62 protein-coding genes (2 of these 62 running past the window's edge) are annotated in these 56,724 nt (G+C 40.8%); 52 read left to right on the top strand and 10 right to left on the bottom strand.

What is annotated here, in order from left to right:
- The 7 genes from radA to AB2B50_RS04860 all read left to right on the top strand — a co-directional run.
- Positions 1-857: the 3' portion of a DNA repair protein RadA gene (gene radA, locus AB2B50_RS04890; protein WP_320692681.1), read on the top strand. 535 nt of this gene lie to the left of the window's left edge; 857 of the gene's 1,392 nt are visible here — the last part of the coding sequence; its start codon lies off the left edge, out of view; the stop codon is at positions 855-857.
- 70 nt (positions 858-927) lie between these two features.
- Positions 928-1,623: a TIGR00266 family protein gene (locus AB2B50_RS04885; RefSeq protein ID WP_320692680.1), complete on the top strand. Its 696-nt coding sequence runs from the start codon at positions 928-930 to the stop codon at positions 1,621-1,623.
- A gap of 147 nt (positions 1,624-1,770) precedes the next feature.
- Entirely contained in the window at positions 1,771-2,265 is a 495-nt protein-coding gene (locus tag AB2B50_RS04880) for a beta-class carbonic anhydrase (protein ID WP_320692679.1), read from the top strand.
- A 216-nt stretch (positions 2,266-2,481) separates the two neighbouring features.
- A complete protein-coding gene (locus AB2B50_RS04875) occupies positions 2,482-3,450 on the top strand; it encodes a ribose-phosphate diphosphokinase (RefSeq protein ID WP_000010179.1) in 969 nt (322 codons plus the stop codon).
- A 300-nt stretch (positions 3,451-3,750) separates the two neighbouring features.
- Positions 3,751-4,389 (top strand): amylase-binding adhesin AbpA, encoded by a 639-nt coding sequence (gene abpA, locus AB2B50_RS04870; protein ID WP_049526772.1) that lies wholly within the window; start codon positions 3,751-3,753, stop codon positions 4,387-4,389.
- A 74-nt stretch (positions 4,390-4,463) separates the two neighbouring features.
- Positions 4,464-5,303 (top strand): class B sortase, LPKTxAVK-specific, encoded by an 840-nt coding sequence (gene srtB / locus AB2B50_RS04865; RefSeq protein ID WP_049509171.1) that lies wholly within the window; start codon positions 4,464-4,466, stop codon positions 5,301-5,303.
- A 135-nt stretch (positions 5,304-5,438) separates the two neighbouring features.
- Positions 5,439-5,876, top strand: a complete 438-nt coding sequence (locus tag AB2B50_RS04860; protein ID WP_049503826.1) for a CoA-binding protein — start codon at positions 5,439-5,441, stop codon at positions 5,874-5,876.
- 137 nt (positions 5,877-6,013) lie between these two features.
- Here AB2B50_RS04860 and AB2B50_RS04855 read toward each other — a convergent pair whose 3' ends face one another.
- From AB2B50_RS04855 to AB2B50_RS04840, 4 genes are all read right to left on the bottom strand, one after another.
- Positions 6,014-7,024 carry a YeiH family protein gene (locus AB2B50_RS04855; RefSeq protein ID WP_049509315.1) on the bottom strand — a complete coding sequence of 337 codons (1,011 nt, stop codon included), beginning with the start codon at positions 7,022-7,024 and terminating at the stop codon, positions 6,014-6,016.
- A gap of 484 nt (positions 7,025-7,508) precedes the next feature.
- Complete coding sequence (locus AB2B50_RS04850) at positions 7,509-7,862, bottom strand: type II toxin-antitoxin system RelE/ParE family toxin (RefSeq protein ID WP_049504560.1); 354 nt, start codon at positions 7,860-7,862, stop codon at positions 7,509-7,511.
- Positions 7,852-8,136, bottom strand: a complete 285-nt coding sequence (gene relB, locus AB2B50_RS04845; protein ID WP_000213598.1) for a type II toxin-antitoxin system RelB/ParD family antitoxin — start codon at positions 8,134-8,136, stop codon at positions 7,852-7,854. Before relB ends, AB2B50_RS04850 begins: the two co-directional genes overlap by 11 nt.
- Positions 8,137-8,404: 268 nt before the next feature.
- Positions 8,405-8,572 carry a hypothetical protein gene (locus AB2B50_RS04840; RefSeq protein WP_398578192.1) on the bottom strand — a complete coding sequence of 56 codons (168 nt, stop codon included), beginning with the start codon at positions 8,570-8,572 and terminating at the stop codon, positions 8,405-8,407.
- Positions 8,573-8,828: 256 nt separating this feature from the next.
- Here AB2B50_RS04840 and AB2B50_RS04835 point away from each other — a divergent pair, with 256 nt between their 5' ends.
- From AB2B50_RS04835 to purB, 28 genes are all read left to right on the top strand, one after another.
- Positions 8,829-9,998, top strand: coding sequence for a pyridoxal phosphate-dependent aminotransferase (locus AB2B50_RS04835; protein ID WP_320692678.1), 1,170 nt, complete (start codon positions 8,829-8,831; stop codon positions 9,996-9,998).
- The gene (gene recO / locus AB2B50_RS04830) at positions 9,995-10,765 is read left to right on the top strand and encodes a DNA repair protein RecO (RefSeq protein ID WP_320692677.1); all 771 of its coding nucleotides are present in this window, start codon (positions 9,995-9,997) and stop codon (positions 10,763-10,765) included. The genes AB2B50_RS04835 and recO overlap by 4 nt, the downstream gene beginning before the upstream one ends.
- Positions 10,762-11,754 carry a phosphate acyltransferase PlsX gene (gene plsX / locus AB2B50_RS04825; protein ID WP_320692676.1) on the top strand — a complete coding sequence of 331 codons (993 nt, stop codon included), beginning with the start codon at positions 10,762-10,764 and terminating at the stop codon, positions 11,752-11,754. Before recO ends, plsX begins: the two co-directional genes overlap by 4 nt.
- A gap of 5 nt (positions 11,755-11,759) precedes the next feature.
- On the top strand, positions 11,760-11,996 hold the full coding sequence (locus AB2B50_RS04820; RefSeq protein ID WP_000130002.1) for an acyl carrier protein: 237 nt from the start codon (positions 11,760-11,762) through the stop codon (positions 11,994-11,996).
- A 584-nt stretch (positions 11,997-12,580) separates the two neighbouring features.
- Positions 12,581-12,769 carry a class IIb bacteriocin, lactobin A/cerein 7B family gene (locus AB2B50_RS04815; RefSeq protein ID WP_320692675.1) on the top strand — a complete coding sequence of 63 codons (189 nt, stop codon included), beginning with the start codon at positions 12,581-12,583 and terminating at the stop codon, positions 12,767-12,769.
- Between the two features lie 208 nt (positions 12,770-12,977).
- The gene (locus AB2B50_RS04810) at positions 12,978-13,157 is read left to right on the top strand and encodes a Blp family class II bacteriocin (RefSeq protein WP_320692674.1); all 180 of its coding nucleotides are present in this window, start codon (positions 12,978-12,980) and stop codon (positions 13,155-13,157) included.
- Between the two features lie 56 nt (positions 13,158-13,213).
- Positions 13,214-13,393 carry a hypothetical protein gene (locus AB2B50_RS04805; RefSeq protein ID WP_320693298.1) on the top strand — a complete coding sequence of 60 codons (180 nt, stop codon included), beginning with the start codon at positions 13,214-13,216 and terminating at the stop codon, positions 13,391-13,393.
- 54 nt (positions 13,394-13,447) lie between these two features.
- Entirely contained in the window at positions 13,448-13,624 is a 177-nt protein-coding gene (locus tag AB2B50_RS04800) for a hypothetical protein (protein ID WP_320693273.1), read from the top strand.
- 210 nt (positions 13,625-13,834) lie between these two features.
- The gene (locus AB2B50_RS04795) at positions 13,835-13,990 is read left to right on the top strand and encodes a hypothetical protein (protein ID WP_320693272.1); all 156 of its coding nucleotides are present in this window, start codon (positions 13,835-13,837) and stop codon (positions 13,988-13,990) included.
- Between the two features lie 38 nt (positions 13,991-14,028).
- The gene (locus AB2B50_RS04790) at positions 14,029-14,241 is read left to right on the top strand and encodes a bacteriocin immunity protein (protein WP_320693274.1); all 213 of its coding nucleotides are present in this window, start codon (positions 14,029-14,031) and stop codon (positions 14,239-14,241) included.
- 80 nt (positions 14,242-14,321) lie between these two features.
- Positions 14,322-14,510 (top strand): hypothetical protein, encoded by a 189-nt coding sequence (locus AB2B50_RS04785; protein ID WP_320693295.1) that lies wholly within the window; start codon positions 14,322-14,324, stop codon positions 14,508-14,510.
- Positions 14,511-14,534: 24 nt separating this feature from the next.
- Positions 14,535-14,744 carry a hypothetical protein gene (locus tag AB2B50_RS04780; protein WP_049504581.1) on the top strand — a complete coding sequence of 70 codons (210 nt, stop codon included), beginning with the start codon at positions 14,535-14,537 and terminating at the stop codon, positions 14,742-14,744.
- Between the two features lie 106 nt (positions 14,745-14,850).
- Positions 14,851-15,087 (top strand): hypothetical protein, encoded by a 237-nt coding sequence (locus AB2B50_RS04775; RefSeq protein ID WP_320693217.1) that lies wholly within the window; start codon positions 14,851-14,853, stop codon positions 15,085-15,087.
- Entirely contained in the window at positions 15,080-15,274 is a 195-nt protein-coding gene (locus AB2B50_RS04770) for a hypothetical protein (RefSeq protein WP_049504617.1), read from the top strand. The genes AB2B50_RS04775 and AB2B50_RS04770 overlap by 8 nt, the downstream gene beginning before the upstream one ends.
- A gap of 167 nt (positions 15,275-15,441) precedes the next feature.
- Complete coding sequence (comA, locus tag AB2B50_RS04765; RefSeq protein WP_075227949.1) at positions 15,442-17,595, top strand: peptide cleavage/export ABC transporter ComA; 2,154 nt, start codon at positions 15,442-15,444, stop codon at positions 17,593-17,595.
- A gap of 12 nt (positions 17,596-17,607) precedes the next feature.
- Complete coding sequence (locus AB2B50_RS04760) at positions 17,608-18,957, top strand: bacteriocin secretion accessory protein (protein WP_320693218.1); 1,350 nt, start codon at positions 17,608-17,610, stop codon at positions 18,955-18,957.
- Positions 18,958-19,126: 169 nt separating this feature from the next.
- Positions 19,127-19,834, top strand: a complete 708-nt coding sequence (gene purC / locus AB2B50_RS04755; protein ID WP_075227947.1) for a phosphoribosylaminoimidazolesuccinocarboxamide synthase — start codon at positions 19,127-19,129, stop codon at positions 19,832-19,834.
- 208 nt (positions 19,835-20,042) lie between these two features.
- Entirely contained in the window at positions 20,043-23,768 is a 3,726-nt protein-coding gene (locus tag AB2B50_RS04750; protein ID WP_320693219.1) for a phosphoribosylformylglycinamidine synthase, read from the top strand.
- Between the two features lie 168 nt (positions 23,769-23,936).
- Positions 23,937-25,379, top strand: a complete 1,443-nt coding sequence (purF, locus tag AB2B50_RS04745; RefSeq protein ID WP_320693220.1) for an amidophosphoribosyltransferase — start codon at positions 23,937-23,939, stop codon at positions 25,377-25,379.
- Between the two features lie 36 nt (positions 25,380-25,415).
- On the top strand, positions 25,416-26,438 hold the full coding sequence (purM, locus tag AB2B50_RS04740) for a phosphoribosylformylglycinamidine cyclo-ligase (RefSeq protein WP_320693221.1): 1,023 nt from the start codon (positions 25,416-25,418) through the stop codon (positions 26,436-26,438).
- On the top strand, positions 26,438-26,992 hold the full coding sequence (gene purN / locus AB2B50_RS04735; RefSeq protein WP_075227943.1) for a phosphoribosylglycinamide formyltransferase: 555 nt from the start codon (positions 26,438-26,440) through the stop codon (positions 26,990-26,992). The genes purM and purN overlap by 1 nt, the downstream gene beginning before the upstream one ends.
- Positions 26,993-27,074: 82 nt before the next feature.
- Complete coding sequence (gene purH / locus AB2B50_RS04730) at positions 27,075-28,622, top strand: bifunctional phosphoribosylaminoimidazolecarboxamide formyltransferase/IMP cyclohydrolase (protein WP_075227942.1); 1,548 nt, start codon at positions 27,075-27,077, stop codon at positions 28,620-28,622.
- 121 nt (positions 28,623-28,743) lie between these two features.
- A complete protein-coding gene (gene purD, locus AB2B50_RS04725; RefSeq protein WP_075227941.1) occupies positions 28,744-30,009 on the top strand; it encodes a phosphoribosylamine--glycine ligase in 1,266 nt (421 codons plus the stop codon).
- Between the two features lie 199 nt (positions 30,010-30,208).
- On the top strand, positions 30,209-30,700 hold the full coding sequence (gene purE / locus AB2B50_RS04720; protein ID WP_075227940.1) for a 5-(carboxyamino)imidazole ribonucleotide mutase: 492 nt from the start codon (positions 30,209-30,211) through the stop codon (positions 30,698-30,700).
- On the top strand, positions 30,687-31,778 hold the full coding sequence (purK, locus tag AB2B50_RS04715; RefSeq protein ID WP_075227939.1) for a 5-(carboxyamino)imidazole ribonucleotide synthase: 1,092 nt from the start codon (positions 30,687-30,689) through the stop codon (positions 31,776-31,778). Before purE ends, purK begins: the two co-directional genes overlap by 14 nt.
- Positions 31,779-32,729, top strand: coding sequence for a ketopantoate reductase family protein (locus AB2B50_RS04710; protein ID WP_075227938.1), 951 nt, complete (start codon positions 31,779-31,781; stop codon positions 32,727-32,729). It begins immediately after the preceding gene.
- 9 nt (positions 32,730-32,738) lie between these two features.
- A complete protein-coding gene (locus tag AB2B50_RS04705; protein ID WP_075227937.1) occupies positions 32,739-32,966 on the top strand; it encodes a phosphoribosylaminoimidazole carboxylase in 228 nt (75 codons plus the stop codon).
- Between the two features lie 55 nt (positions 32,967-33,021).
- Positions 33,022-34,320, top strand: a complete 1,299-nt coding sequence (purB, locus tag AB2B50_RS04700) for an adenylosuccinate lyase (protein WP_075227936.1) — start codon at positions 33,022-33,024, stop codon at positions 34,318-34,320.
- Positions 34,321-34,366: 46 nt separating this feature from the next.
- On the opposite strand, the gene strH is transcribed toward purB, so the two are convergent.
- Together strH and AB2B50_RS04690 are read right to left on the bottom strand one after the other, a co-directional pair.
- The gene (gene strH, locus AB2B50_RS04695) at positions 34,367-38,194 is read right to left on the bottom strand and encodes an LPXTG-anchored beta-N-acetylhexosaminidase StrH (RefSeq protein ID WP_320693294.1); all 3,828 of its coding nucleotides are present in this window, start codon (positions 38,192-38,194) and stop codon (positions 34,367-34,369) included.
- Positions 38,195-38,465: 271 nt separating this feature from the next.
- Positions 38,466-39,182: a GntR family transcriptional regulator gene (locus AB2B50_RS04690; protein ID WP_320693222.1), complete on the bottom strand. Its 717-nt coding sequence runs from the start codon at positions 39,180-39,182 to the stop codon at positions 38,466-38,468.
- 324 nt (positions 39,183-39,506) lie between these two features.
- Here AB2B50_RS04690 and AB2B50_RS04685 point away from each other — a divergent pair, with 324 nt between their 5' ends.
- From AB2B50_RS04685 to AB2B50_RS04650, 8 genes are all read left to right on the top strand, one after another.
- Positions 39,507-41,294 carry a glycoside hydrolase family 35 protein gene (locus AB2B50_RS04685; RefSeq protein ID WP_049503180.1) on the top strand — a complete coding sequence of 596 codons (1,788 nt, stop codon included), beginning with the start codon at positions 39,507-39,509 and terminating at the stop codon, positions 41,292-41,294.
- Complete coding sequence (locus AB2B50_RS04680) at positions 41,291-41,767, top strand: PTS sugar transporter subunit IIB (protein WP_000156977.1); 477 nt, start codon at positions 41,291-41,293, stop codon at positions 41,765-41,767. Before AB2B50_RS04685 ends, AB2B50_RS04680 begins: the two co-directional genes overlap by 4 nt.
- A gap of 26 nt (positions 41,768-41,793) precedes the next feature.
- On the top strand, positions 41,794-42,699 hold the full coding sequence (locus AB2B50_RS04675) for a PTS mannose/fructose/sorbose/N-acetylgalactosamine transporter subunit IIC (RefSeq protein WP_000616985.1): 906 nt from the start codon (positions 41,794-41,796) through the stop codon (positions 42,697-42,699).
- Positions 42,686-43,507 carry a PTS system mannose/fructose/sorbose family transporter subunit IID gene (locus AB2B50_RS04670; protein ID WP_000185292.1) on the top strand — a complete coding sequence of 274 codons (822 nt, stop codon included), beginning with the start codon at positions 42,686-42,688 and terminating at the stop codon, positions 43,505-43,507. Before AB2B50_RS04675 ends, AB2B50_RS04670 begins: the two co-directional genes overlap by 14 nt.
- Before the next feature lie 3 nt (positions 43,508-43,510).
- Positions 43,511-43,918 (top strand): PTS sugar transporter subunit IIA, encoded by a 408-nt coding sequence (locus tag AB2B50_RS04665; protein ID WP_320693223.1) that lies wholly within the window; start codon positions 43,511-43,513, stop codon positions 43,916-43,918.
- Between the two features lie 118 nt (positions 43,919-44,036).
- The gene (locus AB2B50_RS04660; protein ID WP_320693224.1) at positions 44,037-45,203 is read left to right on the top strand and encodes an SIS domain-containing protein; all 1,167 of its coding nucleotides are present in this window, start codon (positions 44,037-44,039) and stop codon (positions 45,201-45,203) included.
- A 10-nt stretch (positions 45,204-45,213) separates the two neighbouring features.
- Positions 45,214-46,209, top strand: coding sequence for a tagatose-bisphosphate aldolase (lacD, locus tag AB2B50_RS04655; protein WP_320693293.1), 996 nt, complete (start codon positions 45,214-45,216; stop codon positions 46,207-46,209).
- Positions 46,210-46,355: 146 nt separating this feature from the next.
- A complete protein-coding gene (locus AB2B50_RS04650; RefSeq protein ID WP_320692669.1) occupies positions 46,356-47,393 on the top strand; it encodes an aldose epimerase family protein in 1,038 nt (345 codons plus the stop codon).
- A 41-nt stretch (positions 47,394-47,434) separates the two neighbouring features.
- Here AB2B50_RS04650 and rnjA read toward each other — a convergent pair whose 3' ends face one another.
- On the bottom strand, positions 47,435-49,114 hold the full coding sequence (gene rnjA, locus AB2B50_RS04645) for a ribonuclease J1 (RefSeq protein WP_000331998.1): 1,680 nt from the start codon (positions 49,112-49,114) through the stop codon (positions 47,435-47,437).
- Between the two features lies 1 nt (position 49,115).
- Positions 49,116-49,349 (bottom strand): DNA-dependent RNA polymerase subunit epsilon, encoded by a 234-nt coding sequence (locus AB2B50_RS04640; RefSeq protein ID WP_000639568.1) that lies wholly within the window; start codon positions 49,347-49,349, stop codon positions 49,116-49,118.
- 418 nt (positions 49,350-49,767) lie between these two features.
- Between AB2B50_RS04640 and AB2B50_RS04635 the strand changes: the two genes are divergently transcribed.
- Entirely contained in the window at positions 49,768-49,974 is a 207-nt protein-coding gene (locus AB2B50_RS04635) for a hypothetical protein (RefSeq protein WP_320692668.1), read from the top strand.
- A 369-nt stretch (positions 49,975-50,343) separates the two neighbouring features.
- Here the strand turns inward: AB2B50_RS04635 and cibB are convergent, their stop codons facing one another.
- Positions 50,344-50,487 (bottom strand): fratricide two-peptide bacteriocin subunit CibB, encoded by a 144-nt coding sequence (gene cibB / locus AB2B50_RS04630; protein ID WP_320692667.1) that lies wholly within the window; start codon positions 50,485-50,487, stop codon positions 50,344-50,346.
- A 1-nt stretch (position 50,488) separates the two neighbouring features.
- On the bottom strand, positions 50,489-50,671 hold the full coding sequence (gene cibA, locus AB2B50_RS04625; RefSeq protein WP_045762528.1) for a fratricide two-peptide bacteriocin subunit CibA: 183 nt from the start codon (positions 50,669-50,671) through the stop codon (positions 50,489-50,491).
- A 172-nt stretch (positions 50,672-50,843) separates the two neighbouring features.
- Here cibA and tsaB point away from each other — a divergent pair, with 172 nt between their 5' ends.
- The 8 genes from tsaB to AB2B50_RS04585 form a co-directional block, all read left to right on the top strand.
- Positions 50,844-51,527 carry a tRNA (adenosine(37)-N6)-threonylcarbamoyltransferase complex dimerization subunit type 1 TsaB gene (tsaB, locus tag AB2B50_RS04620; protein WP_320692666.1) on the top strand — a complete coding sequence of 228 codons (684 nt, stop codon included), beginning with the start codon at positions 50,844-50,846 and terminating at the stop codon, positions 51,525-51,527.
- The gene (gene rimI, locus AB2B50_RS04615) at positions 51,524-51,961 is read left to right on the top strand and encodes a ribosomal protein S18-alanine N-acetyltransferase (RefSeq protein ID WP_320692665.1); all 438 of its coding nucleotides are present in this window, start codon (positions 51,524-51,526) and stop codon (positions 51,959-51,961) included. Before tsaB ends, rimI begins: the two co-directional genes overlap by 4 nt.
- Positions 51,951-52,961, top strand: a complete 1,011-nt coding sequence (gene tsaD / locus AB2B50_RS04610; RefSeq protein ID WP_320692664.1) for a tRNA (adenosine(37)-N6)-threonylcarbamoyltransferase complex transferase subunit TsaD — start codon at positions 51,951-51,953, stop codon at positions 52,959-52,961. The genes rimI and tsaD overlap by 11 nt, the downstream gene beginning before the upstream one ends.
- A gap of 110 nt (positions 52,962-53,071) precedes the next feature.
- The gene (locus AB2B50_RS04605; protein ID WP_320692663.1) at positions 53,072-53,935 is read left to right on the top strand and encodes an XRE/MutR family transcriptional regulator; all 864 of its coding nucleotides are present in this window, start codon (positions 53,072-53,074) and stop codon (positions 53,933-53,935) included.
- Positions 53,936-54,050: 115 nt separating this feature from the next.
- On the top strand, positions 54,051-54,719 hold the full coding sequence (locus AB2B50_RS04600) for a CPBP family intramembrane glutamic endopeptidase (RefSeq protein ID WP_320692662.1): 669 nt from the start codon (positions 54,051-54,053) through the stop codon (positions 54,717-54,719).
- Between the two features lie 124 nt (positions 54,720-54,843).
- A complete protein-coding gene (locus AB2B50_RS04595; RefSeq protein WP_320692661.1) occupies positions 54,844-55,521 on the top strand; it encodes a CPBP family intramembrane glutamic endopeptidase in 678 nt (225 codons plus the stop codon).
- Positions 55,522-55,710: 189 nt separating this feature from the next.
- Positions 55,711-56,322, top strand: a complete 612-nt coding sequence (locus AB2B50_RS04590; RefSeq protein WP_320692660.1) for a hypothetical protein — start codon at positions 55,711-55,713, stop codon at positions 56,320-56,322.
- Positions 56,323-56,439: 117 nt separating this feature from the next.
- On the top strand, positions 56,440-56,724 hold the 5' end (the start) of the coding sequence (locus tag AB2B50_RS04585; RefSeq protein WP_320692659.1) for an AzlC family ABC transporter permease. Its footprint extends 411 nt past the window's final position; only the first 285 of its 696 coding nucleotides appear in the window; it begins with the start codon at positions 56,440-56,442; its stop codon lies off the right edge, out of view.

Genomic DNA, 56,724 nt, shown 5'->3' with positions numbered 1-56,724 from the left:
TCGACTCTATCCAGACCATCATGTCTCCTGAGATTTCTGGAGTTCAAGGTTCTGTGTCTCAGGTGCGTGAGGTGACTGCAGAACTCATGCAGCTGGCCAAAACCAATAACATTGCCATCTTTATTGTAGGGCATGTGACCAAGGAAGGAACCTTGGCGGGTCCTCGTATGTTGGAGCATATGGTGGATACGGTTCTTTACTTTGAGGGGGAACGCCACCATACCTTCCGGATTCTAAGAGCGGTCAAGAACCGTTTTGGTTCGACAAATGAGATTGGGATTTTTGAGATGCAGTCGGGCGGATTGGTTGAGGTACTCAATCCGAGTCAAGTTTTCCTAGAAGAACGTTTAGATGGAGCAACTGGTTCGTCTATCGTGGTGACTATGGAAGGGACGCGTCCGATTTTAGCAGAGGTACAGGCCTTGGTGACACCGACTATGTTTGGAAATGCCAAGAGGACTACAACAGGCCTTGATTTCAATCGTGCAAGTCTGATTATGGCTGTTTTGGAGAAACGGGCAGGTTTGCTTCTCCAAAATCAGGATGCTTATCTCAAATCTGCTGGTGGTGTCAAATTGGATGAGCCTGCTATTGACCTGGCAGTTGCGGTTGCTATTGCATCGAGCTACAAGGACAAGCCAACCAATCCTCAGGAATGTTTTGTGGGAGAATTGGGTCTAACAGGAGAAATCCGACGGGTCAATCGTATCGAGCAACGGATAAATGAAGCTGCTAAACTTGGATTTACAAAGATCTATGTACCGAAAAATTCCTTGACGGGTATCAAGCCACCTAAGGAAATTCAGGTGATTGGAGTGACGACTATTCAGGAAGTCTTGAAAAAAGTATTCTCTTAATAGTTATGGTCAGTTTTAGATGACTCATTATTTTATTGCTAACATTTATTAAAACAAGGAGGAATTTCTGATGAAATTTTCTATGGATAGTCAAATGCAGTTCCCTTTGGTAGAGTTGTCACTCAATCAAGGAGAAACAGTCTTTATCCAGCGCGGTAGCATGGTCTACCATACACCCAATGTAAGTCTCAATACCCAGCTCAATGCTAGCGGTTCTGGTTTGGGACGATTTGTCAAAGCCGTAGGGCGTTCGATGGTCTCTGGAGAAAGTACCTTCATTACTCAAGCTGTTGCAGAGTCTGACAATGCCAACCTTGCTCTAGCACCAGATACTCCTGGTCAAGTGATTGCTCTTGAGCTAGGCGAAAAGCAGTACCGATTGAATGATGGGGCCTTTCTAGCTCTTGATGGTACGGCCTTCTATACAATGGAACGTCAATCTATTGGAAAAGCTCTGTTCGGAGGGCAAGGTGGTTTTTTTGTGATGACTACCCAAGGTCAGGGAACTCTTTTGGCCAATGCTTTTGGTTCTATTAAGAAAATTGAGCTGCAAAACCAAGAAATAACGATCGACAATGCCCATGTGGTAGCTTGGAGTCAATCTTTAGACTATAATATCCACTTAGAAAATGGCTTCTGGCAGTCTATCGGTACAGGTGAAGGAGTGGTGAACACCTTCCGAGGTACCGGTGAGGTCTATGTACAAAGTCTAAATCTTCAGAGCTTTGCAGGCTCCCTTGACAAATATATTCAAAAAGGTTCATAACTATAAAGACTAGGACAGAAACTCAAGCTAGATGCTGGATGTCTCTGTCCCAGTTTTTTTTTACATGAAGGTTGACAGCTGACAAATACTCTTAAAAATGATAAGATAGGAGAAATATTTGATTATCAAATTTTTAAGGGGGAAATCGTGTCGTATTTTGAACAGTTTATGCAAGCCAACCAGGCTTATGTTGCCTTGCATGGGCAGTTAAATCTGCCAATCAAGCCGAAAACAAGAGTAGCCATTGTGACTTGTATGGACTCACGTCTGCACGTTGCACAAGCTTTGGGGTTAGCACTTGGAGATGCTCACATTTTACGGAATGCGGGCGGTCGAGTGACAGACGATATGATTCGCTCACTCGTGATTTCTCAGCAACAAATGGGAACAAGAGAGATTGTGGTTCTTCATCATACAGACTGTGGTGCTCAGACATTTCAAAACGAAGAGTTTCAAGAACATTTAAAAACTGAATTAGGGGTTGATGTCTCGGGTCAAGATTTTCTCCCTTTTCAAGATGTTGAGGAGAGCGTGAGAGAAGATATGCAGTTACTTCGAGAATGCCTATTGATTCCAGATGATGTGGTTATTTCAGGGGCTGTTTATGATGTAGATACAGGCAGTATGAGAGAGGTATACTAACTTTTCCTTTGTGAGTTCCTATCTTCCTATGAGATAGAATGTCTAAGTTGTCACATTTCAGCTTGAATATAAGGAATATAAATGAGCACAAGACAAGGGGATAAATGTCCATTCTTGTCTTATTTTTTATTGAAAAATCAAGAAAAAAGCGCTACAATGGTAGTTGGAAAAATGTTGTGAAAAAACACAAGTGATACATAAATACTGGAGGAAATCATGTCTTTTTCTGATTTAAAGCTGTTTGCCCTTTCTTCAAATAGAGAATTGGCAGAGCGTGTGGCGCAAGAGATTGGAATAGAGTTGGGAAAATCGACCGTACGTCAATTTTCAGATGGAGAAATTCAAGTTAATATCGAAGAATCAATCCGTGGAAAACACGTCTTTATCTTACAATCAACTAGCTCACCTGTAAATGACAATCTGCTAGAAATTTTGATTATGGTAGATGCTTTGAAACGTGCCAGTGCAGAATCTGTCAACGTTGTTATGCCTTACTATGGCTATGCACGTCAGGATAGAAAGGCGAGAGCGCGTGAGCCAATCACTTCAAAACTTGTGGCAAATATGCTAGAAGTGGCTGGAGTGGATCGTTTGTTGACGATTGACTTGCATGCTGCACAGATTCAGGGATTTTTTGATATTCCTGTCGATCACTTGATGGGTGCTCCTTTGATTGCAGACTACTTTGAGCGTCGTGGCATGGTTGGTTCTGACTATGTGGTTGTCAGTCCGGACCATGGTGGGGTGACTCGTGCTCGTAAATTGGCAGAGTTTTTGAAAACTCCGATTGCCATTATTGATAAACGTCGTAGCGTGGACAAGATGAATACTAGTGAAGTGATGAACATCATTGGTAAGGTAGAAGGCAAGACTTGTATCTTGATTGACGATATGATCGATACAGCTGGAACTATTTGCCATGCGGCGGATGCTCTTGCAGAAGCTGGTGCTGTCGAAGTTTACGCAAGTTGTACGCACCCAGTTCTTTCAGGGCCTGCTATGGATAATATCCAAAAATCAGCTATTAAAAAATTAGTTGTTTTGGATACTATCTACCTACCAGAAGAGCGTTTAATTGATAAGATTGAGCAAATCTCTATTGCTCATCTCTTAGCAGATGCTATCATCCGTATCCATGAAAAACGTCCTCTATCTCCATTATTTAGTATTGAGAAAAAAATCTAACGAATTCGTTGGATCAGACAAAACTCCTAACAAAGTGATAGACCTTGTTGGGAGTTTTCTTAATTAGATCAGAAAAATGTGAAAATTTCACTAATTGTTCGTTTTTTAGTCCATTTTTTTCCTTAATCTTTCGAGAATATTGCTTGTTTTTTAAGAATATAATAAATTTTACTCGTTTTTTACCAGAAATTTTAAAAAAAGTTTAAGAAATATCTTGACAACTCTAATATATGTGATATAATTTGAGGTAATAAGGATTATCCTTATAATTAAAATTAAACTTAAAGAGGAGATAAAACAATGAAAAAAGTTTTATTGGCATCAGTAGCAGCTCTTGCAGTATTCTCAGCAGCAGCTCCAGTTTTTGCACAAGGAGAAAACCCAGCTTCTTCTAACCAATTGATCCAAAAGAAATATGTTTCTGAACGTGATATTGCAGATCAAGCTTATGCATACGTAGAAGCTCACCCAGAAGATATCGCAGCAGCTGTTGAAAAAGAACCTTCAGTGATTGCAGCTCGTGCAGAACTTGCTAAAGCTCAAGCAATCGTTGGTCACACTCATGAAAAAGCTGTAGCAACTGCTAAAGCTAACCTTGATGAAGTTTTGGCTGACGCAACAAATTCACAACGTAACCGTGCAATCCAATACTTGCAAGAAACATACCGTAACGCAGCTAAAGCTCAAGGTAACTACTGGAACGACCCAACTGGTGTTGAAGATAACAAACCTAACCCAACTCGTATCGCTGAAGACCAAGCTAACCAAACAGGTACAGCTGCATCAGCAGACCAAGCAGCAGCTGATCAAGCTGCAACTAAACCAGAAGATGGTAAACCAGGTGCAGCAGACCAAGCTAAAAAAGCAGACGCTGCAGCTAAAAAAGCTGGAGCAAAAGAAGCTAAAAAAGCTCTTCCAAAAACACACGCTGCTAAATAATTTTATTTAAAAAGTAGCCAATCACTGAAACTTGGTTTCAGTGATTTTTTTGGTAAAAAAAGAGGGAGGAAAAGATGAGTAGACGTTCTACGACAAAGAAATCACCAATTACTAAAATAATTGCTTCAATCGTTGCAGTAGCTATCGTTGCTTTGGGAGGCTTCTTTATCTATAAAAGCTTCCTAGCTCCAAGTGGAGATAAGCAAAATGATGCAAAGGTTACTCAGGAAGCTCCAAAACAAGCCTATACTGCTAGCGCAGAAGAAAAGGAATACCTCGCAAATAAATTTAAAGGCTTGCTTGCAACAAACTCTGAGACGGTTGGTTACGTATATATTCCTGGTACCCAGTTAGATGAACCAGTTGTTCAAACAACGGATAATGCGACTTATTTAGATAAGCGCTTTGATGGCGTTAATGAGCCTTTAATGGGGGCAGTCTTTATGGACGCCGATAACAAGAAGGATTTTAGCGATCGATTGACTTGGTTATTTGGTCACGCTCGTGGTAGTAAAGTGGCTGACCACCGTATGTTTAAAGATGTGAATTACTTCAGTCGCCAAGAATATTTTGATGCACATCCTTATGTAGTCATTGAAACTCCAGAGAGAAAGTATTATTATGAAGCTGTTGCTATGATTATTGTTCCAGAAGAAACAGCTTTTTACCGTACTTCTTTTGATGATGATGCGGATTTTGAGAAACAGCTAAATATTATTTATGATACTGCAGAGGTTAAGAAACCAAATGTTAAGGTATCAGCTAAGGATAAATATCTTGTTCTTTCTACTTGTCGTGAAGAAGATGATACGATTCGTGCCAATCTCTACCTTCGACAAATTCCTGACTCAGAGATGAGTGACTTTGTCAAACAACATGGAGAAAGCCTTCAGTATAAACCAACAAGAGAATAATCTTTAAATAAAATTTTTATGAATCCTCCTCAAATTGAATGAAATTGTTTAATTTTGGGAGGATTTTTTGATTTTATAGTAAATTTCTGCAAACCCTTTCAAAATATGCTATACTGATGAAAAAGGAGGGTTTTTATGACTCAAGAATTTATCAATCCAAGTGATGGCGTAATCCGTCAGTATCTAGAAACCAGTAAGACTCTAGCAGTAGTGGGCTTGTCTGACCGTGAGGAAACAACTAGCAATCGAGTGACAAAGGAAATGCAGGCTCGTGGCTATAAAATCATACCAGTAAACCCTAAGGCTGCAGGTGGGGAAATCTTGGGAGAAAAGGCTTATGCCAGTCTAGCTGATATTCCTTTCCCTGTAGATATCGTTAATGTCTATCGTCGTAGTGAGTTTCTACCAGATGTGGCACGAGATTTTCTCAAGGCTGATGCTAAGATTTTCTGGGCGCAACTAGGACTTGAAAGTCTAGAAGCAGAAGAAATCTTGCGTGCTGGAGGTTGCGATGATATCGTGATGAACCGTTGTATTAAGAGAGAACATACACGCTTAATTCTTGAACAATAAAAAAAAGGTAGCTTGCGGGCTACCTTTTGTGTTATACTCAATGAAAATCAAAGAGCAAACTAGGAAACTAGCCGCAGGCTGTACTTGAGTACGGCAAGGCGCCGTTGACGTGGTTTGAATTTGATTTTCGAAGAGTATTAGAAAATACCGATAAGGGTCTGCATCCCGAGACTAGTCAGGATGATGGCAATCCAGCAGAGGGCACCAAGAAGAATGGATTTACCGCTGGACTTAATCATAGCGATGAGGTTGGTTTTGAGGCCGATAGCGCTCATGGCCATGATGATGAAGAATTTAGACAGTTGTTTGAGAGGTGCAAAGAAGTTGCTGCTGACACCGAAGGAAGTAAGGACGGTGGTTAGCAGAGAAGCTAGGATGAAGTAGAGAATGAAAACAGGGAAGATTTTTTTAAGTTTTACCCCTTGGTTGTTTCCTTGTTGACGACTTTGCCAGTAAGAGAGGAAGAGAGTGATAGGGATAATAGCTAGGGTACGGGTCAATTTGACAATGGTGGCAGCTTCGAGAGTATTGGACTGGTAAAGACTATCCCAGGCGCTGGCAGTGGCTGTTACAGAGGAAGTATCATTGACCGCAGTTCCTGCAAAGAGAGCAAAGCCTTCGTTGGAAAGATGGAGCCAGGTTCCTAGAGTTGGGAAGATAAGAGCTGCCAAGACATTGAAGAAAAAGATAACAGAAATGGCTTGTGCGACTTCTTTTTCCTTGGCATGGATGACAGGAGCAGTCGCTGCAATGGCAGAACCGCCACAGATAGAGGAACCAACACCGATCAAGGTAGCTAGCTTTGTATCTAGGTCAAAAAAGCGCTGGAAAAGATAGGCAACAATCAAGGCTATAGAAATGGTGGATAGAATGACAGGGAGCGAAGATTTTCCTACTGCAAAAACTTGAGAGATATTGAGTCCAAACCCAAGCAAGATAACAGCATACTGAAGCAGTTTTTTGGAGCTATAAGTCAAGCCGGCTTCCAGTTGTGTATAGGAAGTGAGAAATGGGTGGAGAATCATGCCAATAAAGATGGCAAAGACAGGTGCCCCGACAACAGGCAAGAAGCTCCCTAAGGTCCAAGAGATGATGGAAATGATAAGACAGACTAAAAGTCCTGCCCCATTTTTTGATAGAAATGACATAAAAACCTCCGAAATAAGCACTTCTTATTATAGTCTTGTCTCGAAGAAAAGTAAAGAGAAAGTAAAGTTTAATAATTATTTGACAAGTTTCTCAAATTTATGTGATAATAGCTGTACAAGAACTGTAACGAAGTCTTGGCAAAAACAGAAATACCAGAGCTCCACCTCTGGTATTTCTGTTTATCTAGTCATATTAAAACTAAACTCAGGTTATATTTTTTTGTCGCGCTTGTCTAGCCACTTTCTGACTATCCACTCAGAAATGACATTACGATCTAGTAATCAATAATGGTGCTAGAATAGTTGTAACGAAGATTAGCAAAACCGTATTTTACAAAGGTATACTCTGTAATATTTAAATCCTTATTAAATCAACGTTTCTAAAGAAAAAGTAGCTGTAAAATATTATATATACAGCGTATTGTTAAACCAAGACGGTACCATAAATTAAGGTTTCGGAGTTTATAAAATAAAGAAAGATGTCTCAATCAGTTGAGCTTTTTTTATTACCATTTTGTAGCAAAGTGACATAGTCGCTTTTTATGTGGAATAGGTGAGATAAAAAAACAGTGTTTCGTTTTTGGTCGATGAAGTAGAGTAAGACATACTGACCGATAATTTTTCCTCGTGTAGGGTACTTACTATTAATCTTTACACCAATTTTTTCATCGGCGTCAAAACCAGCCTCAGGAAAGACTTCTAAACTTTTTAAGCCATCTAAAATTTTACCCACAGTATTTTTAGCAGACTGAGGTGATAAAAGAACAGTAGTGATGTAATCATGAATACTGTCAATAGCTTGGCTCACTTCATCAGAAATAATAACTTTATAAGCCATAGCGTGCCCTCATACTATCTAGGGAAGTCCCTTTTCCTGCTTCATATTCTCTTAAGGCTCGTTCGGATTGAGCTTGTAATTCCTCAATCAACTGTTCACGGTGTAAATCTTCTGCAGTCTTGATTGGCAAGTCCTGTTCGAGGACAATCTGCTCTATAAAAAGAGTGATAGCATCCGTCATGGTCATTCCTTTTTCCTTGATAATGGCTCTAGCTTGTTCCATTGCTAACTCATTGATTTTAAAATTGTATTGCTTAACAAGTGATGTAGTCATGGTATATCTCCGTTCTATATCGTGTATATCCAGTATATATTTTTTGAACTTTTTTTGCAAGAAAAAAACTCTTGAATATACTCCAAGAGTGAAACGAATAGGACCAGTGGTGGAGCGGGTTCTTTACAACCTAAAGCTGAAGGTAGTGCCGAACCTGAACCTGAATCATCAGCAACATTTGAGCAAACTGTTACTAGTCACTCGACATCATCTTATCCTTAGTTATAAGTTTAGGATAGATAAGAGAGAATATCAACAATAATTCTTATTACAACCATCTGTCCTGTACCTGTGTTTGATTTTCTTGTTTTTGAATAAATTGTCTGACTGTATCTTTCAAATGTTTCTGCAATTCAAGAATCTGACTAAATTCATTTAGACTAGCCTGATTATCTTCGTTTACTTTTTTTGTGATCTGATTTATATTGACCCCTATCCGATTTATTTCCTTACGTAACTTCTCAATACTCGTCGAAAATCTCCTAATACGTTGTTATCTTCGGCTTACCTAACTTTAGTTATGCTTTCACCTCGATTCCTAGTTTCATGAGATTTTCATTGAGTATTTTAAAAACATAGTGTTGTAATGAATTTAAATGAACATACATCAGTTGCTTATACTAGTGTGATTTTGCGGTCAGAGAGCTTTTGTAGTATAATAGACATATGTTCTTTAAGCAAGGAGGGTATCTATGGACTTAACCAAGCGATTTAATAAACAATTAGATAAGATTCAAGTTTCCTTGATTCGTCAGTTTGACCAGGCTATTTCAGAGATTCCTGGGGTTCTACGTCTGACATTGGGAGAGCCTGACTTTACAACTCCAGACCATGTCAAGGAGGCGGCTAAGCGCGCCATTGACCAAAATCAATCCTACTATACAGGGATGAGTGGTTTGATGACCTTACGCCAGGCAGCTAGTGATTTTGTAAGAGAAAAATACCAGCTAGACTATAATCCTGAAAATGAAATTTTGGTCACAATTGGTGCGACAGAGGCTCTATCAGCTACTTTGACAGCTATTTTAGAAGAGGGAGACAAGGTTCTCTTGCCAGCTCCTGCCTATCCTGGTTATGAACCAATTGTTAATCTAGTTGGCGCAGAGATTGTTGAGATTGATACGACTGAAAATGGTTTTGTCTTGACTCCTGAAATGCTGGAGAAGGCAATTCTGGAGCAGGGTGACAAGCTCAAGGCTGTTATTCTTAACTATCCAGCCAACCCTACTGGAATTACTTATAGTCGCGAACAGTTGGAAGCCTTGGCAGACGTTTTACGTAAGTATGAGGTTTTCGTTGTCTGTGATGAGGTCTACTCAGAATTAACTTATACAGGGGAAAATCATGTATCTTTGGGGACTATGCTGAGAGATCAGGCCATTATCATTAACGGTCTATCCAAATCACATGCTATGACAGGTTGGCGTTTAGGCTTTATCTTCGCACCAGCAAACTTCACAGCCCAACTCATCAAGAGTCACCAGTATTTGGTAACTGCTGCAAATACTATGGCTCAACATGCTGCAGTAGAAGCCTTGACAGCTGGTAAGAACGATGCAGAACCGATGAAGAAAGAGTATATCCAACGTCGGGACTACATTATCGAGAAAATGACTAATCTTGGTTTTGAGATTATCAAACCTGACGGTGCCTTTTATATCTTTGCTAAGATTCCAGCAGGCTACAATCAAGATTCGTTTGCTTTTCTGAAGGATTTTGCCCACAAGAAGGCTGTAGCCTTTATCCCTGGTGCAGCTTTTGGTCAATATGGAGAAGGTTATGTGCGCTTGTCTTATGCAGCTAGCATGGAAACCATAAGAGAAGCTATGAAACGTCTTGAGGAGTACATGAGAGAAGCATGATTCAGTCTATTACGAGTCAGGGGTTGGTGCTCTACAATCGTAATTTTCGTGAGGATGACAAGCTAGTCAAGATTTTTACAGAGCAGGTCGGCAAGCGGATGTTTTTTGTCAAACATGCCGGTCAGTCCAAACTGGCTCCAGTTATTCAACCTTTGGTGCTGGCTCGTTTTCTTTTGCGAATCAATGATGATGGACTTAGTTATATTGAAGACTATCATGAGGTGATGACCTTTCCAAAAATCAATAGTGATCTCTTTGTCATGGCCTATGCGACCTATGTGGCAGCTTTGGCTGATGCGAGTTTGCAGGACAATCACCAAGACGCTCCCTTATTTGCTTTTTTACAAAAGACTTTAGAGTTGATGGAAGAGGGGCTAGATTATCAAGTTTTGACCAATATTTTTGAAATTCAGATCTTGACCCGTTTTGGAATTAGTCTTAATTTTAATGAGTGTGTTTTTTGCCATCGGGTGGGTCAGGCCTTTGATTTTTCTTTCAAATATGGTGCTTGCATATGTCCTGATCATTACCATGAGGACGAGAAACGTTGTCATCTGAATCCAAACATTCCCTATCTGCTCAATCAATTTCAAGCTATCAACTTTGAGACTTTAGAGACTATTTCGCTCAAGTCTGAAATCAAGCAAGAATTGCGTCAGTTCATGGATCAAATTTATGAAGAATACGTAGGAATTCACCTAAAATCAAAGAAATTTATTGATTCCCTAGCTGATTGGGGACAATTACTAAAAGAGGAAGACAAATGAAAAAAATCGCAGTAGATGCAATGGGTGGCGATTACGCACCTCAAGCCATCGTTGAGGGTGTCAATCAAGCTCTTGCTGACTTTTCAGATATTGAAATTCAACTTTACGGAGACGAAAGCAAAATCAAGCAATATCTAACAGCTACAGAACGCGTCAGCATTATCCATACAGATGAAAAAATTGATTCGGATGATGAACCGACAAAAGCCATTCGTAAGAAGAAAAATGCCAGTATGGTATTGGCTGCTAAGGCTGTCAAAGATGGTGAGGCTGATGCCGTGCTATCAGCAGGGAATACAGGTGCTTTGCTTGCGGCAGGATTTTTCATCGTGGGTCGTATCAAGAACATCGATCGACCTGGGCTCATGTCAACCTTACCAACAGTTGATGGGAAAGGTTTTGACATGCTAGACCTCGGTGCCAATGCAGAAAACACAGCCCATCACCTACATCAATACGCCATCCTAGGTTCTTTCTATGCCAAAAATGTTCGTGGAATTGCAAAACCACGAGTTGGTTTGCTTAATAATGGGACAGAGAGTAGCAAGGGGGATCCACTTCGCAAGGAAACTTATGATTTGCTAGCAGCTGATGAGAGTTTGAACTTTGTCGGTAATGTGGAAGCGCGTGATTTGATGGAGGGTGTTGCAGATGTTGTCGTGGCAGACGGTTTCACGGGAAACGCTGTGCTAAAATCCATCGAAGGAACAGCCATGGGAATCATGGGCTTGCTTAAAAATGCTATCACAGGTGGCGGTTTGCGAGCTAAATTAGGCGCTCTTCTTCTTAAGGATAGCCTTAAAGGCTTGAAAAAGCAACTCAACTATTCAGATGTTGGGGGTGCGGTCTTGTTTGGTGTTAAGGCGCCGGTTGTTAAGACTCATGGCTCAAGTGATGCCAAGGCTGTGTATAGTACGATTCGTCAGATTCGTACCATGCTAGAAACAGACGTAGTTGCTCAAACTGCGCGTGAATTTTCAGGAGAATAATATATATGACAGATAAAGAAATATTTGACCGTGTCGTGACCATTATCCAAGAACGTCAAGGGGAAGACTTTGTAGTCACAGAGGCCTTGAGCTTGAAGGATGATTTGGATGCTGATTCGGTAGATTTGATGGAATTCGTACTAACCATTGAGGATGAATTCGGAATCGAAATCAGTGATGAAGAAATTGACCACCTCCAAAGTGTGGCAGATGTATTGAAAGCCATTAAAGATAAAATCTAACATAAAGCAACATGCAAGTCATGTTGTTTTTTTGTTTCTCGAAAAAAGATAAGATTTTGAAGTTTTATAGTCGAGTTTACGAATAAAAAGATGAGAACAAAAAAGGAGGATTGCTGATGTATGTGACAGGTCTTTATCCGTGGTTGATCAAGTGGTTTTTAAAATAAATTTGACTTAGTTGTTTATTTTAAAATTATTTTATCGAATAGATAAGTAAGAAGAATAGGAAAGGAGTCTGATCAATGTATTTACCAATTTTACTTCCATGGTTTATCAAATTGTATTTTAAATAAATTAAATTTATTCATTCATTTTAAAATGATTTCTCGAATAGACAAGTGAGAAGAAGAGGAAGGAGATTGCTTCATGTTTATGCCGATCATGTATCCATGGTTAATTAAGTGGTTTTTAAAATAAATTTGATTTAGCTGTTTATTTTAAAATTATTTCTCGAATAGATAAGTGAGAAGAAGAGGAAGGAGATTAGAAATGATTATTTCAGTTATTTATCCAATTTGGCTTTTAAAATGGTTTAAAGGTTAAAAATAACAAACAAAAAACTATAAAAATAAAGGAGAAAACAAATGACAAACTTTGACAAAATGGAACAGAACTTTGTAGCTCTTACGGAAGAAGAGTTAATGGAAGTGGATGGGGGAGTTGCACCACTAGTAGTAGCATTTGGAGTAGCTGCGTTTAAAGGTTTTTCTGTAACAGGGGGCGCTATTATGCTAGGAGCAGGACTTTATCACGTTGGAAAAAATTTGAAATAAAACTTTAGGTGAGTTTTATGAATATAATGTTGAAAAATATATATGTAGGATTTGTTTTAATATCTTACAGTATATTATTAATTTATTCTCTACTTAATTTAGAAAAGGTATCATTGGAGAACTGCATTCTGTTAGTGGTATTGACATACTATATTAATAGAAAAGAAATATTTAAAGTGAAAGTGAATTAGAGTAAGGAGATTCAAAAATGGAGATTTTAGTAAATGATAGTCGTTTTACAGCAATGACAGAAAATGAATTAGCAACGGTCGCTGGAGGAGTAGTTCCTGCAGCAGCAGTAGCTGTTCCGGTAGGAATTAAGGTTGCGGGGTATGTTGTCGGAGGAATATCTGCTGTAGGACTAGCTGTATGGGGTTATTTTAGCTAAGATAAAATACTTTGTAGAAATCAGATACATACTATTAAAAATTAAATAGGATTGTCATAAAAAATTTTTTATCGGGATTTTCTGAAGGTTATTTTATCGTGTCAGTCATTATCTATATTGTAACGTATTTGATTTTGAAAAAACCGATCAATACCTTGTTTTATCTAGAAACCTATCCAATTCTGTTTGGTCTGTTTTATGTAGGGTATAAGTGTAATTCAGAAAATAAAAAATGATCTATTAGAAACTAATCATTAAGTTGAACTAAAAAGGAATAAAAGTGAACTTGTATGAAAAATCTAAAAAATGTAATGGGAGCCTTTTTAATTATTTTTGGAGTGCTTTGCATATTGGGGGATTTAAATGTAATCACCTTTAATGTTGAAAAATATTTCCAAACAGAATTATTTATTTCGATGCTTATTTTGATGATGAGTTATTTAGATTCAGGTAAAGATAAGGTTTAAAGAGAACTATTATTAGTATGTGGCAAATGCTATTGAATAATCATCTTTTAGTTGTTATCAATGAAATAAGAACTAAAAAAGAATGGAGAAATAAATGAATATCTCAGAAGAATTTTCGGCTATAATTATATCAGCCTCAGGAATAGTAGGACTTTTGGTTGGAGTAGCTATTGGATTAGCTAGTATTATTTAAAAAGGAGTAGATGAAAGATGAAGAAACTGAGTAAAAAATTTGCTATTATGACAGAGGAAGACTTGGCTGTAACTAAGGGAGGTTTCATTGTTACTACTTCTACAGCAGTAGCTTGGGGTGTTTTAGGAGTCGTTACCTATATGTATGGGCGTCATTTGGGAAGTAGACGTTAATTTAAAAATTTGTGGCAAATCATAAAAGAAAATCAAGTATGAATCGCAACACTGATCTCAATACATTGTTACCTAAACTAGCAACTATAGTTCCTTTGGTAGCAATAGGTTTCAATCTCGTACTTCATGTAATTCGTACAGGTTCTTTATTATCCTTTGATTGGAAATGGTATTTAGTTGGATTGATTGCCTCAGGCTATTTTGGGATTTTTTGCAAGGATTTGTCAAAACATAATCCAAACTATAAATGATGAATCTGAATGAAAAGGATTTTGTGCGTGTGAACGGCGAAAAAACTCTGCCATTCTTGTCAGATAAAAAGGAGTCTGCTATGAAAAAATTTTTATTGGGATTTACTGAGGGATATTTTATCGTGTCAGTCATTATCTATATTGTAACGTATTTGATTTTGAAAAAACCGATCAATACCTTGTTTTATCCAGAAAACTATCCAATTCTGTTTGGTCTGTTTTATGTAGGGTACAAGTATCAAATAAGAGGAAGTAAGATTGAAAATTGATGGACCATCATATTGGAGTTTGAGATGAGAGTCGTTCAAGTGTTACAAAAAGCTTGGCTAGAGTTTACTGTATGCTGCAGTTCGATGGTTTATATCATTGTTAGAATAGTCGCTGATGTAAACAAAATAAATCTACCTACATGGTTTGAATATTTTGATATACCTACGATTTCACTATTTGGGATGGCATTTATTTTACTTTATAGAAGTGAAGAAAAATGTGATAAAGGTTGATAAAATGAATTTGAACTTTGTGACTCCAGTATTAGGGCAATCTTGGGGAATGTTGGGGTATTAAGCTGATGAACTGTAGTTTAATTTTAGTTAGAAAGATATTCGTATGTTTAAAAAAGAAGTGATATTATTAGGGCTGCTTCTACTAGTACGTATTGTACTTTCTATCATGCAAGTTTTAATAGACTATAAACTATTGCTAGGAAAGTATAGTGTAAATTTCATGGAAATTTCAGATTTATTCTCTTATCCCCTACTTTTTTTAATCATTTACATAGCGGTAAAATATCATGCTATCCAGAAAATAAGAGATAAAGAAGATAATCAGGATGGAAATGAATAAGACTTTAAAAATCTTTCTAACGTTCCTTTTCTTATTTCTGATGAATATGTTTATTCTCAAGATACTAGCAACTCTGGGATTTCAGCTGACAATGAGTGAAAAGAGTTATATTGTACCACCGCTGTTTTCGATTATCGTTTTGTACATGATTGACAAAGGAATTAGGAAGAAAAAGAAATCTTTATAAATATATATTTTAGGTAGAATGTTTGTTCTACCTATTTTTATGTAGGAAAAAGTGCTGTTCAGGTGCAGTTATTGTTTTTTTAGAAATAATTTTCTTTTTGCTTCTTTGTTTGGATAAAATAATCTTATAAAGTTTTCTTTGGAGATTGTTAGGAAGAGGAGTAGGATATGAAATTTAGTAAACGGCATTATCGTCCTCAAGTAGACCAGATGGACTGCGGTGTGGCTTCATTAGCCATGGTCTTTGGTTATTATGGTAGTTATTATTCTCTGGCTCACTTGCGAGAGTTGGCCAAGACGACCATGGATGGGACTACAGCTTTAGGCTTAGTCAAGGTTGCTGAGGAGATAGGTTTTGAGACGCGAGCAATAAAGGCGGACATGACCTTGTTTGATTTGCAGGATGTAACTTTTCCTTTTGTGGCTCATGTGCTTAAGGAAGGGAAATTGCTCCATTATTATGTGGTGACTGGGCAGGACAAGAACAACATTCATATTGCTGATCCAGATCCTAGTGTTAAGCTGACCAAGATTTCTCGTGAGCGCTTTGCCAAGGAGTGGACAGGAATCACTATTTTTATGGCACCATCTCCGAGTTATCAGCCTCATAAGGAACAAAAAAATGGTCTGCTTTCCTTTATCCCTATATTAGTGAAACAGCGAGGTTTGATTGTTAATATTGTTTTGGCGACCCTCTTGGTGACCTTGATTAACATTGTGGGTTCTTATTATCTGCAGTCTATCATTGATACTTATGTACCAGATCAGATGCGCTCGACACTGGGAATTATTTCGATAGGGCTAGTCATCGTTTATGTCCTTCAGCAAATCTTATCTTATGCCCAGGAGTATCTTTTACTTGTTTTGGGGCAACGCTTGTCGATTGACGTGATTTTATCCTACATCAAGCACGTTTTTCATTTACCTATGTCCTTTTTTGCAACACGACGGACAGGGGAAATCGTGTCTCGTTTCACGGATGCAAATAGTATCATCGATGCACTGGCTTCGACTATTCTGTCAATCTTTTTGGATGTATCTACTGTCTTGATTATTTCAGTAGTTCTATTTTCGCAGAATAGCAATCTCTTTTTCATGAGTTTACTAGCCCTTCCTATCTACACAGTGATTATCTTTGCTTTTATGAAGCCCTTTGAAAAGATGAATCGGGAAACTATGGAAGCCAATGCGGTTCTGTCTTCTTCTATCATTGAGGACATCAATGGTATTGAGACCATCAAGTCCTTAACTAGTGAAAGTTCACGCTACCAAAAGATTGACAAGGAATTTGTAGATTATCTGAAAAAATCTTTTACCTACAGTCGGGCAGAAAGTCAGCAAAAGGCTCTGAAAAAGCTTGCCCAACTCTTGCTCAATGTTGCCATTCTCTGGATGGGGGCTCTCCTAGTCATGGATAATAAGATGAGTTTGGGCCAGTTGATTACCTATAATACCTTGCTTATTTACTTTACAAATCCTTTGGAAAATATCATCAATCTGCAAACTAAGCTTCAGACAGCGCAGGTTGCCAATAACCGTCTCAATGAAGTTTATCTGGTTGCATCTGAGTTTGAGGAAAAGAAAACAGTCTCGGATTTGAGCTTGCTAGAAGGAGATATGGATTTCCAGCAGGTTCACTACAAATATGGCTATGGTCGAGATGTCTTGTCGGACATCAATCTAACCATTCCGCAAGGCTCTAAAGTGGCTTTTGTAGGGATTTCAGGATCGGGTAAGACGACCTTGGCTAAGATGATGGTTAATTTTTATGATCCTAGTCAGGGGGAGATTAGTCTGGGTGGTGTCAATCTCAATCAGATTGATAAAAAGGCTCTGCGCCAGTATATCAACTACCTGCCTCAGCAGCCTTACGTCTTTAACGGAACGATTTTGGAGAATCTTCTCCTCGGAGCTAAGGAGGGGACGACCCAGGAGGATATCTTGAGAGCAGTGGAGTTGGCAGAGATTCGGGAGGATATTGAGCGCATGCCACTGAATTACCAGACAGAATTGACTTCGGATGGAGCGGGCATTTCAGGTGGGCAACGTCAGAGGATCGCTTTGGCGCGTGCTCTCTTGACTGATGCGCCTGTCTTGATCTTGGATGAGGCGACCAGCAGTCTAGATATTTTGACCGAGAAGCGAATTGTCGATAATCTCATGGCTTTGGATAAGACCTTGATTTTCATCGCCCACCGTTTAACCATTGCTGAGCGGACAGAGAAGGTTGTCGTTTTGGATCAGGGCAAGATTGTCGAAGAGGGTACACATATGGATTTACTGGCTCAGGGTGGTTTTTATGCCCACTTGGTGAATAGTTAGAGAGGAGAAAAGATGCAATCAGAATTTTTAGAAAGTGCTGAGTTTTACAATCGTCATTACCATAATTTTTCTAGTTATGTGATTTTTCCAAGTTTTATCTTATTTTTGTTCCTGATTGTTTTTTCAATCTTTGCACAAAAGGAGATAAGCTTGACAGCTGGAGCTACGGTAGAACCTGCTCGTATCATTGCCACCATTCAGTCTAGTAGTAATAGTAAGATTGTTGCCAATCATTTGGCTGAAAATAAGTTTGTCAAGCAAGGGGATCTTCTCGTTCAATACCAAGAGGGAGCAGAAGCAGTTCAGGCTGAGAATTATGCTAGTCAGTTGGAAATGCTCAAGGATCAGAAGGTTCAACTGGAGTATTTAAAAGCAAGCCTTCAATCAGGAAGTGATCAATTTCCTGAAGCAGATAAATTTGGCTATCAGCATAGTTTTTTAGATTATCTAAATCAAGCTGCTAGTCTGCGGAGTCAGGTTGAGCAACAAAATGCTAGTATATCATCTCAAAATGCAGCAGCCAGTGGTAGTCAGACAGAGTTAGGCAATCTCATCGGTGAAACCCAGTCCAAAATTAAAGAATATCAGCAAGCCAAGTCTGCTATTCAAGCTGATGGAGTCTTAGAGAGTGATCATCCAGCTTATGTCATTTATCAGTCTTATCAGTCAACAAAAGAGCAGGGATCGGAAGCCAAACAGCAGGCCTTATCTCAGCTAGATGCTCACATCACTCAGTTGGAGTCAACTCTTGCAGGTTATCGAGTACAGTATGCAGGTTCAGGAGCCCAGCAAGCTTATGCATCTGGATTAGGAAGTCAGTTGGAGTCATTAAAATCCCAGCAACTAGCCAAGGTAGGCCAGGAATTAACGCTCTTGGATCAGAAAATTCTTGAAGTGGAGTCAGGTAAAAAGATTCAAGGAAATCTTTTAGAGAAGGGGAAAATTACAGCAACAGAAGATGGTGTTCTACATTTGAATCCTGAGCATAGTCGATCTACCATCATTCCAGAAGGAACTATCCTTGCTCACCTTTTTCCGCAGTTGGCTAGGGAGAGGAAGGCAAAACTGACAGCTTATATTAGTTCTAAGGAAGTGGCTGATCTCAAGCATGGAAATGAGGTACGATTTACAACAGTAACGGATGCCAATAAGCAGCTAGTGTTGACATCCAAGATTACGAATATCGATACCAGTGCGACTCAGACAGAAAAGGGCAATTTCTTTAAATTAGAGGCAGAGACGGATTTGAATGCTGAACAAGCAGAAAAACTTCGTTATGGACTTGAAGGTCGTTTGACTATGATTACAGGTAGGAAGAGTTTTTTACGCTACTATCTGGACCGCTTTTTGAAACAAGAATAAAGTTTCTATTTTTAACTCAAATCGATCTTAGAAAATCGCAAATGAAAAATCGTTTGCGATTTTTCTGTACTTTTTCAGATACTATACAAAATATAGTTCGTGTAATATTTGATTTTTAGTGTCTGTTGTGTTAGAATGATGTAAAGTAATGCGAAAGGCGAACAAGAAAATGTCCAGTAAACTTATTTATACGGGAAAAGCTAAAGATATCTATACTACAGAAGACGAAAATGTGATTAAGTCGGTCTACAAGGACCAGGCCACTATGCTGAATGGAGCTCGCAAAGAGACCATAGAGGGGAAAGGTGTGCTGAATAATCAGATTTCGTCTCTTATTTTCGAAAGATTGAATGCGGCTGGTGTGGCGACACACTTTATCGAACGTATTTCTGACACAGAACAACTCAATAAGAAGGTGACCATCATTCCTTTGGAGGTTGTTCTTCGTAACGTGACTGCAGGTTCTTTCTCAAAACGTTTTGGCGTGGAAGAAGGTTTGGACTTAGAAACTCCAATCGTTGAATTTTACTATAAGAACGATGATTTGGATGATCCATTCATCAATGATGAGCATGTGAAGTTTTTGGATATTGCCAATGATGAACAAATCGCTTATATCAAGGAAGAAACACGTCGTATCAATGAATTGCTGAAAGATTGGTTTGAGCAAATTGGTCTTCGTTTGATTGATTTCAAATTGGAATTTGGTTTTGATAAGGATGGCAAGATTATCTTGGCAGATGAATTTTCACCAGATAACTGCCGCCTTTGGGATGCGGAAGGGCACCACATGGACAAGGATGTTTTCCGTAGAGATTTGGGCAGTTTGACAGATGTTTATGAAGTTGTATTGGAAAAATTGCAAGGATTGAAGTAAGTTGTTTGAAACGGAAAACCTTCGTCTTTCAAGTAAAAGGACTCAGGCTGAAAAGGTCTACTAGACCTTTTCACTCCGTAGAGATTTGGGCAGCCTAACGGATGTTTATAAGGTTGTGTTAGAGAAATTGCAGGGATTGAAGTAATCATTTTGGAACGGAACCCCTTCGTCTTCGATAACCTATTTGAATAGAAATAAAGGAACTAAAATGGATAAACGTATTTTCGTTGAGAAAAAAGCTGATTTTCGTGTCAAATCTGACTCTTTAGTAAAAGAATTACAGCATAATCTTCAGTTGAAAACCTTGAAGGATCTTCGGATTGTTCAGGTTTACGATGTCTTTAATTTGGCAGAGGACTTGTTTGCGCGTGCGGAAAAACACATTTTTTCTGAGCAGGTGACCGATACTGTTTTGGATGAAGCTGCGGTTAAGGCTGATCTTGAGAAGTATGCTTTCTTTGCCATTGAAAGCTTGCCTGGTCAATTTGACCAACGTGCGGCATCTTCACAGGAAGCTTTGCTTTTGCTTGGTAGTTCAAATGATGTGACGGTGAACACAGCACAACTTTACTTGGTCAATAAGGATATTGATGCGGATGAATTGGAAGCTGTCAAAAACTACCTCTTGAATCCAGTGGACTCTCGTTTCAAAGATATCACTCTTGGCATTGCGAAACAGGATTTCTCTGAGTCTGACAAGACCATTCCAAACTTAGATTTCTTTGAAACTTATACGGCAGAAGAATTTGCTCAATATAAGTCAGAGCAAGGATTGGCCATGGAAGTGGATGACCTTCTCTTCATTCAAGATTACTTCAAGTCTATTGGTCGTGTGCCAACTGAGACTGAGCTTAAGGTTTTGGATACTTACTGGTCTGACCACTGCCGTCACACAACTTTTGAGACGGAGTTGAAAAACATCGACTTCTCAGCTTCTAAATTCCAAAAACAATTGCAGGCGACTTATGACAAGTATATTGCCATGCGTGATGAGTTGGGACGTACCGAAAAACCTCAAACCTTGATGGATATGGCGACTATTTTTGGTCGTTACGAGCGTGCCAATGGTCGTTTGGATGACATGGAAGTGTCTGATGAAATCAATGCCTGCTCTGTAGAAATTGACGTGGATGTCAATGGTGTCAAAGAACCATGGCTTCTCATGTTCAAAAACGAAACTCACAACCACCCAACGGAAATCGAACCATTTGGTGGTGCGGCTACTTGTATCGGTGGTGCCATTCGTGACCCATTGTCAGGGCGTTCCTATGTTTACCAAGCCATGCGTATCTCAGGTGCTGGTGATATTACAGCTCCAATTTCAGAAACTCGCGCTGGGAAATTGCCACAACAAGTGATTTCTAAAACAGCGGCTCACGGTTATTCTTCATATGGGAACCAAATTGGTCTTGCAACAACTTATGTTCGTGAATACTTCCACCCAGGTTTCGTTGCTAAGCGCATGGAGCTAGGTGCAGTTGTCGGTGCGGCTCCTAAGGAAAATGTTGTCCGTGAAAAGCCTGAAGCTGGTGATGTGATTATCTTGCTCGGTGGTAAGACCGGACGTGATGGTGTCGGTGGTGCGACAGGTTCATCTAAAGTTCAAACAGTTGAATCTGTTGAAACAGCTGGTGCTGAGGTTCAAAAAGGGAATGCCATCGAAGAACGTAAGATTCAACGTCTTTTCCGTAATGGGGAAGTGACACGTCTGATCAAGAAATCAAATGACTTTGGTGCCGGTGGTGTCTGTGTGGCTATCGGTGAATTGGCAGATGGTCTTGAAATTGATCTAGACAAAGTGCCATTGAAATACCAAGGTTTGAACGGTACCGAAATTGCTATCTCTGAATCTCAGGAACGTATGGCCGTGGTAGTTCGTCCAGAAGATGTAGATGCCTTCATTGCAGCATGTAACAAAGAAAATATTGATGCTGTTGTCGTTGCGACAGTGACTGAAAAACCAAATCTTGTCATGCACTGGAATGGCGAAACAATCGTTGATTTGGAACGTCGTTTCCTTGATACGAACGGTGTACGTGTAGTCGTAGATGCTAAGGTGGTTGACAAGGATGTCAAGCTTCCAGAAGAACGTCAAACATCTGCTGAAACCCTTGAAGTTGATACTCTTGAAGTCTTGGCTGACCTTAATCATGCAAGTCAAAAAGGGTTACAAACCATCTTTGATAGCTCAGTTGGTCGTTCGACAGTCAATCACCCACTTGGTGGTCGCTACCAAATCACACCAACTGAAGCTTCTGTACAGAAATTGCCAGTCCAACATGGTGTGACTCATACGGCATCAGTCATGGCACAAGGCTTTAACCCATACATCGCAGAATGGTCTCCGTACCACGGTGCTGCTTATGCGGTTATCGAAGCAACCGCTCGTTTGGTTGCTGCTGGTGCCAACTGGTCTAAAGCTCGCTTCTCTTATCAAGAATACTTCGAGCGTATGGATAAACAAGCAGAGCGTTTTGGTCAGCCAGTAGCAGCTCTCCTAGGCTCTATCGAAGCTCAGATTCAACTTGGTTTGCCATCTATCGGTGGTAAGGACTCTATGTCTGGTACCTTTGAAGAATTGACAGTACCACCAACTTTAGTTGCTTTTGGAGTGACAACAGCAGATAGCCGTAAGGTCCTTTCTCCGGAATTTAAAGCTGTTGGTGAAAATATCTATTACATCCCAGGTCAAGCTTTGGCACAAGAAATTGACTTTGATCTTATCAAGTCTAACTTTACTAAGTTTGAAGCCATCCAAGCAACTCATAAAGTCACATCTGCATCAGCTGTCAAATATGGTGGTGTGGTTGAAACGCTTGCCCTTGCCACATTTGGTAACCATATTGGTGCCACTGTAACCCTTGAAAATCTTGAGACTGCCTTGACAGCTCAATTGGGTGGATTCGTCTTCACATCTCCTGAAGATATTGCAGGGGTTGCCAAGATTGGACAAACAGCAGCTGACTTTACACTTACTGTCAATGGTGTAACGCTTGATGGACACAAACTTGACAGTGCCTTCCAAGGTAAATTGGAAAAGGTTTACCCAACGGAATTTGCACAAGCAACTGAGTTGGAAGAAGTACCTGCGGTGGCATCAGATTCTGTTATCAAAGTTAAAGAAACAGTTGAGACACCAGTGGTTTACATCCCAGTATTCCCAGGTACTAACTCTGAGTACGATTCAGCTAAGGCCTTTGAAAAAGAAGGTGCAAAAGTAAACTTAGTGCCATTTGTAACACTTAATGAAGAAGCTATTGTCAAGTCCGTTGACACCATGGTTGACAATATCGAAAAAGCTAACATTATCTTCTTTGCAGGTGGCTTCTCAGCAGCGGATGAACCAGATGGATCAGCTAAATTCATCGTTAACATCTTGCTCAATGAAAAAGTGCGTGCAGCTATCGATAGCTTCATCGAAGGTGGTGGTTTGATTATCGGTATCTGTAACGGATTCCAAGCTCTTGTCAAATCTGGTCTTCTTCCATATGGTAACTTTGAAGATGCAAGCAGTACTAGTCCAACCCTCTTCTACAATGATGCCAACCAACACGTGACTAAGATGGTTGAAACACGGATTGCCAATACCAACTCACCATGGCTTGCTGGAGTGGAAGTTGGTGACATCCATGCTATCCCAGTATCACACGGTGAAGGTAAGTTTGTCGTGACAGCTGAGGAATTTGCAGAACTTCGTGACAATGGACAAATCTTTAGCCAATATGTTGACTTCGAAGGCAAACCAAGCATGGATTCTAAATACAATCCTAACGGTTCTGTGAATGCTATTGAAGGTATCACAAGCAAGAACGGTCAAATCATTGGTAAGATGGGACACTCAGAACGTTTCGAAGACGGTCTTTTCCAAAATATTCCAGGAAATAAAGACCAACACCTCTTTGCGTCAGCGGTTAAATATTTCACTGGAAAATAAGACTTGCAGATTTTCTAATAGATAACCATCAGTAAATGTAAAATCAAGTAGATCTAACTTACGACAATTGCAAATGATTTATTGTTGCGAGTGAAACGAGCTTCTGCCGTATCATTCCGCTCTAGTATCGTTAAGGAATGATACACAAATAAAAATTAGGTATATAAAATGACATACGAAGTAAAATCTCTTAATGAAGAATGTGGTGTTTTTGGTATCTGGGGTCATCCAGACGCTGCCAAATTGACCTATTTTGGACTCCATAGTCTTCAGCACCGTGGTCAGGAGGGGGCAGGAATCCTCTCCAATGACCAAGGGAAATTGAAGCGTCATCGTGATATGGGGCTTTTATCAGAAGTCTTTAAAAATCCTGCGAATTTGGATAAATTGACAGGAACTGGAGCGATTGGGCACGTGCGTTATGCGACTGCGGGAGAAGCTTCTGTAGACAATATCCAACCTTTCCTTTTCCGCTTTCATGATATGCAGTTTGGTTTGGCTCACAATGGGAATCTGACCAATGCAGAATCTCTCAAGCAAGAATTGGAACAAAGAGGAGCAATCTTTAGCTCGACTTCTGATTCAGAAATCTTGGCTCACTTGATTCGCCGTAGCCACAATCCAAACTTGATGGGTAAAATCAAGGAAGCGCTCAGTCTTGTTAAAGGTGGTTTTGCTTATCTCTTGATGTTTGAAGATAAGCTAATTGCAACGCTTGATCCAAACGGCTTCCGTCCTCTGTCAATCGGGAAAATGGCTAATGGAGCAGTAGTGGTTTCATCTGAAACCTGTGCCTTTGAAGTAATCGGTGCTGAGTGGATTCGCGATGTGAAACCAGGCGAGATTGTCATTATTGATGACAATGGCATCCAGTATGACAGCTATACAAACGATACTCAACTGGCTATCTGTTCCATGGAGTATATCTATTTTGCCCGTCCCGACTCTAACATCCACGGTGTCAATGTCCATACAGCTCGTAAGCGAATGGGAGCTCAATTGGCACGTGAGTTCAAGCATGAAGCTGATATCGTAGTTGGGGTACCAAACTCCTCACTCAGTGCTGCTATGGGTTTTGCGGAAGAATCTGGGCTACCAAATGAAATGGGGCTCATCAAGAACCAATATACGCAACGGACCTTTATCCAACCAACTCAAGAATTGCGCGAGCAAGGGGTTCGGATGAAATTGTCTGCCGTCTCTGGTGTCGTTAAAGGCAAGCGCGTGGTCATGATCGATGACTCGATTGTACGAGGCACAACATCTCGTCGTATCGTAAAATTGCTGAAAGAAGCAGGTGCTACAGAAGTTCATGTGGCGATTGCTAGCCCAGCTCTGGCTTATCCATGTTTCTATGGAATTGATATTCAGAGTCGTGAGGAATTGATTGCGGCCAATCATACGGTTGAAGAAACCTGTCAAATTATTGGTGCAGATAGCCTGACTTATCTTTCTATTGATGGCTTGATTGATTCTATCGGCATCGAAACAGATGCGCCAAATGGCGGCCTCTGTGTGGCTTACTTTGATGGGAAATATCCAACTCCTCTCTATGATTATGAAGAAGAATATCGTAGAAGTTTGGAAGAAAAAACGAGTTTTTACAAATAAAAAATCCCATTGAAGGAAAGGAAAAGGAAAAAACAAATGACAAATAAAAATGCTTACGCAAAATCTGGCGTAGACGTTGAAGCGGGTTATGAAGTTGTTGAACGAATTAAAAAACACGTTGCTCGTACGGAGCGTGCAGGTGTCATGGGAGCTCTTGGTGGTTTTGGTGGTATGTTTGACCTTTCAAAAACAGGTGTCAAAGAACCTGTTTTGATCTCAGGAACAGATGGTGTTGGTACTAAGCTGATGCTTGCTATCAAGTATGACAAACACGATACCATCGGTCAAGACTGCGTGGCTATGTGTGTCAATGATATCATTGCTGCAGGTGCAGAGCCTCTTTACTTCTTAGACTATATCGCAACTGGTAAAAATGAACCAGCTAAACTAGAACAAGTGGTTGCAGGTGTGGCCGAAGGTTGTGTGCAAGCTGGTGCCGCCCTTATCGGTGGGGAAACTGCTGAAATGCCCGGCATGTACGGCGAAGACGACTATGACTTGGCTGGTTTTGCAGTCGGTGTTGCAGAAAAATCTCAAATCATCGACGGTTCAAAAGTAGCAGAAGGCGATGTGATTTTGGGACTTGCTTCAAGCGGTATCCACTCAAATGGCTATTCACTTGTTCGTCGTGTCTTTGCTGATTACACAGGTGAAGAAGTATTGCCAGAATTGGAAGGTAAGAAACTCAAGGAAGTCCTACTCGAACCAACTCGTATCTACGTCAAAGCTGCTTTGCCACTCATCAAAGAAGAATTGGTCAACGGGATTGCCCACATCACAGGTGGTGGTTTCATCGAAAATGTCCCACGTATGTTCGCGGATGACTTGGCTGCTGAAATTGACGAAAGCAAAGTCCCTGTTCTTCCAATTTTCAAAGCCCTTGAAAAATATGGCCAAATCAAACATGAAGAAATGTTTGAAATCTTCAACATGGGTATTGGTCTCATGCTTGCGGTTACACCAGAAAATGTTGAACGTGTCAAAGAACTTCTTGACGAACCTGTTTATGAAATTGGTCGTATTGTGAAGAAAGATGGCGCAAGTGTGGTGATAAAATAATGGCTAAAAAAATTGCTGTTTTTGCTTCTGGCAACGGTTCAAACTTTCAGGTGATTGCAGAACAGTTTCCAGTTGAGTTTGTATTTTCTGATCATCGAGATGCCTACGTCCTTGAGCGTGCAGAAAATCTTGGAGTTTTATCCTATGCCTTCGAACTCAAGGAGTTTGAGAATAAGACAGACTACGAAGGAGCCATTGTTGAGCTCTTAGATGAACACCAGATTGACTTGATTTGTCTTGCAGGTTACATGAAAATCGTCGGTCCAACCTTGTTAGCAGCTTATGAAGGCCGTATCATCAATATTCACCCAGCTTATCTCCCTGAATTTCCAGGCGCTCATGGTATTGAGGATGCTTGGAATGCAGGCGTTGACCAGTCTGGTGTGACCATTCATTGGGTGGATTCGGGCGTTGATACCGGTAAGGTCATCAAACAAGTCCATGTGCCGCGCCTTGAAGGGGATACCCTTGATACTTTCGAAGCTCGCATCCACGAAACAGAGTACAAACTTTATCCAGAGGTCTTGGATAGTTTGGGGGCTGCACGAAAATAAGGAAGCCCTCGAGCTGAAAGAAAATTTTCGACTGTAGCACTGTAGCGAAGAAAGAACTTTTTTAAAAAGGAAAAGAAAGAACATGACTAAACGAGCACTTATTTCAGTCTCAGATAAAGCGGGCATTGTTGAATTTGCCCAAGAACTTAAAAAACTTGGTTGGGATATCATCTCAACAGGTGGTACCAAAGTTGCCCTTGATAATGCTGGTGTTGATACCATTGCCATTGATGATGTGACTGGTTTCCCAGAAATGATGGACGGTCGTGTGAAGACCCTCCACCCAAATATCCACGGAGGGCTTCTCGCTCGTCGTGACTTGGATAGCCACTTGGAAGCGGCTAAGGACAACAAGATTGAGCTCATTGACCTTGTGGTGGTCAACCTTTACCCATTTAAGGAAACTATCCTTAAACCAGATGTGACTTATGCTGATGCAGTTGAAAATATCGATATTGGTGGGCCATCTATGCTTCGTTCAGCAGCGAAAAATCATGCCAGTGTTACAGTTGTGGTAGATCCTGCTGACTACGCTGTGGTTTTGGACGAATTGGCAGCAAACGGCGAAACCTCTTATGAAACTCGCCAACGTTTGGCAGCCAAAGTATTTCGTCACACAGCGGCTTATGACGCCTTGATTGCAGAATATTTCACAGCTCAAGTCGGTGAAGGCAAGCCTGAAAAACTCACTTTGACTTATGACCTCAAGCAACCAATGCGTTACGGTGAGAACCCTCAACAAGACGCAGACTTCTACCAAAAAGCCTTGCCAACAGACTACTCTATTGCATCTGCTAAACAGCTTAACGGTAAGGAATTGTCCTTCAACAATATCCGTGACGCTGATGCAGCGATCCGCATCATCCGTGACTTCAAAGATAGTCCAACCGTTGTGGCTCTCAAACACATGAACCCGTGCGGTATAGGTCAAGCTGATGATATCGAAACTGCTTGGGACTACGCTTATGAGTCTGACCCAGTTTCTATCTTCGGTGGTATTGTCGTTCTCAACCGTGAAGTGGACGCTGCGACAGCTCAAAAAATGCACGGCGTTTTCCTTGAAATCATCATTGCACCAAGCTATTCTGACGAAGCGCTTGAAATCTTGACAACCAAAAAGAAAAACTTGCGCATCCTTGCCTTGCCATTTGATGCTCAAGATGCTAGTGAAGTGGAAGCAGAGTACACAGGCGTGGTCGGTGGCCTCCTCGTTCAAAATCAGGATGTTGTCAAAGAAAACCCAGCTGACTGGCAAGTGGTAACCAAACGCCAACCAACTGAGACAGAAGCGACTGCCCTTGAGTTTGCTTGGAAAGCTATCAAGTATGTCAAATCAAATGGAATCATCGTGACTAATGACCACATGACACTTGGCGTTGGCCCTGGTCAAACCAATCGTGTGGCTTCCGTCCGTATTGCTATTGACCAAGCTAAAGACCGTCTTGACGGCGCTGTCCTTGCTTCAGATGCCTTCTTCCCATTTGCGGATAATGTGGAAGAAATCGCCAAAGCTGGTATCAAGGCCATCATTCAACCAGGTGGGTCAGTACGTGACCAAGAGTCTATCGAAGCTGCTGATAAATACGGCTTGACTATGGTCTTCACAGGCGTGAGACATTTTAGACATTAAGAAAATAAAAGGGAAGAAAACAGTTTCTTTCCTTTTTTTGCTTTAAAAGCGAAACGAAACAAGATTAAAACGAACGTTTATGGTATAATATTAGTAAATAATTCGCAAAAGAGGTTGTAAGATGAAGCTGTTAGTTGTTGGTTCGGGTGGTCGTGAACATGCGATTGCTAAGAAGTTACTTGAATCAAAAAACGTTGAAAAAGTCTTTGTAGCTCCTGGGAATGACGGGATGACTCTAGATGGTCTGGAATTGGTAAATATCTCTATTTCCGAACATTCTGCCTTAATCGAGTTTGCAAAAGTCAATGATATCGCTTGGACCTTTATCGGTCCAGATGATGCCCTTGCAGCTGGAATTGTAGATGATTTCAATGCAGCAGGGCTTAAAGCTTTTGGTCCAACAAGATTAGCAGCAGAGCTGGAGTGGTCTAAGGATTTTGCCAAGGAAATCATGGTCAAGTACGGCGTTCCGACAGCAGCCTACGGCACATTCTCAGATTTCGAGGAAGCCAGGGTCTATATCGAAAAGCAGGGGGCACCAATCGTAGTTAAAGCAGATGGTTTGGCCCTTGGGAAAGGTGTCGTCGTTGCGGAGACAGTTGAGCAAGCCGTCGAAGCCGCTCATGAGATGCTTTTGGACAATAAATTTGGCGACTCTGGTGCGCGTGTGGTTATCGAGGAATTCCTTGACGGGGAGGAGTTCTCTCTCTTTGCCTTTGTCAATGAGGACAAGTTCTACATCATGCCAACAGCTCAGGACCATAAACGAGCCTACGATGGCGACAAGGGGCCTAACACTGGTGGGATGGGTGCATATGCGCCAGTTCCACACTTGCCACAGAGAGTGGTTGACACAGCAGTTGACACCATTGTCAAGCCAGTTCTCGAAGGGATGATTAAAGAAGGTCGTCCGTATCTTGGTGTCCTTTACGCAGGGCTTATCTTGACAGCTGATGGACCTAAGGTCATCGAGTTCAACGCTCGTTTCGGAGATCCTGAAACTCAGATTATCCTGCCTCGTTTGACATCTGACTTTGCGCAAAATATCACGGATATTTTGGATGGCAAAGAGCCAGCAATTACTTGGATGGATAAGGGTGTAACACTAGGCGTTGTTGTAGCCTCAAACGGCTACCCACTCGCTTATGAGAAAGGTGTCAAGCTTCCTACCAAGACAGAAGGCGACATCATCACTTATTATGCCGGAGCTAAATTTGCTGAAAATGGGGGAGACCTTCTTTCAAACGGAGGCCGTGTTTACATGCTGGTCACCACGGCTGATACCGTCAAAGACGGCCAAAACATTATCTACAGCCAACTCAACAAACAAAACACAGAAGGCCTCTTTTACCGAACAGATATTGGAAGTAAGGCTATAAAAGATTAACAGATACTAAATTTGTCAATGGCGAGTGAAAGCGAGCCAAAGTAAGATAATGGTCGCCGTGGTGAAAAGACCAGAACAATTTCTGTTCTGGTCTAGGGAAAATTTGAGACTTGGGCTCAAATTTTAGGAATGAAACCGAGGGGTTGCTTCCGTCCTCACCACCTAAGACCATTATCAAAAAAGAAAAAAAGGGAAAATTATGACTAAACCAATTATTTCCATCATCATGGGCTCAAAATCCGACTGGGCAACTATGCAAAAAACCGCTGAAGTCCTAGACCGCTTCGGTGTAGCCTACGAAAAGAAAGTTGTCTCTGCCCACCGCACACCTGATCTTATGTTCCGCCATGCTGAAGAAGCTCGTAGCCGTGGCATCAAGATCATCATCGCAGGTGCTGGTGGCGCAGCCCATTTGCCAGGGATGGTAGCAGCCAAGACAACACTTCCAGTCATTGGTGTGCCAGTCAAATCACGTGCTCTTAGTGGTGTGGATTCGCTCTATTCGATTGTTCAGATGCCAGGTGGGGTTCCTGTAGCAACCATGGCTATCGGTGAAGCAGGTGCGACTAACGCTGCCCTCTTTGCCCTCCGTCTCCTCTCTGTAGAAGATAAGTCCATTGCGGACGCACTTGCTAACTTTGCCGAAGAACAAGGAAAAATCGCAGAGGAGTCTACAAATGAGCTCAACTAAAACTATTGGTATCATCGGTGGTGGTCAGCTAGGTCAGATGATGGCTATTTCTGCTATCTACATGGGACACAAGGTTATCGCGCTGGACCCTGCGGCAGATTGCCCGGCCTCTCGCGTGGCGGAGATTATCGTGGCTCCTTATAATGATGTGGACGCTCTTCGCCAGTTGGCGGAGCGTTGCGATGTCCTCACTTATGAGTTTGAAAATGTGGATGCCGACGGTTTGGATGCCGTTATCAAGGATGGTCAGCTTCCACAAGGGACAGACCTACTCCGAATCTCTCAAAATCGAATCTTTGAGAAGGACTTTCTTTCTAACAAGGCTCAAGTCACTGTGGCTCCTTACAAGGTTGTGAAATCTAGCCAAGACTTGGAAGATATCGACTTGTCGAAAAACTATGTCCTTAAGACGGCGACTGGTGGTTACGATGGTCATGGACAAAAGGTTATTCGTTCAGAAGCAGACTTGGAAGAAGCATACACTTTAGCGGACTCAGCAGACTGTGTCTTGGAAGAATTCGTCAACTTTGACTTGGAGATTTCAGTCATTGTATCTGGTAATGGCAAGGACGTGACAGTATTCCCAATTCAGGAAAATATCCACCGCAACAACATTCTTTCAAAAACCATTGTGCCTGCTCGCATTTCTGACAGTCTAGCTGAGAAAGCTAAAGCCATGGCTGTGAAGATTGCTGAACAACTCAATCTTTCTGGTACGCTCTGTGTGGAAATGTTTGCGACAGCTGATGACATCATCGTCAACGAAATTGCACCACGCCCCCACAATTCAGGGCACTATTCGATTGAAGCCTGTGACTTTTCACAGTTTGATACCCATATTCTAGGCGTTCTCGGAGCACCATTGCCAGACATCAAACTACATGCACCAGCAGTCATGCTCAATGTTCTCGGCCAGCATGTCGAGGCTGCTGAAAAATATGTGACAGAAAATCCAAGCGCCCACCTCCATTTGTATGGTAAAATAGAAGCGAAGCACAACCGCAAAATGGGACATGTGACTTTGTTTAGTGATGAACCGGATAAGGTTGAGGAGTTTGGGAAAGGGATTGATTTTTAAGTGAAAATAGCGATTCTAGGACTCGGAGTGATCGGGACCACTTATGCCTACGCCTTTCAAAAAGCAGGCCATCAAGTGGAACACGTACTGAGAGATAGTAAGAAAAACAATGCACCGAAGGAGTTGTCAGTTGATCTGCTAGATGGTCGCTATCATTCCAAAGGTGAGAACAAGCATGATACTTATGAGGTTCATGTGGCAGAAGCTCATTCGGAATATGATTTTATTTTTCTCAGTGTGCGTCATGGACTTGTCAAAGAAGCTGTGGAAACCTTGCGAAAAAACAATATCAAAGGCACCCTTGTTTTCTTTTGTAATTTCTGGGATAATCGAAAAGAGGTCCAAGAGTGGGCAGGGGATTACAACTATATTTTGGCCTTTCCGACAGCGGGTGGTCATATGCAGGAGAACCATTTGGATGGTGTCTTGTTCGACCATTTAATGCTAGAAGGTGAGCAAAAAGCACACATTTCTAACTATGCTGATCTGACGGCTTTACTAGTTTCTGCAGATTTGAAGTGGGAAGTGCCTCATGATATGGTCGAGTGGATTTGGATTCACATGGCGATTAACGCAGGTGTCACTTCGACAGCTGCTCGCTCAGGAAATTTGGAAAATCCAGAAGAACTGGCTTTGAACTTGATGAATAGTTCATCGGAATTATCATTGGCCATCAAGGCCATTCGAGAAGCTTTGAAAGTCGTAGAAGCGCGTGGCGTGAATTTGAAACTTTACAAAGCAGAACTATTGCCATACAAAATTCCCGCTTGGATAGCCGGCAAGGCCATGAAAGTCATGTTTGCGAAAAATGAGCTGACCCGAAAAATTATGACTTTGCACAATGATAAACAGGACATCTTCTATTGTTGTCAAAGTGTTTATCAGACCGGTCAGGTGTTAGGTGTGAAGATGCCTATTCTGGAAGCAAATATGAAGGGCATTTCGATTTAGGAGTTTTTTATGATACAACTCATCGTCAACGCATTTGTTGAAAAAGAGAAGACCGGAGCAGTCGTCGAAGTCTTGTATGCTAGTAGTGATCACGAAAAGGTGAAAGCTAAGTATGAAGAGTTGCTTGCTCAATATCCTGAAAACTATCTAGCTATCTATGATGTCCCGCTGGATACGGATTTGAATACACTCAATCACTATCCATCTGTATGGATTGGGAAAGAAGAATTTGAATAAAGTGATTGCCGCTTGCTAACTGATGTGAAACATCAAAAGAAAGGAAAATAAAACAATGATCGAACGTTACTCTCGCCCTGAGATGGCGAACATTTGGACTGAAGAAAATAAATACCGTGCTTGGCTTGAGGTGGAAATCTTAGCTGACGAAGCATGGGCTGAGTTAGGGGAAATCCCTAAGGAAGATGTAGCTTTGATTCGTGAAAAAGCGGACTTTGACATCGACCGTATCTTGGAAATCGAGCAAGAGACTCGCCACGATGTGGTGGCTTTCACGCGTGCGGTTTCTGAGACTCTTGGTGAAGAGCGCAAGTGGGTTCACTATGGGTTGACTTCTACCGACGTGGTGGATACTGCCTACGGTTACCTCTACAAACAAGCCAACGACATCATCCGCAAGGACCTTGAAAACTTCCTCAACATCATTGCTGACAAAGCGAAAGAGCACAAGTTCACCATCATGATGGGGCGTACCCACGGTGTTCACGCTGAGCCTACAACTTTTGGTCTTAAATTGGCAACTTGGTACAGCGAAATGAAGCGCAACATCGAGCGTTTCGAGCATGCGGCTGCTGGTGTGGAAGCTGGTAAGATTTCTGGTGCGGTCGGTAACTTTGCTAACATCCCACCATTCGTTGAAAAATACGTCTGCGACAAATTGGGTATCCGTGCCCAAGAAATCTCTACACAGGTTCTTCCTCGTGACCTTCACGCTGAGTACTTTGCAGTTCTTGCTAGCATCGCAACTTCTATCGAGCGTATGGCGACTGAGATTCGTGGTCTTCAAAAATCAGAACAACGTGAAGTAGAAGAGTTCTTTGCAAAGGGTCAAAAAGGTTCTTCAGCTATGCCTCACAAACGTAACCCAATCGGTTCTGAAAACATGACAGGTCTTGCGCGTGTGATCCGTGGTCACATGGTAACAGCTTATGAAAATGTATCACTCTGGCACGAGCGTGATATCTCTCACTCATCAGCTGAGCGGATCATTGCACCAGATACAACCATCTTGATTGACTACATGCTCAACCGTTTCGGAAACATCGTTAAGAACTTGACAGTCTTCCCAGAAAACATGATCCGCAACATGAACTCTACATTTGGTCTTATCTTCAGTCAACGTGCGATGCTTACTTTGATTGAAAAAGGTATGACTCGTGAGCAAGCTTACGACCTTGTACAACCAAAGACAGCTCAATCTTGGGATAACCAAGTAGACTTCAAACCACTTCTTGAAGCAGATCCAGAAGTAACTTCACGTCTCACTCAAGAAGAAATCGACGAAATCTTCAACCCAACTTACTACACCAAACGAGTGGATGACATCTTCGAACGCATCGGTTTGGGTGACTAACAATAAAACAAAAAAGCGAGACTTTTGTCCCGCTTTTTATTTGTGCTTAATCTTTTTTCTTGCTAAGTCCGTAAGCTGTGAGAGCAGTCATAAGACCAGTAGCAATCAACCATTCTGAACCTTGGCTTCCTGTTTCAGGAAGTTTATTTTCTTTTGCTACAGGAGCTGGGCCTTGAGGAAGAGCTTTGTTTTCCTCAGCAGGAACAGATGCTGGAGCTGGTTCACTTGGAATTTCTAGTTTTGGTTTTTCTTCAGCGATAGCTGCTTGACCATGTTCATCACCGACGTGAGTGACAGGGTTGCCAACTTCGATTACTTGAGCGACTGGTTCTTGAGCGACAACACTAGTAACCAATGTTTTAACTTCAGATCCATCAACAGCAGTAGTCACAGAGTAGAAATGGCTACGACGACCGTTGACACCTGCAGTTACAACACGAGTTTCTCCCTTAGGCAATGCATCAGTTTCACGAGTGATGGTTGTAAATGGAATTTCTTCATCTTCGATGACTACACGAGGTTTATTTACAACAGGAGCTTGACCTTTTTCGTCTCCTACATGTGTCGCTAATGTTCCAACTTCGACAACTTGATTGACAGCTTCTTTCGTTACTTGTCTTTCAAGAACTGTTTCTGTTTGCTTGCCATTTTCAGTCACAACTGAAAGATAGATAGTCCGTTCACCTTTGACACCTTCAGTGATGACTTTCTCTTGTCCTGCTGGAAGGTTAGGATTTTCTTTCTTAACAATCTCAAACGGAATTTCTTCTGTCTTAACAAGAAGCTCTGGTCGGTTTTCAACTGTAGCAGCAGTTTCACTCTCATAGAGGCTTCCTGAGTGAGTTGCAGCTGGTTTGAGACCCAGTCTAGCAGCTTTGAGATTAGCTACAAGTGTGTCCAATTCAGCTTGTTTGTTACGATTGAGGTTGTAGTTAAGAGCATCTTTAGCAGCCTTGAGAGCGTCGAGGCTTTCTGTGCTGTATCCTTCTAAGTTTTCAGGGATTTGAGCAAGTTCTTCGCGTAGTGCTTTGTAGTCAGCACGGAAGTAGTCTTTGTTGTGGTCTGCAAAGGCAGTCATGAGTTCAAAGATTTCTTCTTCCTTGTATTCTGCGCTTGGTCTATCAGCCCAGATAGCTAACATACTACCAACAGTAGGTAGGTCAACTTCAGGATATTTAGTTGATGCTAACTGGTTAAATGGAGTTTTTTCAGTATTTTCAATAGCTTTCTTGAGGAAGCCACCGCCATCTTCTGGTTTTTGACCGAGAATGTAGTACCAGTCTCCATTCGTGTTTAGGAATTTATAACCTTTGCTTGCTAGATATTGAGGAGACGCAAGGTTGTAACCCCACCAGCCTTTAGACCAGTAAGAGATGATAACGTCTTTATCAAACTCAACATCATCCTTGTCTTCGTAGTAGAAGCCATCGTTAAAGGCCATTGGTTGAAGACCTTTTTCTTTAGCCATGGCAGCTAGGCTATTAGCGTACTCAGCAAATTTGCCGTAGAGACCATACCACTTGAGGTAGTACCAACCTTGAGCATTGGTAGCATCGTTAGCATACTCATCTGTACCATAGTTAAAGATTTTAGTCTTACCAGCAAAGAAGTCCATGTACTTGCCGATAAGGGCTTTTGTAAAGTTCATCGCTTCTTCGTTTTCAAGGTCCATAGTTGTTTTTGAAACCTTGTCAAAGTTGGCTTGAGGGTTTGCGATGCCTAATTTTTCCATAGCGACAAGCATAGCATCCATATGACCTGGGCTATTGATAGCTGGGATTAGTCCAATCCCTTTGTCCTTAGCATACTGGATAAGCTCAGTGATTTCAGCTTGGTTCAAAGTAGTTCCGTTAGGATCATCGTAGTAAGATTTTGTTCCTTCGATGATGGCCTTTTTCACATCGTCGCTTGCATAAGTCTTGCCATTTGCTGAGATACTCATATCATCAAGTAGGAAGCGAAGTCCATCATTTCCAAGGAGCAAGTGAAGGTCAGAGTAGCCGAGCTCACTAGCCTTGTCAACGATGCGTTTAAGTTGGTCAAGTGTGAAGTATTTACGTCCAGCATCGATAGAGATGACCTTGTTCTTAGCTAGTTTTTCAACTTCACGTTTAGCATCTTCTTCTTTTTGAGCTTCTGGAGTGAAGGTCAAGTTGCTAACAGCTTCTTGGAGTTTTGCGATCGCTTGGTCAATAGTATCTTGTTGAGCACGGCTGAGGTTGCTATCGAGAGCACGGATGGCTTTTTCAGCATCTTTAACGGCTGCAATACTTTCTTCTGTGTAGCGAGTAAGGTCTGTTGGAACTTCTTTCAGAGCTTGTTCAGCAGACTCGTAGTCAGCAGCGAAGTATTCAGCATTTGAGTTTGCGAATTGACGCATGAGTTTGAAGAGACGAGATGGAGAGTAGCGAGCAGATGGAGTATCAGCCCAAGCTGCTACCATACCACCAATAATAGGAACGTCAGCTCCTTCTGTTTTTGGTACAGAAGTGATCGGTGTGCTCTTAATGCCGTTCAATCCTTGATCAAGGTTGTACCAACCTTGTCCGTCAGCATTACGGCCGAGAACATAGTACCAAGCATCGTTAGTATTGAGGATTTCATGTCCTTTTTCAGCTAGTAACTTAGAAGAAGCGACATCGTAACCACCCCAGCCACCAGTCCACATAGAGACGATGATGTCCTTGTCAAAAGTACCAAAACTTGTATCGCTATTATAGTAGATACCGTCGTTGAAGGCCATAGGTTTTAGACCGTGAGATTTAACGATACGAGCTAGGTCATTTGCATAGGCGATGAATTTGTCATAACCCTTGTCTGGAAATCCATCTTCTGGATACCATTTATAGGCTTGAAGAACGCTCCATCCCTTAGCATCTGTAGCGTCGTTAGCGTACTCATCCAAACCGATGTTGAAGATTTCAGACTTACCAGCAAAGTAGCCTGCATACTTATCAATCAAAGCTTTTGTGAAGGCAACAGCTTTTTCATTGTCAAGGTCAACAGTACGCGCTGATTCTTTACCAAAATAGTTAAAGTTAGGCTTTTCAATACCCAATTCTTTCATAGCATTAAGGATAGCGTCCATGTGGCCAGGACTGTTAACAGATGGGATAAGTCCAATACCTTTATCCTTAGCATAGTTAATCAAGTCGGTCATTTGGCTTTCAGTTAGATGATTGCCGTTCGGATCGTTGTAGTAAGCATTGGTTCCATTTTCAACAGCACGTTTGACATCATCGCTTGCATAAGTTTTGTCCCCTACAGTTAGAGACATGTCATCAAGCATAAAACGCAAGCCATCATTTCCGACTAGGAGATGAAGATCAGTATAGCCATAGTGTTTTGCCTTGTCGATAATTTCTTTTAGTTGATCTGGAGAGAAGTATTTACGTCCAGCATCAATAGAAACGATTTTCTTTTTAGCCAGTTTTTCATTGACTTGAGCTACTTTCTCTGTAGCGACTACAGGAGCCTCAACTGTAGCAACTTCTTTGTTTTCTACCTTTTCTGGCTCTGACTGCTTAGCTTCTTCAGTTACTTCTGGTTTTGCTGGAGTTTCTTCAGTTGCAACAGTTTTTTCTACGACAGGTGCAGGAGTAGCTTCAACTTTTGGTGCTTCAGTGTTTGCTACAGGTGTTGCTGGAGCTGCAGGAGCTACGGCTTCTGGTGTAGGACTAGTTTCAAGTTTTTCTTCGCTAGCCTGTGGAGACGATTCACCTGTAGCTTGGATAGTAGGTTGATTCTCTGTTGTAGTAGGTACGACTCCATCAGCGGCAACAGCTTGCGCATGAAAGGCAAAGCCGATCAAGACAGAAGCTGCTCCGATTGCGTATTTACGAATAGAGAAACGCTGTTTATTTTCTGGTTTCATTAAATAACCTCCTAATTTATTGTTTTGGTAGCGTTTTCACAAACTGATTCCATTGTATTATCTGAAACTAGTAAAGTCAAGTATTTTAATAAAATACCTATAAAAAATATAAGAAGTTATTTAATTTGAACTAATTTTCAATTTTTACTCTGTTTTTAGTAAAATTTCTCCAAATTATAGTTTAAAGTCATTTGATATTTCCTACTAAAAGCTAGCGTGCTATAATGAAAAACAGAAAAGCCTGAAACGATTGCCTCAGACTTTTTAATGTTCAGTGATCGCGACCACATGAGATAAATTTAATCTTATAGAAATCAGAACGTTTGTAAGTTTCAATGTATTCCAATACTTGGCCAGTTGACTCAAGTTTAGTTGTCTTGGTTTGGAGAACAGTTGGGAACTGAGAGTCGATTCCTAGGATAGAAGCAGCATGTTCTGGAGTTGGAAATACAATTTCATTGATTTCTTCAAAATGCTCGTCATTCATGTGAATGTGGTAGTCCAATTTGAAACGATTATAGATAGAACTATAGTATTCAAGATTTGGATAGTTTGCATTGATGTATTGTTCAGGGATATAAGATGTGTGGTAGATATAAGTAACACCGTTAGATTCACGGATACGTTCGATTTTGTAATAAAATTGATCGCCACGCAATCCCAATTTTTCTAAGTAGTTAAGATCGTTACCGCGTTCAATGGAAAGAACAGTGACTTTATCGTCCTTGGTTTCAAAAATTTCTACATCAGAAAATTCTACGAGTTTGTGCTTGCGAGCGCGAGCCACAAAGGTTCCCTTTCCTTGTTGGCGGACAATATAACCGTCTTTAGCAAGGTCGTTTAAGGCGCGAACAACAGTGATCGAACTTACGTCATACATTGCAATCAATTCTGCTTCAGTGAAGAACTTGTCGCCACTTGCAAATTGACCTGAAATGATTTTGTTTTTCAATTCATCTTTGATATATTGATACTTTGGAATTGCCATATTTTCACCTCATTTTTTCCTTCTCCATCTTCGATTTTACCATAAATAGTTTGAAAATGATAGTAAATAATGTAAAAAAATAAAATAATATTCTAAGTGATTGACTTACATATTATTTACGGTTAAAAACTCATACATTTATGCTATCTAGATCGAAAATATTTAAGAAAAAATTTTTTTACAAGAATTTTAGAAAACAATTCAGTAAAAAAAAGAAAAATTTTAAATAATTTTCGAAAAATCTATTGACAAGATGGATTCATTAGTTTATCATTTAATATAACAACAAATGAAAGCGCAAACGAAAAAGTATGGGGTGGTAAAATGACAAGGTTTAAAATTGAGGATGATTTTTACCTAGATGGGGAACCATTCAAAATTTTATCTGGTGCCATTCATTATTTTAGAATTCCTGAAGAAGACTGGTATCATTCATTGTACAATCTCAAGGCTTTAGGTTTTAACACTGTTGAAACATATGTCGCTTGGAATTTACATGAGCCAACTGAAGGAAACTTCAATTTTGAAGGCAATCTTGATATTGAAAAATTTCTTCAGACAGCTCAGGACTTAGGCTTGTATGCTATTGTTCGGCCATCTCCCTTTATCTGTGCAGAGTGGGAATTCGGTGGTTTACCAGCATGGCTTTTAAATAAAGACATGCGAATCCGTTCCTCTGATCCAGCCTTTATAGAAATGGTAGGACGCTACTATGATCATTTACTTCCACGTCTTGTTCCAAGATTGTTGGATAATGGTGGTAACATCCTCATGATGCAGGTTGAAAATGAGTACGGTTCATACGGTGAGGACAAAACCTACTTGCGTGAGATTCGTCGATTGATGGAAGAACGTTCAGTGACTTGTCCGCTCTTTACATCTGATGGTCCATGGCGAGCAACTCTGAAAGCTGGTACCTTGATTGAAGATGATCTCTTTGTGACAGGGAACTTTGGTTCAAAAGCAAACTTTAACTTCTCGCAAATGCAAGAGTTCTTTGATGAGTATGACAAGAAATGGCCACTCATGTGTATGGAATTCTGGGATGGATGGTTTAATCGATGGAAAGAACCAGTCATCACGCGTGAGCCAGAGGAGTTAGCGGAAGCCGTACATGAGGTACTAGAGCAAGGCTCTATCAACCTTTACATGTTCCACGGTGGAACCAACTTTGGTTTTATGAATGGTTGTTCAGCTCGAGGAACTATTGATTTACCACAAGTAACATCTTATGATTATGACGCTCTCCTTAATGAAGCTGGCAATCCAACTGCTAAATACATGGCAGTTAAGGAAATGATGGCGACTTACTATCCTGAGTATCCACAATTAGAACCACTTTACAAAGAGAGCATGGAAGTTGAAAACATTCCACTGGTTGAGAAAGTTTCTCTATTTGAAACCTTGGATAGCCTAACAAGTCCAACTGAAAGTCTCTATCCTAAGAAAATGGAAGAGTTGGGACAAAGCTACGGTTATCTACTCTATCGTACAGAAGCTAGTTGGGATGCAGAAGAAGAACGTATCCGTATCATTGACGGTCGAGACAGAGCTCAGCTATTTGTAGATGGTAAATGGGTTACAACTCAGTACCAGACAGAAATTGGTGAGGACATCTTCTATCAAGGAGAAAAGAAAGCGCTCTCTCGTTTTGATGTCCTGGTAGAAAATATGGGGCGTGTCAATTACGGGCATAAGTTCCTAGCAGATACACAACGAAAAGGGATTCGTACAGGTGTCTGCAAAGACCTACACTTCATGCTGAACTGGGAACACTATTCGCTTCCACTAGATAATCCTGAAAAGATTGATTTCTCAAAAGGATGGACAGAAGGACAACCTGCCTTTTACGCCTATGACTTTGAAGTTGAGGCTCCGAAGGACACCTACTTAGAACTATCTGAGTTTGGTAAAGGGATTGCCTATGTCAATGGCCATCATCTCGGACGTTTCTGGAATGTTGGTCCAACCTTATCGCTTTATATTCCGCACAGCTATCTCAAGGAAGGTGCTAACCGCATCATTATCTTTGAAACTGAAGGGGAATATAGAGATCACATACACTTAACTCGTAAACCTACACTAAAACATATAAAGGGGGAAAATTTATGACAATTGTAGGATGCCGTATTGATGGACGTTTGATCCACGGACAAGTAGCAAACCTTTGGTCTGCTAAACTGAATGTTTCACGTATCATGGTCGTTGACAATGAAGTTGTTAACAACGATGTTGAAAAGAGCGGATTGAAACTTGCAACACCACCAGGTGTAAAACTTAGTATTTTGCCAGTTGAAAAAGCTGCAGCCAATATCCTTGCTGGAAAATATGATAGCCAACGTTTGTTTATCGTTGCTCGTAAACCAGACCGCTTCCTTGGATTAGTGGAAGCAGGGGTACCGCTTGAAGCAGTCAATGTTGGTAATATGTCTCAAACACCAGAAACACGTTCTATTACACGTTCAATCAACGTTGTAGATAAAGACGTAGAAGATTTCCACAAATTGGCGGAAAAAGGTGTTAAACTTACTGCTCAAATGGTTCCAAATGATCCAGTTTCAGACTTTTTGAGCTTATTAAAATAGGAAAAAATTTTTAGGAGGTCATTGTTATGATACAATGGTGGCAAATTTTACTTCTCACTCTGTACTCAGCTTATCAAATCTGTGATGAGTTGACGATCGTTTCTTCTGCAGGTTCCCCTGTATTCGCTGGTTTCATTACTGGTTTGATCATGGGAGATTTGACAACTGGTTTGTTTATCGGTGGTAGCTTGCAGTTGTTTGTCCTTGGGGTAGGTACCTTCGGTGGTGCTTCTCGTATCGACGCAACTTCTGGTGCGGTTCTTGCGACAGCTTTCTCAGTTTCACAAGGTATCGAAACAGATCTTGCGATCACTACAATCGCTGTACCAGTAGCGGCACTTTTGACTTACTTCGACGTACTTGGTCGTATGACTACTACATTCTTCGCACACCGTATTGATGCTGCGATCGAACGCTTTGACTATAAAGCTATCGAACGTAACTACCTTCTTGGTGCGCTTCCATGGGCTGCTTCTCGTGCCCTTCCAGTATTCTTCGCCCTTGCTTTTGGTGGAGAATTCGTACAAGGTGTTGTAAACCTTGTTAAAGAATACCAATGGGTTGCAGACGGTTTGACTCTTGCAGGTCGTATGCTTCCAGGTCTTGGATTCGCTATCTTGCTTCGTTACCTTCCAGTTAAACGTAACCTTCACTACCTTGCTATGGGATTCGGTTTGACAGCTATGTTGACTGTACTTTACTCATACGTAACAGGTCTTGGTGGAGCAGTTGCTGGTATCATTGGCACTCTTCCTGCTGACGTTGCTGAAAAAATTGGCTTTGCAAACAACTTCAAAGGATTGTCTATGATCGGTATCTCTATCGTGGGTATCTTCCTTGCAGTTGTTCACTTCAAGAACAGCCAAAAAGTTGCTGTAGCAGCACCTTCTACACCATCAGAAAGTGGGGAAATTGAAGATGACGAATTCTAATTACAAATTAACAAAAGAAGATTTTAATCAAATTAACAAACGTAGCTTGTTCACTTTCCAATTGGGATGGAACTACGAGCGTATGCAAGCATCAGGTTACCTTTACATGATCTTGCCACAATTGCGTAAAATGTATGGAGATGGAACTCCTGAGTTGAAAGAAATGATGAAAGTTCATACTCAATTCTTCAACACTTCACCATTCTTCCACACAATCATCGCTGGTTTTGACCTTGCTATGGAAGAAAAAGATGGCGTTGGCTCAAAAGATGCGGTTAACGGTATCAAGACAGGTTTGATGGGACCATTCGCTCCTCTTGGAGATACTATCTTTGGTTCACTTGTACCTGCTATCATGGGATCTATCGCTGCAACAATGGCTATCGCTGGTCAACCTTGGGGTATCTTCCTTTGGATCGCAGTTGCAGTAGCGTATGACATCTTCCGTTGGAAACAATTGGAATTTGCCTACAAAGAAGGGGTTAACCTTATCAACAACATGCAAAGCACTTTGACAGCTTTGATTGAAGCTGCATCTGTTCTTGGTGTATTCATGATGGGTGCTCTTGTAGCAACAATGATCAACTTTGAAATTTCATACAAATTGCCAATCGGTGAGAAAATGATTGACTTCCAAGATATCTTGAACTCAATCTTCCCACGCTTGCTTCCAGCAATCTTCACAGCATTCATCTTCTGGTTGCTTGGTAAGAAAGGTATGAACTCAACTAAAGCAATCGGTATTATCATTGCTCTTGCTGTTGGACTTTCATTCATCGGTAAATTCTTACTTGGAATGGGCGCATAATTTATGAGTAAATCATTGATTTTAGTGAGCCATGGACGTTTCTGTGAAGAACTTAAAGGTAGCACAGAAATGATTATGGGTCCACAAGACAACATTCATGCGGTAGCTCTTCTTCCAGAAGATGGACCAGAAGATTTCACTGCGAAATTTGAAGCTGCTGTCGAAGGTTTGGATGATTTCCTAGTCTTTGCTGACCTCCTTGGTGGAACACCATGTAACGTGGTGAGCCGTCTGATTATGGAAGGTCGTGACATCGAACTTTACGCAGGAATGAATCTTCCAATGGTTATTGAGTTTATCAATGCGAGCCTAACCGGCGCTGATGCAGATTATAAGAGTCGTGCTTCAGAAAGCATTGTCAAAGTTAATGATTTATTGGCTGGTTTCGACGATGACGATGAAGATGAATAAGGTGTAATAACAGAAATACTGTTAGAACATATTTCATAGAATATAAATGGGAATGGGGCTTACTCCCATTCCCATATTTTAAATAGAAAACAATATAATAATAGATTAGAGGGACTCAATGCTAGATTATACAAAAGAAGAATTGCTTGAGTTGGGGGCAGAAATCACAACTCGCGAAATTTACCAACAACCGGACGTTTGGAAGGAAGCTTTTGAAGCTTATCAAGCACGACGTGATGAAATTGCAGCCTTTTTACAAGGAATTGCTGACAAACATGACTACATCAAGGTTATCCTGACTGGTGCTGGAACTTCTGCTTATGTAGGTGATACTCTCGTTCCTTACTTCAAGGAAGTTTATGATGAACGTAAATGGAATTTTAATGCTATTGCGACAACAGATATTGTTGCCAATCCACAAACCTATTTGAAAAAAGATGTAGCAACTGTTTTGGTATCATTCGCTCGTAGCGGGAACTCACCTGAGAGTGTGGCAACAGTTGACTTGGCCAAGGCTTTGGTTGATGAACTTTATCAAGTAACAATCACATGTGCGGCTGAAGGGAAATTGGCTCTCCAAGCGCATGGTGATGACCGCAACCTCTTGTTGCTACAACCAGCTGCGTCTAACGATGCTGGCTTTGCTATGACTTCAAGCTTCACTTCAATGATGTTGACAGCACTCTTGGTATTTGATCCAACAGAATTTGCTGTTAAAGCTGAACGTTTTGAAGTGCTATCTAGTTTAGCTCGTAAAGTCCTTGATAATGTGGCAGATGTCAAAGAGTTGGTAGACCTAGACTTTAACCGAGTGATTTACCTAGGTGCAGGCCCATTCTTCGGACTCGCTCACGAAGCCCAGCTTAAAATTTTGGAATTGACTGCCGGTCAAGTAGCGACTATGTATGAAAGCCCAGTTGGCTTCCGTCACGGTCCAAAATCTCTGATTAACGAAGATACTGTCGTTTTGGTATTTGGTACGACAACAGACTATACTCGTAAGTACGACTTGGACTTGGTTCGTGAAGTTGCAGGTGACAAAATTGCTCGTCGTGTTGTTCTTTTGAGCGATCAGGCCTTTGGACTTGAAAATGTTAAGGAAGTAGCGCTTGGCTGCGGTGGCGTTTTAAATGATGTTTACCGTGTCTTCCCTTACATTGTGTATGGTCAGTTATTTGCCCTCTTGACTTCGCTTAAAGTTGGTAACAGACCAGATACACCATCACCTACAGGTACAGTGAACCGTGTCGTTCAAGGTGTCATTATTCACGAGTTTGAAAAATAAGGAAGAATCTATGAGTAAATTAACATTAAGCCCAAATAAACTTGCTTGCATGCAAAAACTCTCAGATGAAAATGGTATCATCTCAGCTCTTGCTTTTGACCAACGTGGTGCTTTGAAACGCCTTATGGCTCAATACCAAACAGAGGAGCCAACGGTAGCTCAAATGGAAGAACTTAAAGTCTTGGTAGCAGATGAATTGACTAAATACGCTTCATCTATGCTTCTTGACCCTGAATATGGTCTTCCAGCTACAAAAGCTCTTGATCCAAATGCTGGTCTGCTCCTTGCTTATGAAAAAACAGGATACGACACAACAAGCACAAAACGTTTGCCAGACTGCTTGGATGTTTGGTCTGCAAAACGTATCAAAGAACAAGGGGCAGATGCTGTTAAGTTCTTGCTTTACTATGACGTAGAGAGCTCTGACGAACTCAACCAACAAAAACAAGCCTACATCGAACGTATCGGTTCTGAGTGTGTGGCGGAAGATATTCCATTCTTCCTTGAAATTCTTGCTTACGATGAAAAAATTGCTGATGCAGGTTCTGCAGAATATGCTAAAGTGAAACCACATAAGGTTATCGGAGCTATGAAAGTCTTCTCAGATCCACGCTTTAACATCGATGTCTTGAAAGTGGAAGTTCCAGTTAACGTGAAATACGTTGAAGGCTTTGGCGATGGAGAAATCGTTCATACACGTGAAGAAGCAGCAGCTTTCTTCAAAGCCCAAGACGAAGCTACTAACTTGCCATACATCTACTTGAGTGCAGGTGTATCCGCTAAACTCTTCCAAGAGACACTTGTCTTTGCCCACGAATCAGGTGCAAACTTCAATGGTGTTCTTTGTGGACGTGCAACATGGGCTGGATCTGTTGAAGCTTACATCAAAGATGGAGAAGCAGCAGCTCGCGAATGGCTTCGTACAACTGGATTTGAAAACATTGATGAACTCAATAAAGTTCTTCAAACAACAGCTACTTCATGGACTGAACGTGTAGAAGCATAGGATAGAAATAGAAGGAACAACTTTTGTTAATAAAATATCTATGGTTTCTTGACAAAGATGTCTGTAAATCATAAAATAAAACCATAGAGAGTGAATGCGCTTTCTATGGTTTGTTTACTTAATTGAAATAGAAAAAGGAGAGAAGGATGAAAGCATACACAGAACGTGTATTTGGAAAAGTAGATGGCAAGGATGTCCTCGCTTACCGTTTTGAAACGGAGGCAGGCTACCAACTGGAAATCATGACCTATGGAGCAACAATTTTACGCTATGTAACTCCAGATAAGACTGGCAATTTTGCCAATGTTATTCTAGGTTTTGACGATTTCGAAAGCTATGTGGGAAATAGCCCTAAACATGGAGCAAGTGTAGGTCCAGTTGCAGGTCGTATTGCAGGTGCGACATTTGAACTCAATGGGAAGACCTATGAACTCGAAGTCAACAATGCTAGCAACTGTAACCACAGTGGCTCAACTGGTTGGGATTCTAGCTTGTTTGAGCTAGTCGAAGTGAATGATCATGGTTTGACTCTTTACACAGAAAGAGCAGACGGGACTGGAGGTTTCCCTGGAAATCTTAAGATCTGGATTAGCTACAACTTGGAAGAAAGTGGTGCCTACGAAGTTAGTTACAAGGTAACGACAGACCAGGATACCTTGGTCAATCCAACTAACCATAGCTACTTTAACTTATCTGCTGATTTCACGCAGACAGTTGACCGTCATGTATTCCAACTGAATACTGAAGGTATTTACCCAATCGCTCCTGATGGTGTTCCAGCTAAAACCCCAGATGCTAACCGTGATGTGATCAAACATATCTACAATGGTGCTTTGTTGAAGGATATCTTTGCAGAAGAAGATGAGCAAATCCAACTCGTATCTGGTTTGGACCATCCATTTGCTCTTCCTGCAAGACATGACAATGCTGGATTCCTCTATGACCAAGGTTCAGGTCGCTTCTTGCTCTTCAAGACAGAGGCTCCTTGCTTTGTGGTCTACACAGCAAACTTTGTGGACGAGAGTGTCATCATTGCTGGTCAGCCAATGATTCAGCACAATGGAATTGCTCTAGAAGCGCAAGCTTTACCAGATGCTATTCATAGTGACCTTAAAGATCAAGTCATTCTCAAAGCAGGTGAAACTTTCACCAGCAAAACTCGTTATGAGCTTATCGTGAAATAACAAAAATTCTCTGAAGTCATAGGATTTCAGAGAATTTTTTCTTATTCTTCATCTGGTGTGAGAATCATCGGAATGATGATTGGTTCACGTTCAGTATTTTCGTAAAGGAATGGTCGAATGGCATTTACTATGGCGCCATTGACAGATTGGATGCTGGCATCTTTGTTTTTCAAAGCGATACGAATAGCATTGAAAAGGATGCGTTGGCTTTGACGAATCAAGTCACCAGATTCGCGCATGTAGACAAATCCACGGCTGAGAATATCTGGTCCAGATAGGATCATCTGAGACTTGAAGTCAACGGTTGCGACAGCAAGTACGACACCATCTTCAGATAGATCGCGACGATCTTTAAGCACAGCTGCACCGATTTCACCGATACGATTTCCATCGACGTAGATGTCTTGGGCATTGAAGTGGCCTGCGATACGGGCAGAGTTTGCAGTGAGGGCAAGCACATCACCATTACTCATGATAAAGATATTGTCCTTCTCTACGCCAGTATCTACGGCAAGTCCAGCGTGGACTTTCTGCATGCGGTATTCACCGTGAACAGGCATGAAGTATTTTGGCTTAATCAAGCGGAGCATGAGTTTTTGCTCTTGCTGACCACCGTGTCCAGAAGTATGGATGTTGTTAATTTTACCATGGATAACTTCAACCCCAGCTTCAGAAATGATGTTAATCAATTTGTTGACGCTAGTGGTGTTTCCTGGAATTGGGCTAGATGAGAAGATGACAGTATCGCCAGGTTGGAGTTGCACTTGACGGTGAGTTCCGTTAGCGATACGAGAGAGAGCGGCCATAGGCTCACCCTGACTTCCCGTACAGAGGATAAGAATCTCACCCGCAGGATAGTCTTTGATTTCATTTGGCTCGATGAAAGTTCCCTTAGGAGCCTTGATGTAACCAAGCTCAATCCCGTTGACAATGGCCTTTTCCATAGAGCGTCCAAAGACAGCAATCTTACGCCCTGTCTTAACGGCAGCTTCCGTTGCTTGCTGGAGACGGAAGATATTTGAGGCAAAGGATGCAAAGATGATACGTCCTTCGATACCTTGGATAATCTTCATAATCGACTGGCCGACAACCTTTTCAGAGTTTGTAAAGGTTGGTACTTCAGCATTGGTCGAGTCAGAGAGTAAGCAAAGCACTCCATCTTCACCTAGGGCTGCCATACGGTGCAAGTCTGCAGGTTCCCCAACTGGTGTAAAGTCAAACTTGAAGTCTCCCGTACAAACGATTTTCCCTTGAGGGGTATGGATGACGATTCCCAATGGCTCTGGAATCGAGTGGGTTGTTCTAAAGAAAGTTGCTTTAAGATTTTTAAAAGTCAACTCCGTGTTGTGGTTGATTTCGTGAAGTGTAGCATTGCGCAAAAGTCCATGCTCTTCGAGTTTTCCACGGATTAAGGCAAGGGCCAGTGGACCAGCATAGATAGGGATGTTTGCTTGCTTGAGCAAGAAGGGAATCCCTCCGATATGGTCCTCGTGTCCGTGTGTAATCAAGAGAGCCTTGACGCGGTCGATATTTTCTACAATATAAGAGTAATCAGGGATAACGTAGTCGATACCAAGTAGGTCATCCTCAGGGAATTTAATCCCTGCATCAACGATGATGATTTCGTCTTGGTATTCGATACCATATGTGTTTTTTCCGATTTCTCCTAGACCACCAATGGCAAAAACGCCAACTTCTTCTGGTTTAAGAGTGTAGGCCATATTAGAACTCCGTAATTTCGAATGCGCCAGTTTCTTTTTCGTAGTCTAGCAATTTGTCAGACAAGAGTTCGATATACTCGATATTATATTCTGGACGATTTTCTTCGACAAGTTGGCGAGCAGCGATACGTCCTTCAAGTTCTGAACTAGCATCGATGTCTAAGTATAGTGAGCGTGTTGTTTCACGACGTGGGCTACGGTCTTTTGTTTCTTGATAAAAAACTTTGTAAATCATATGTTTCCTTTCTGCTTTCAGGTCAGCTATATTCAAAAATGCTCAGTTTGAAGCTGGTTTGATTCCAGTTCATTTTTTGTCTTTATTGACCTTGATTCGTTACAATTATCTCAATTATAACATAAAAAGGGGAATTAGTAAAAGCAGGAAACATGAAAGTAAGGAGCTTGAAATGGGTTTCATTATACCTTGTATAAGTATTTGAAGACATCCGATGCAAGTGCTATAATAAAGTTAGAAAAGAGGTTTTTCTTGATTAAGGAGGACTAGCTATGTTTGATTTTGTGTTTCACCTATTTGGATGGAAATTCTGCATATTGCTACAACTGCTTGGGCTCCTTTTGAGGCTATTTGCTCCTTTTCGTTAGATGATGATTTTGAAATATTTGCCTTTAGAATTGGAGAAAGGAGGCTCTCTATGTTTCAACTAGCTATCGCGATTCGTCTCTTGATATTTGCTGTTTTTGTTGCTTGTGTTTACGGTGGCAATCTACTATTTGTTCGGCTGGAACATAGAAAAACAGCTTTACACTGGAAAATTCTCTTTGTAACACTGTATTCTATTTTCCTCCTTCTTGTGACCTATGTGGTCTGGCTTGTATTTTACTTTGGTTTGAATGCTTAGCTTCAGTTGTTTATTTATATCTGCTGATTGAACGAATGCCTATCTTTAAAATAGGTTATAAAAAAATAGCGAACTCAGCTACACAAAAAATCCATCCCAACTATTAAGATAGGGTGGATTTTTCAAATTCGGTGTCCAATTTTCCCTCAAACAAAGGTTATATTTTCAGGCCCTATCCCTATTTTTACAGTTGTGATTGTTCTGTTCAAAAATAGAGTTGAAGCATAAAAATAAAACAATACAAACAGATAAATCAATTGGCAATGGTATAGTTGTAATGTTTAAATCGTTGAGAATACTGATCAAACTGTAAGAGATGAAGAAAATAAAATTCATCCTTCTAAAAATGTGTCTTTTATCTAGCATGACTTATCCAAACTTTTTACGGAGATCTTTTCCAATGGTGTAAGCTGCCATAAATAAAGCTATACCAACACCGACACCAAAACCACCCTTGATTTCTTGCAATTCTTTATTAGAAATTTCACGATATTTGTCTAAATCTTTACTCATACTAACCTCCTAAAAAATAACCAGCTGCTAAGCCAGAGCCTACAAGTGCTGTTCCGCCAGCAATAGCTTTCCAAGATACTGCTACTCCAAAGACAACCAAGGGAGCTAGACCACCATCAATATCTGATAATTCATTTTCAGATAGCGATACAAATTGATTGTCAATATTTTCGAAATTTGTCATTGAACATTCCTCCTTTTTTCTTGTTCACTTTTATATTCGGAAATGAAGGTAAAAAGTTGCAATGTTTTTGAAAATTTCTTTTCACCATGATTTTTGTTTCAAAACAAAGAAAATTCCCATGCGCCTTCTTTTGTAGTATAATAGTAAACAGACAAAAAGATAGGAATGTGTTATGAAAGTATTAGCTTTTGATACGTCCAGCAAGGCTCTTTCTCTTGCTATTTTAGAGGACAAGCAGCTTCTTGCCGAGACGACAATCAATATCAAAAAAAATCACAGTATTACCCTTATGCCAGCCATTGATTTTTTGATGGCTAGTCTAGATTTGACGCCTAAAGATTTGGATCGAATCGTTGTAGCAGAGGGGCCAGGTAGCTACACAGGTTTGCGAATCGCGGTAGCAACTGCCAAGACCTTGGCTCATACCCTGAACATTGAGTTAGTGGGCATGTCCAGCCTTTTAGCTCTGGTACCAAGCCAGCAGGAAGGTTTGGTTGTTCCTTTGATGGATGCGCGTCGCAACAATGTTTATGCAGGATTTTATGAAAATGCTCAACCTGTCTTTCCAGAGGCACATCTGTCCTTTGCAGAAGTTTTGGAGCAAGTCAAAGATACTGAACAAGTCACTTTTGTTGGTGAAGTGGGAGCCTTTGTGGAGCAGATTCAAGAACAACTACCACAGGCTAACTATCAGGAAACCTTGCCAAATGCAGCTAATCTTGCTCTTTGGGCCTGGGACAAGGAAGCAGACTCCTTGCACGACTTTGTGCCAAATTACCTCAAACGAGTTGAAGCTGAGGAAAACTGGCTCAAGAATCACACTGAGTCTGGCGAGTCCTACATTAAACGCCTATGATAGAAATCAAACGAATCCAACAGCAACCTGACTTGGCTCAATCCATCTATGCTGTTATGGCAGATGTTTATCCAGTCAGTCCTTGGACTTTGAAACAAATCCAAGCAGACCTGTCCCAAGACCAGACTTGGTATGCTCTGGCATATGACGGGGCAGAAGTGATTGGATTTCTAGCTGTTCAGGAAAATAACTTTGAGGCAGAAGTCTTGCAAATCGCTGTCAAAAAAGCCTATCAAGGTCAGGGAATTGCGTCAGACTTATTTGATCTATTACCGACAGATAAGGAGATTTTCCTCGAAGTCAGAAAGTCAAATCAACGAGCACAGGCATTTTATAAGAAAGAAAGAATGGCAGTCATCGCTGAGCGAAAGGCCTATTACCATGATCCAGTCGAGGACGCCATTATCATGAAGAGAGAAATAGATGAAGGATAGATATATTTTAGCATTTGAGACATCTTGCGATGAGACCAGTGTCGCCGTACTGAAAAACGACGACGAGCTCTTGTCCAATGTCATTGCTAGTCAAATTGAGAGTCACAAACGTTTTGGGGGCGTAGTGCCAGAAGTAGCCAGTCGTCACCATGTCGAGGTCATTACAGCCTGTATCGAGGAGGCGCTGGCAGAAGCAGGGATTACAGAAGAAGATGTAACAGCTGTTGCGGTTACTTATGGACCAGGCTTGGTCGGAGCCTTGCTAGTTGGTTTGTCAGCTGCCAAGGCCTTTGCTTGGGCACATGGACTTCCGCTTATCCCCGTTAACCACATGGCTGGGCACCTCATGGCGGCTCAAAGTGTGGAGCCCTTGGAATTCCCCTTGCTAGCTCTATTGGTTAGTGGTGGACACACAGAGTTGGTCTATGTTTCTGAGGCTGGTGATTACAAGATCGTTGGTGAAACTCGAGATGATGCGGTTGGCGAGGCCTATGATAAGGTCGGCCGTGTTATGGGTTTGACCTATCCAGCAGGTCGTGAGATCGACGAGTTGGCCCATCAAGGTCAGGACATTTATGATTTCCCTCGTGCTATGATTAAGGAAGATAATCTGGAGTTTTCATTTTCAGGTTTGAAGTCTGCCTTTATCAATCTTCACCATAATGCCGAGCAAAAGGGGGAAAGCTTATCCAAGGAAGATCTATCTGCTTCCTTCCAAGCAGCAGTTATGGATATTCTCATGGCAAAAACCAAGAAGGCCTTGGAGAAATATCCTGTTAAAACTCTAGTTGTGGCTGGTGGTGTGGCAGCTAATAGAGGATTAAGAGAACGCTTGGCAGCTGAAATCACTGATGTTAAGGTCATCATTCCGCCTCTGCGTCTCTGCGGAGACAATGCAGGTATGATTGCCTATGCCAGCGTCAGCGAGTGGAACAAAGAAAACTTTGCAGGCTTGGAGTTAAACGCCAAACCAAGTCTCGCTTTTGATACTTTAGAATAAAGAGTCAGCTTGAAGCTGGCTTTTTTGCTAAAATATTTTATAATATGTTAAAAAAGTAAAAGTTTTTACGAATAGAATAGTAAAGGGAATCTGAAAAAGGGAGTTTGGCCATGATTGAAAAACAGGAATTAGGAGAATTTTACAAGGAATTGCGCCTGGCAAGAAAGCTCAAGCAGTCAGATGTGGCTTGTGCTGGACTAACAGCCTCTCAGCTATCCAAGTTTGAGTTAGGGCAGTCCATGCTGTCTGCGGATAAGCTGATTCTAGCTATCCAAGGGATAAATGTGACCTTTGATGAGTTTGGGCACAAGCTCAACAACTACCAAGAATCTCCACATATGCGATTTGGTAGAAGGATTGTGGATCGCTTTGCCCATCAAGATATAGCTGGCTTAGAGCAATTGTTGAAAGAAGTTGAGCAAGAACAGATGGCACAGACCTATCGTCGTTTGAACTCTATTGTGATTAAAGATGCTATCCATTCACTAGATAAAAGCTATCCACTAGCAGAGGAGGATAGCGAGTTTTTAACCACCTATCTCTATGCTATCGAGTCTTGGACCTGGTTTGAACTCTATATTTTTTGCAATACCATGCCTTTTTTGAGCAATCAAGATTTGATCTTTTTATCAACCTCCTTACTCGAAAAATCCAAGGAATTTAAAGAATTGGCACACAATAGACTATATATGAAAAGTGGCTTTCTAAATATTATCTCAGAGCTTATGGAGCGCAAACTTTTCTCTTACATCCCAATCTTTGAGTCCGAGTTGGAGAGTATGCTCCGTCCGTATGATGTTTTTGAGAAAGTATCATGGCAATTTTTAAAGAAATTGAGTGTTTTCCTTCAAACCAAGGGAAGCAATCAAAAAGAGATTGAACACTTTATCCAATCTCTGCAAATATTAGAAAATCCACAATTATCAGCACTTTTTGAATTACGTTTACAGCAATACAAAGCACTTATCGATTAGTTAGAAATCGCAAATGTGAAATTCCTACCAGAAAAAATGTCAAATATGCGATTTTTAAAAATATGGAATTTTTCGTGTTATACTGTCTTCATTCCATAGTATAGGAGAAAAAAGAATGAAAAAGATCATCTCACGCTACTACTTTTTTGTAGCCATGCTACTGGTCATAGTTTACCAGGAGTTCAGTAGTCTAGTTTTATACAGCGAATTTGCTGCTGGTCTATCTAAATTTGGCTATTATTTTTCGGATATGATGTTGAACTTTCTTGTGATTCTGCTTGTTTTTATTTTTATGGTAGGAGCAGGAAAATGGCAACAAATCAACAGTAGAAAATTTAAATGGTCATATTTTTTTTATTCCTTTTTAGCTTTTCTTGCTTTATTTATTTGGAATTTTATTAAATTTTTCCTATTCCCACCTACCCAAAATGGACTTGCTTACCAACTCGCTGCTCCGACTTTTACAGGCGCTACGGCATTTTTGATGTATTTTTTCTATCCTGTGATTGCAGGTCCCATTTTTGAAGAGATGATTTATCGTGGATTGGTGATGACAGCTCTGGAAAAAGGAAAAAAATGGGGACTGGACGTACTTGGTTCGGCTGCTTTATTTGGAATTTTGCATATCAGTGATTATGGTTGGGTCTTGACAGACTTTTTCGTATATATGGGCGGTGGACTCATATTTGCACTCTTGTTTAGAGCAACAAAGTCTATTTATTGGCCTATTGGACTGCATATAGTCTATAACGGTATTGGTCATATACTCCCTTTGCTGTTTTAGAGGATTTTCAAAAACCTAAACCAAGGGCTTGAGTCCTCATCGTGGTGCTTTTGCTTGGGGTGGAGAAATAGTAGATGGATTGTTTAGCCGTCGTAGAAGGTAGGATACTATAGGAGTTGATTAAATGAAGAAAATGAAAGAAATGAAATTTCACCTAGCAACTGGCTTGTTGCTTTTGACCTATTACCTCATTTTTAATGTCATACCAGACTTAGATTTTACTGTAGCTTTGTCTGATGAGATCTACTATGTGTTTCAGGTTTTATTCGTACTTATCCTGGGAACTGTATCTACAATTATTTTTGTCAAAAGTGAACATTGGAAAGAGTATGGTCGTTTCCAGTTTCGTTGGTCTTACCTAGGTGTCTTCTTTCTTTCTTTTTTCTTATTATTTGTGTGGGTAAATCTAGCAACTCGTATCTTTCCTCGTACGCAAAATGGAAGTACAGTAGTGGAAGTAGCCACCAGTTTGACAGGAATTAGCTATTTTATTACGCGAGTGCTTTACGGTAGCCTTATTGCACCTATAGCAGAAGAAATAGTGTGTCGTGGTTTTTTGATGACAAGCTTGTCTAAATTTAAAAACTACTATATTGATGTTCTTGTTTCTGCTGGCATATTTGGCGCTATGCATGTTTTACAGCATGGTTGGATAACGACAGATTTCATACTCTACTTTGTAATGGGCTTGATATTTTGCATGATGTTTCGCTGTACACGCTCTATTTATTGGACCATAGCTTTACATGCTTCATGGAATACCTTCTTGCTTATTGTTAGTTTATTGGTGTTTGGGTATTAAATCTAAAATAGTTTATAAGTTGTATCATGAGACTGGTTTCCAGTCTTTTTCTTTAATGCTAATGTCTGAAGGTGAATTTTACGCAATACCTTGTGGATTTAAAATTCAAGAATTTAATTTTTAAAAATCAATAGAGAATCAAATTCGTCAAAAATTGTCAATTCTAGAGTTTTTTTGTATAGTAGAAATATGAAATTTACAAGATTAATTAGTAGTCTGCTTGCACTTGGAACTTTCCTCCTGTTTCTAACAGCTTGTCAGACTTTTTCCAAGACGCAACTGGTCGTGTTTGAGTATCTTTCATTTTATATGTCTACGAAGTCTTTTGAAGAAGCGTTTGGAGAACCAAATGAAGTAGTAGAAGAAACAGCAACTGGCTATCGAGATACTTGGCATGCAGAAGACCCTTATCTCTATAAAACAGGTCGCCTTTTTTATAATTATGACAAGGTTAATTGGAAGAATTATAGCGGTCGAGCAACCTTCGCTTTTTCAAAATCGCATCGTTTACAAGAAGCGACGATTTATTTTCCGATGCCTTCTAAAGTTCAACAGAAAGAAATATTTTATCACATGACTCAAGACATAAAAGCAGAAATCGAAGCTCTACCAAACTTTCAATCCTTGAAAGTTGATGCCTTGGCAGGTGATGATGTTGGTTATCGATTTAAGGTTAAGTTGAAAGGGCAGAGAGAAGAACTCTGGGTTGATGTTTACCCGATAGAAAATGAATATGTTGAAAAACCTGAAGTTGACAAATATCCTATTCGAGTGGATCAATTTCGCATGTATCCTGGATGAGTACTTTTTACTAGCTTAAAACTCTAAACTTTTTTCTATTTTACGAATATGTTATAATAATGTTTGCTGTGACTGTTTGGAAAACAGTTGCTGAAGGAATGATTAGTGAGGAAGTCTATGAAAGAAAAAGGATTTTGGGAGGGTGTGCAGGCTGCGGTGCCGACGGCTCTGGGCTATGTTAGCATCGGCCTTGCCTGTGGCATTATCGGTTCGCCCTATGTGACACCACTAGAAATGGGTCTGATGAGTCTCTTTGTTTATGCTGGGAGCGCTCAGTTTGCCATGATGGCTTTGATTGCAGTTCAAGCTCCAGTAGCTGCTATTGCCATGACGGTCTTTTTGATTAATCTGCGTCTCTTCTTGCTCAGTTTGCATGCATCGACCTATTTTCGCCATACCAGT

Source organism: Streptococcus fermentans, assembly GCF_040888305.1.
GTDB lineage: Bacteria > Bacillota > Bacilli > Lactobacillales > Streptococcaceae > Streptococcus > Streptococcus fermentans.
The sequence above is the reverse complement of the archived record's forward strand: the minus strand, read 5'-3'. Positions and strand labels throughout refer to the sequence as shown.

Excerpts from the sequence above, each read along its gene's own strand:
- AB2B50_RS04885 (WP_320692680.1), top strand. The coding sequence starts at position 928 with ATGAAATTTTCTATGGATAGTCAAATGCAGTTCCCTTTGGTAGAGTTG.
- AB2B50_RS04875 (WP_000010179.1), top strand. The coding sequence starts at position 2,482 with ATGTCTTTTTCTGATTTAAAGCTGTTTGCCCTTTCTTCAAATAGAGAA.
- abpA (WP_049526772.1), top strand. The coding sequence starts at position 3,751 with ATGAAAAAAGTTTTATTGGCATCAGTAGCAGCTCTTGCAGTATTCTCA.
- srtB (WP_049509171.1), top strand. The coding sequence starts at position 4,464 with ATGAGTAGACGTTCTACGACAAAGAAATCACCAATTACTAAAATAATT.
- AB2B50_RS04860 (WP_049503826.1), top strand. The coding sequence starts at position 5,439 with ATGACTCAAGAATTTATCAATCCAAGTGATGGCGTAATCCGTCAGTAT.
- AB2B50_RS04855 (WP_049509315.1), bottom strand. The coding sequence starts at position 7,024 with ATGTCATTTCTATCAAAAAATGGGGCAGGACTTTTAGTCTGTCTTATC.
- AB2B50_RS04850 (WP_049504560.1), bottom strand. The coding sequence starts at position 7,862 with ATGGCTTATAAAGTTATTATTTCTGATGAAGTGAGCCAAGCTATTGAC.
- relB (WP_000213598.1), bottom strand. The coding sequence starts at position 8,136 with ATGACTACATCACTTGTTAAGCAATACAATTTTAAAATCAATGAGTTA.
- AB2B50_RS04835 (WP_320692678.1), top strand. The coding sequence starts at position 8,829 with ATGGACTTAACCAAGCGATTTAATAAACAATTAGATAAGATTCAAGTT.
- recO (WP_320692677.1), top strand. The coding sequence starts at position 9,995 with ATGATTCAGTCTATTACGAGTCAGGGGTTGGTGCTCTACAATCGTAAT.
- plsX (WP_320692676.1), top strand. The coding sequence starts at position 10,762 with ATGAAAAAAATCGCAGTAGATGCAATGGGTGGCGATTACGCACCTCAA.
- AB2B50_RS04820 (WP_000130002.1), top strand. The coding sequence starts at position 11,760 with ATGACAGATAAAGAAATATTTGACCGTGTCGTGACCATTATCCAAGAA.
- AB2B50_RS04815 (WP_320692675.1), top strand. The coding sequence starts at position 12,581 with ATGACAAACTTTGACAAAATGGAACAGAACTTTGTAGCTCTTACGGAA.
- AB2B50_RS04810 (WP_320692674.1), top strand. The coding sequence starts at position 12,978 with ATGGAGATTTTAGTAAATGATAGTCGTTTTACAGCAATGACAGAAAAT.
- AB2B50_RS04800 (WP_320693273.1), top strand. The coding sequence starts at position 13,448 with ATGAAAAATCTAAAAAATGTAATGGGAGCCTTTTTAATTATTTTTGGA.
- AB2B50_RS04795 (WP_320693272.1), top strand. The coding sequence starts at position 13,835 with ATGAAGAAACTGAGTAAAAAATTTGCTATTATGACAGAGGAAGACTTG.
- AB2B50_RS04790 (WP_320693274.1), top strand. The coding sequence starts at position 14,029 with ATGAATCGCAACACTGATCTCAATACATTGTTACCTAAACTAGCAACT.
- AB2B50_RS04785 (WP_320693295.1), top strand. The coding sequence starts at position 14,322 with ATGAAAAAATTTTTATTGGGATTTACTGAGGGATATTTTATCGTGTCA.
- AB2B50_RS04780 (WP_049504581.1), top strand. The coding sequence starts at position 14,535 with ATGAGAGTCGTTCAAGTGTTACAAAAAGCTTGGCTAGAGTTTACTGTA.
- AB2B50_RS04775 (WP_320693217.1), top strand. The coding sequence starts at position 14,851 with ATGTTTAAAAAAGAAGTGATATTATTAGGGCTGCTTCTACTAGTACGT.
- AB2B50_RS04770 (WP_049504617.1), top strand. The coding sequence starts at position 15,080 with ATGAATAAGACTTTAAAAATCTTTCTAACGTTCCTTTTCTTATTTCTG.
- comA (WP_075227949.1), top strand. The coding sequence starts at position 15,442 with ATGAAATTTAGTAAACGGCATTATCGTCCTCAAGTAGACCAGATGGAC.
- AB2B50_RS04760 (WP_320693218.1), top strand. The coding sequence starts at position 17,608 with ATGCAATCAGAATTTTTAGAAAGTGCTGAGTTTTACAATCGTCATTAC.
- purC (WP_075227947.1), top strand. The coding sequence starts at position 19,127 with ATGTCCAGTAAACTTATTTATACGGGAAAAGCTAAAGATATCTATACT.
- AB2B50_RS04750 (WP_320693219.1), top strand. The coding sequence starts at position 20,043 with ATGGATAAACGTATTTTCGTTGAGAAAAAAGCTGATTTTCGTGTCAAA.
- purF (WP_320693220.1), top strand. The coding sequence starts at position 23,937 with ATGACATACGAAGTAAAATCTCTTAATGAAGAATGTGGTGTTTTTGGT.
- purM (WP_320693221.1), top strand. The coding sequence starts at position 25,416 with ATGACAAATAAAAATGCTTACGCAAAATCTGGCGTAGACGTTGAAGCG.
- purN (WP_075227943.1), top strand. The coding sequence starts at position 26,438 with ATGGCTAAAAAAATTGCTGTTTTTGCTTCTGGCAACGGTTCAAACTTT.
- purH (WP_075227942.1), top strand. The coding sequence starts at position 27,075 with ATGACTAAACGAGCACTTATTTCAGTCTCAGATAAAGCGGGCATTGTT.
- purD (WP_075227941.1), top strand. The coding sequence starts at position 28,744 with ATGAAGCTGTTAGTTGTTGGTTCGGGTGGTCGTGAACATGCGATTGCT.
- purE (WP_075227940.1), top strand. The coding sequence starts at position 30,209 with ATGACTAAACCAATTATTTCCATCATCATGGGCTCAAAATCCGACTGG.
- purK (WP_075227939.1), top strand. The coding sequence starts at position 30,687 with ATGAGCTCAACTAAAACTATTGGTATCATCGGTGGTGGTCAGCTAGGT.
- AB2B50_RS04705 (WP_075227937.1), top strand. The coding sequence starts at position 32,739 with ATGATACAACTCATCGTCAACGCATTTGTTGAAAAAGAGAAGACCGGA.
- purB (WP_075227936.1), top strand. The coding sequence starts at position 33,022 with ATGATCGAACGTTACTCTCGCCCTGAGATGGCGAACATTTGGACTGAA.
- strH (WP_320693294.1), bottom strand. The coding sequence starts at position 38,194 with ATGAAACCAGAAAATAAACAGCGTTTCTCTATTCGTAAATACGCAATC.
- AB2B50_RS04690 (WP_320693222.1), bottom strand. The coding sequence starts at position 39,182 with ATGGCAATTCCAAAGTATCAATATATCAAAGATGAATTGAAAAACAAA.
- AB2B50_RS04685 (WP_049503180.1), top strand. The coding sequence starts at position 39,507 with ATGACAAGGTTTAAAATTGAGGATGATTTTTACCTAGATGGGGAACCA.
- AB2B50_RS04680 (WP_000156977.1), top strand. The coding sequence starts at position 41,291 with ATGACAATTGTAGGATGCCGTATTGATGGACGTTTGATCCACGGACAA.
- AB2B50_RS04675 (WP_000616985.1), top strand. The coding sequence starts at position 41,794 with ATGATACAATGGTGGCAAATTTTACTTCTCACTCTGTACTCAGCTTAT.
- AB2B50_RS04670 (WP_000185292.1), top strand. The coding sequence starts at position 42,686 with ATGACGAATTCTAATTACAAATTAACAAAAGAAGATTTTAATCAAATT.
- AB2B50_RS04665 (WP_320693223.1), top strand. The coding sequence starts at position 43,511 with ATGAGTAAATCATTGATTTTAGTGAGCCATGGACGTTTCTGTGAAGAA.
- AB2B50_RS04660 (WP_320693224.1), top strand. The coding sequence starts at position 44,037 with ATGCTAGATTATACAAAAGAAGAATTGCTTGAGTTGGGGGCAGAAATC.
- lacD (WP_320693293.1), top strand. The coding sequence starts at position 45,214 with ATGAGTAAATTAACATTAAGCCCAAATAAACTTGCTTGCATGCAAAAA.
- AB2B50_RS04650 (WP_320692669.1), top strand. The coding sequence starts at position 46,356 with ATGAAAGCATACACAGAACGTGTATTTGGAAAAGTAGATGGCAAGGAT.
- rnjA (WP_000331998.1), bottom strand. The coding sequence starts at position 49,114 with ATGGCCTACACTCTTAAACCAGAAGAAGTTGGCGTTTTTGCCATTGGT.
- AB2B50_RS04640 (WP_000639568.1), bottom strand. The coding sequence starts at position 49,349 with ATGATTTACAAAGTTTTTTATCAAGAAACAAAAGACCGTAGCCCACGT.
- AB2B50_RS04635 (WP_320692668.1), top strand. The coding sequence starts at position 49,768 with ATGTTTCAACTAGCTATCGCGATTCGTCTCTTGATATTTGCTGTTTTT.
- cibB (WP_320692667.1), bottom strand. The coding sequence starts at position 50,487 with ATGAGTAAAGATTTAGACAAATATCGTGAAATTTCTAATAAAGAATTG.
- cibA (WP_045762528.1), bottom strand. The coding sequence starts at position 50,671 with ATGACAAATTTCGAAAATATTGACAATCAATTTGTATCGCTATCTGAA.
- tsaB (WP_320692666.1), top strand. The coding sequence starts at position 50,844 with ATGAAAGTATTAGCTTTTGATACGTCCAGCAAGGCTCTTTCTCTTGCT.
- rimI (WP_320692665.1), top strand. The coding sequence starts at position 51,524 with ATGATAGAAATCAAACGAATCCAACAGCAACCTGACTTGGCTCAATCC.
- tsaD (WP_320692664.1), top strand. The coding sequence starts at position 51,951 with ATGAAGGATAGATATATTTTAGCATTTGAGACATCTTGCGATGAGACC.
- AB2B50_RS04605 (WP_320692663.1), top strand. The coding sequence starts at position 53,072 with ATGATTGAAAAACAGGAATTAGGAGAATTTTACAAGGAATTGCGCCTG.
- AB2B50_RS04600 (WP_320692662.1), top strand. The coding sequence starts at position 54,051 with ATGAAAAAGATCATCTCACGCTACTACTTTTTTGTAGCCATGCTACTG.
- AB2B50_RS04595 (WP_320692661.1), top strand. The coding sequence starts at position 54,844 with ATGAAGAAAATGAAAGAAATGAAATTTCACCTAGCAACTGGCTTGTTG.
- AB2B50_RS04590 (WP_320692660.1), top strand. The coding sequence starts at position 55,711 with ATGAAATTTACAAGATTAATTAGTAGTCTGCTTGCACTTGGAACTTTC.